The organism is Szabonella alba (assembly GCF_016765775.1).
GTDB classification, from domain to species: Bacteria; Pseudomonadota; Alphaproteobacteria; order Rhodobacterales; family Rhodobacteraceae; genus Szabonella; species Szabonella alba.
Genome location: NZ_JAESVN010000007.1, coordinates 55234 through 112692 on the forward strand (window position 1 = coordinate 55234; position 57459 = coordinate 112692).

Annotated in this window: 54 protein-coding genes and 2 riboswitches (2 of these 56 cut by a window edge); of the genes, 6 read left to right on the forward strand and 48 right to left on the reverse strand. The window is 62.5% G+C overall.

Translation table 11 applies throughout. The features are described 5' to 3' along the window. The 9 genes from JL811_RS15390 to JL811_RS15430 all read right to left on the reverse strand — a co-directional run. Nucleotides 1-149, reverse strand: the 5' portion of a protein-coding gene (locus JL811_RS15390) for a TrbC/VirB2 family type IV secretion system protein (RefSeq protein WP_202689593.1). Its footprint begins 181 nt before the window's first position; only the first 149 of its 330 coding nucleotides appear in the window; its start codon is at nt 147-149; the stop codon falls past the left edge of the window. Continuing rightward, nucleotides 146-1096 (reverse strand): P-type conjugative transfer ATPase TrbB, encoded by a 951-nt coding sequence (gene trbB / locus JL811_RS15395; protein ID WP_475636554.1) that lies wholly within the window; start codon nt 1094-1096, stop codon nt 146-148. Before trbB ends, JL811_RS15390 begins: the two co-directional genes overlap by 4 nt. A 597-nt stretch (nt 1097-1693) precedes the next feature. After that, nucleotides 1694-2722, reverse strand: coding sequence for a methionine synthase (locus tag JL811_RS15400; RefSeq protein WP_202689595.1), 1029 nt, complete (start codon nt 2720-2722; stop codon nt 1694-1696). Nucleotides 2723-2749: 27 nt separating this feature from the next. Next, nucleotides 2750-3736, reverse strand: coding sequence for a DUF1852 domain-containing protein (locus tag JL811_RS15405; RefSeq protein ID WP_202689596.1), 987 nt, complete (start codon nt 3734-3736; stop codon nt 2750-2752). A gap of 268 nt (nt 3737-4004) precedes the next feature. Beyond that, nucleotides 4005-6776, reverse strand: coding sequence for an aconitate hydratase AcnA (gene acnA / locus JL811_RS15410; protein WP_202689597.1), 2772 nt, complete (start codon nt 6774-6776; stop codon nt 4005-4007). Nucleotides 6777-6877: 101 nt separating this feature from the next. Next, the gene (gene prpB / locus JL811_RS15415) at nt 6878-7780 is read right to left on the reverse strand and encodes a methylisocitrate lyase (protein WP_202689598.1); all 903 of its coding nucleotides are present in this window, start codon (nt 7778-7780) and stop codon (nt 6878-6880) included. 2 nt (nt 7781-7782) lie between these two features. After that, complete coding sequence (gene prpC, locus JL811_RS15420) at nt 7783-8952, reverse strand: bifunctional 2-methylcitrate synthase/citrate synthase (RefSeq protein ID WP_202689599.1); 1170 nt, start codon at nt 8950-8952, stop codon at nt 7783-7785. A gap of 10 nt (nt 8953-8962) precedes the next feature. Further along, a complete protein-coding gene (locus JL811_RS15425) occupies nt 8963-10471 on the reverse strand; it encodes an MmgE/PrpD family protein (RefSeq protein WP_202689600.1) in 1509 nt (502 codons plus the stop codon). A 13-nt stretch (nt 10472-10484) separates the two neighbouring features. Next, nucleotides 10485-10865, reverse strand: a complete 381-nt coding sequence (locus JL811_RS15430) for an acyl-CoA thioesterase (protein ID WP_237684996.1) — start codon at nt 10863-10865, stop codon at nt 10485-10487. A gap of 118 nt (nt 10866-10983) precedes the next feature. Between JL811_RS15430 and JL811_RS15435 the strand changes: the two genes are divergently transcribed. Continuing rightward, nucleotides 10984-12366: a short-chain fatty acyl-CoA regulator family protein gene (locus JL811_RS15435; protein WP_202689601.1), complete on the forward strand. Its 1383-nt coding sequence runs from the start codon at nt 10984-10986 to the stop codon at nt 12364-12366. Here the strand turns inward: JL811_RS15435 and JL811_RS15440 are convergent. Continuing rightward, on the reverse strand, nt 12348-13241 hold the full coding sequence (locus JL811_RS15440; protein WP_202689602.1) for a LysR family transcriptional regulator: 894 nt from the start codon (nt 13239-13241) through the stop codon (nt 12348-12350). The two genes, JL811_RS15435 and JL811_RS15440, sit on opposite strands and share 19 nt — an antisense overlap. 155 nt (nt 13242-13396) lie before the next feature. Here JL811_RS15440 and JL811_RS15445 point away from each other — a divergent pair, with 155 nt between their 5' ends. After that, the gene (locus JL811_RS15445; protein ID WP_202689603.1) at nt 13397-14293 is read left to right on the forward strand and encodes a methylenetetrahydrofolate reductase; all 897 of its coding nucleotides are present in this window, start codon (nt 13397-13399) and stop codon (nt 14291-14293) included. 32 nt (nt 14294-14325) lie between these two features. On the opposite strand, the gene JL811_RS15450 is transcribed toward JL811_RS15445, so the two are convergent. From JL811_RS15450 to aceB, 5 genes are all read right to left on the reverse strand, one after another. Next, complete coding sequence (locus JL811_RS15450; RefSeq protein WP_202689604.1) at nt 14326-14985, reverse strand: epoxyqueuosine reductase QueH; 660 nt, start codon at nt 14983-14985, stop codon at nt 14326-14328. Nucleotides 14986-14995: 10 nt separating this feature from the next. Next, nucleotides 14996-15238 carry a TRAP transporter large permease subunit gene (locus JL811_RS15455; RefSeq protein ID WP_337924755.1) on the reverse strand — a complete coding sequence of 81 codons (243 nt, stop codon included), beginning with the start codon at nt 15236-15238 and terminating at the stop codon, nt 14996-14998. Nucleotides 15239-15436: 198 nt separating this feature from the next. Then, nucleotides 15437-15653, reverse strand: a riboswitch (cobalamin riboswitch). Nucleotides 15654-15737: 84 nt separating this feature from the next. Continuing rightward, nucleotides 15738-16322, reverse strand: coding sequence for a hypothetical protein (locus tag JL811_RS15460; protein ID WP_202689605.1), 585 nt, complete (start codon nt 16320-16322; stop codon nt 15738-15740). Nucleotides 16323-16441: 119 nt separating this feature from the next. Then, nucleotides 16442-16639, reverse strand: a riboswitch (cobalamin riboswitch). Between the two features lie 162 nt (nt 16640-16801). After that, a complete protein-coding gene (locus tag JL811_RS15465) occupies nt 16802-18409 on the reverse strand; it encodes an isocitrate lyase (protein ID WP_202689606.1) in 1608 nt (535 codons plus the stop codon). Between the two features lie 80 nt (nt 18410-18489). Next, on the reverse strand, nt 18490-20112 hold the full coding sequence (gene aceB / locus JL811_RS15470) for a malate synthase A (protein WP_202689607.1): 1623 nt from the start codon (nt 20110-20112) through the stop codon (nt 18490-18492). 132 nt (nt 20113-20244) lie between these two features. Between aceB and JL811_RS15475 the strand changes: the two genes are divergently transcribed. After that, nucleotides 20245-21684: a helix-turn-helix domain-containing protein gene (locus JL811_RS15475; protein ID WP_202689608.1), complete on the forward strand. Its 1440-nt coding sequence runs from the start codon at nt 20245-20247 to the stop codon at nt 21682-21684. A 303-nt stretch (nt 21685-21987) separates the two neighbouring features. Here JL811_RS15475 and JL811_RS15480 read toward each other — a convergent pair whose 3' ends face one another. The 29 genes from JL811_RS15480 to JL811_RS15615 all read right to left on the reverse strand — a co-directional run bounded on the left by JL811_RS15480 (nt 21988) and on the right by JL811_RS15615 (nt 48233). Beyond that, nucleotides 21988-22449, reverse strand: a complete 462-nt coding sequence (locus JL811_RS15480; protein ID WP_475636551.1) for a CopG family transcriptional regulator — start codon at nt 22447-22449, stop codon at nt 21988-21990. Beyond that, a complete protein-coding gene (locus JL811_RS15485; RefSeq protein ID WP_202689609.1) occupies nt 22433-24418 on the reverse strand; it encodes a conjugal transfer protein TraG in 1986 nt (661 codons plus the stop codon). The genes JL811_RS15480 and JL811_RS15485 overlap by 17 nt, the downstream gene beginning before the upstream one ends. A gap of 25 nt (nt 24419-24443) precedes the next feature. Continuing rightward, nucleotides 24444-26183 carry a relaxase/mobilization nuclease domain-containing protein gene (locus JL811_RS15490; protein ID WP_202689610.1) on the reverse strand — a complete coding sequence of 580 codons (1740 nt, stop codon included), beginning with the start codon at nt 26181-26183 and terminating at the stop codon, nt 24444-24446. A 243-nt stretch (nt 26184-26426) separates the two neighbouring features. Next, nucleotides 26427-27197, reverse strand: coding sequence for a transglycosylase SLT domain-containing protein (locus JL811_RS15495; protein ID WP_475636552.1), 771 nt, complete (start codon nt 27195-27197; stop codon nt 26427-26429). After that, entirely contained in the window at nt 27194-27529 is a 336-nt protein-coding gene (locus tag JL811_RS15500; RefSeq protein ID WP_202689611.1) for a DUF736 domain-containing protein, read from the reverse strand. The genes JL811_RS15495 and JL811_RS15500 overlap by 4 nt, the downstream gene beginning before the upstream one ends. A gap of 68 nt (nt 27530-27597) precedes the next feature. Beyond that, nucleotides 27598-28143 carry a S26 family signal peptidase gene (locus JL811_RS15505; RefSeq protein WP_202689612.1) on the reverse strand — a complete coding sequence of 182 codons (546 nt, stop codon included), beginning with the start codon at nt 28141-28143 and terminating at the stop codon, nt 27598-27600. Beyond that, a complete protein-coding gene (locus JL811_RS15510) occupies nt 28140-28625 on the reverse strand; it encodes a DUF2840 domain-containing protein (RefSeq protein ID WP_337924756.1) in 486 nt (161 codons plus the stop codon). Before JL811_RS15510 ends, JL811_RS15505 begins: the two co-directional genes overlap by 4 nt. Continuing rightward, entirely contained in the window at nt 28622-28876 is a 255-nt protein-coding gene (locus JL811_RS15515; RefSeq protein WP_202689613.1) for a hypothetical protein, read from the reverse strand. Before JL811_RS15515 ends, JL811_RS15510 begins: the two co-directional genes overlap by 4 nt. Beyond that, on the reverse strand, nt 28873-29526 hold the full coding sequence (parA, locus tag JL811_RS15520; protein WP_202689614.1) for a ParA family partition ATPase: 654 nt from the start codon (nt 29524-29526) through the stop codon (nt 28873-28875). The genes JL811_RS15515 and parA overlap by 4 nt, the downstream gene beginning before the upstream one ends. Further along, entirely contained in the window at nt 29523-30602 is a 1080-nt protein-coding gene (locus tag JL811_RS15525) for a replication initiator protein A (RefSeq protein ID WP_237684997.1), read from the reverse strand. The genes parA and JL811_RS15525 overlap by 4 nt, the downstream gene beginning before the upstream one ends. A gap of 112 nt (nt 30603-30714) precedes the next feature. Further along, on the reverse strand, nt 30715-30996 hold the full coding sequence (locus JL811_RS15530; protein ID WP_202689616.1) for a helix-turn-helix transcriptional regulator: 282 nt from the start codon (nt 30994-30996) through the stop codon (nt 30715-30717). A gap of 141 nt (nt 30997-31137) precedes the next feature. Continuing rightward, entirely contained in the window at nt 31138-31677 is a 540-nt protein-coding gene (locus tag JL811_RS19990) for a DUF2285 domain-containing protein (RefSeq protein ID WP_337924757.1), read from the reverse strand. A gap of 28 nt (nt 31678-31705) precedes the next feature. Continuing rightward, a complete protein-coding gene (locus JL811_RS19995) occupies nt 31706-31909 on the reverse strand; it encodes a transcriptional regulator domain-containing protein (RefSeq protein ID WP_237684998.1) in 204 nt (67 codons plus the stop codon). Nucleotides 31910-32021: 112 nt separating this feature from the next. Next, nucleotides 32022-32384: a DNA -binding domain-containing protein gene (locus JL811_RS15540; RefSeq protein ID WP_475636553.1), complete on the reverse strand. Its 363-nt coding sequence runs from the start codon at nt 32382-32384 to the stop codon at nt 32022-32024. A 10-nt stretch (nt 32385-32394) separates the two neighbouring features. Then, nucleotides 32395-32643, reverse strand: a complete 249-nt coding sequence (locus JL811_RS15545) for a helix-turn-helix domain-containing protein (protein WP_202689617.1) — start codon at nt 32641-32643, stop codon at nt 32395-32397. Between the two features lie 308 nt (nt 32644-32951). Further along, nucleotides 32952-33353, reverse strand: a complete 402-nt coding sequence (locus JL811_RS15550; protein ID WP_172366194.1) for a single-stranded DNA-binding protein — start codon at nt 33351-33353, stop codon at nt 32952-32954. A gap of 696 nt (nt 33354-34049) precedes the next feature. Beyond that, nucleotides 34050-34466, reverse strand: a complete 417-nt coding sequence (locus tag JL811_RS15555) for a hypothetical protein (RefSeq protein WP_202689618.1) — start codon at nt 34464-34466, stop codon at nt 34050-34052. A gap of 164 nt (nt 34467-34630) precedes the next feature. After that, complete coding sequence (locus tag JL811_RS15560; RefSeq protein ID WP_237684999.1) at nt 34631-35566, reverse strand: DUF2493 domain-containing protein; 936 nt, start codon at nt 35564-35566, stop codon at nt 34631-34633. Nucleotides 35567-35904: 338 nt separating this feature from the next. Next, the gene (locus JL811_RS15565; RefSeq protein WP_202689646.1) at nt 35905-36942 is read right to left on the reverse strand and encodes a DUF7146 domain-containing protein; all 1038 of its coding nucleotides are present in this window, start codon (nt 36940-36942) and stop codon (nt 35905-35907) included. Beyond that, nucleotides 36942-41288 carry a bifunctional class I SAM-dependent methyltransferase/DEAD/DEAH box helicase gene (locus JL811_RS15570; RefSeq protein ID WP_202689619.1) on the reverse strand — a complete coding sequence of 1449 codons (4347 nt, stop codon included), beginning with the start codon at nt 41286-41288 and terminating at the stop codon, nt 36942-36944. The genes JL811_RS15565 and JL811_RS15570 overlap by 1 nt, the downstream gene beginning before the upstream one ends. 152 nt (nt 41289-41440) lie before the next feature. Continuing rightward, nucleotides 41441-42085 carry an antitoxin of toxin-antitoxin stability system gene (locus tag JL811_RS15575; protein WP_202689620.1) on the reverse strand — a complete coding sequence of 215 codons (645 nt, stop codon included), beginning with the start codon at nt 42083-42085 and terminating at the stop codon, nt 41441-41443. Continuing rightward, entirely contained in the window at nt 42078-42494 is a 417-nt protein-coding gene (locus JL811_RS15580; RefSeq protein WP_202689621.1) for a hypothetical protein, read from the reverse strand. The genes JL811_RS15575 and JL811_RS15580 overlap by 8 nt, the downstream gene beginning before the upstream one ends. Before the next feature lie 67 nt (nt 42495-42561). Next, on the reverse strand, nt 42562-43104 hold the full coding sequence (locus JL811_RS15585) for a hypothetical protein (protein ID WP_202689622.1): 543 nt from the start codon (nt 43102-43104) through the stop codon (nt 42562-42564). A 196-nt stretch (nt 43105-43300) separates the two neighbouring features. Further along, nucleotides 43301-43465 (reverse strand): hypothetical protein, encoded by a 165-nt coding sequence (locus JL811_RS15590; protein ID WP_202689623.1) that lies wholly within the window; start codon nt 43463-43465, stop codon nt 43301-43303. 428 nt (nt 43466-43893) lie between these two features. Further along, complete coding sequence (locus tag JL811_RS15595; RefSeq protein ID WP_202689624.1) at nt 43894-44190, reverse strand: hypothetical protein; 297 nt, start codon at nt 44188-44190, stop codon at nt 43894-43896. Further along, nucleotides 44184-44522 (reverse strand): hypothetical protein, encoded by a 339-nt coding sequence (locus JL811_RS15600; protein ID WP_202689625.1) that lies wholly within the window; start codon nt 44520-44522, stop codon nt 44184-44186. Before JL811_RS15600 ends, JL811_RS15595 begins: the two co-directional genes overlap by 7 nt. Before the next feature lie 102 nt (nt 44523-44624). Then, nucleotides 44625-46760, reverse strand: a complete 2136-nt coding sequence (locus tag JL811_RS15605; protein ID WP_202689626.1) for a ParB/RepB/Spo0J family partition protein — start codon at nt 46758-46760, stop codon at nt 44625-44627. Between the two features lie 121 nt (nt 46761-46881). Further along, on the reverse strand, nt 46882-47277 hold the full coding sequence (locus JL811_RS15610; protein WP_202689627.1) for a DUF2958 domain-containing protein: 396 nt from the start codon (nt 47275-47277) through the stop codon (nt 46882-46884). Continuing rightward, entirely contained in the window at nt 47274-48233 is a 960-nt protein-coding gene (locus JL811_RS15615; protein ID WP_202689628.1) for an ArdC family protein, read from the reverse strand. The genes JL811_RS15610 and JL811_RS15615 overlap by 4 nt, the downstream gene beginning before the upstream one ends. A 361-nt stretch (nt 48234-48594) precedes the next feature. Here JL811_RS15615 and JL811_RS15620 point away from each other — a divergent pair, with 361 nt between their 5' ends. From JL811_RS15620 to JL811_RS15630, 3 genes are all read left to right on the forward strand, one after another. Further along, nucleotides 48595-48912 carry an H-NS histone family protein gene (locus tag JL811_RS15620; protein WP_202689629.1) on the forward strand — a complete coding sequence of 106 codons (318 nt, stop codon included), beginning with the start codon at nt 48595-48597 and terminating at the stop codon, nt 48910-48912. Nucleotides 48913-48928: 16 nt separating this feature from the next. Beyond that, entirely contained in the window at nt 48929-49546 is a 618-nt protein-coding gene (locus tag JL811_RS15625; RefSeq protein ID WP_202689630.1) for a plasmid pRiA4b ORF-3 family protein, read from the forward strand. Between the two features lie 342 nt (nt 49547-49888). Beyond that, nucleotides 49889-53803 (forward strand): ATP-binding protein, encoded by a 3915-nt coding sequence (locus JL811_RS15630; RefSeq protein WP_337924758.1) that lies wholly within the window; start codon nt 49889-49891, stop codon nt 53801-53803. Between the two features lie 130 nt (nt 53804-53933). Here the strand turns inward: JL811_RS15630 and JL811_RS20310 are convergent, their stop codons facing one another. The 4 genes in view from JL811_RS20310 to JL811_RS15650 are tightly spaced (at most 57 nt apart) and all read right to left on the reverse strand, a layout consistent with a single transcriptional unit that may run on beyond the window. Further along, the gene (locus JL811_RS20310) at nt 53934-54206 is read right to left on the reverse strand and encodes a KTSC domain-containing protein (RefSeq protein WP_420496786.1); all 273 of its coding nucleotides are present in this window, start codon (nt 54204-54206) and stop codon (nt 53934-53936) included. Then, nucleotides 54170-55948, reverse strand: coding sequence for an ATP-binding protein (locus JL811_RS15640; protein WP_202689632.1), 1779 nt, complete (start codon nt 55946-55948; stop codon nt 54170-54172). The genes JL811_RS20310 and JL811_RS15640 overlap by 37 nt, the downstream gene beginning before the upstream one ends. Then, a complete protein-coding gene (locus tag JL811_RS15645; protein ID WP_237685000.1) occupies nt 55948-57171 on the reverse strand; it encodes an SIR2 family NAD-dependent protein deacylase in 1224 nt (407 codons plus the stop codon). The genes JL811_RS15640 and JL811_RS15645 overlap by 1 nt, the downstream gene beginning before the upstream one ends. Before the next feature lie 57 nt (nt 57172-57228). Beyond that, nucleotides 57229-57459: the end of a BrxR family transcriptional regulator gene (locus JL811_RS15650; RefSeq protein ID WP_202689633.1), read on the reverse strand. 561 nt of this gene lie beyond the right edge of the window; 231 of the gene's 792 nt are visible here — the last part of the coding sequence; the start codon falls outside the window, past its right edge; the stop codon is at nt 57229-57231.

Genomic DNA, 57459 nt, shown 5'->3' on the forward strand with positions numbered 1-57459 from the left:
CCCTCGACCGATTGCAGGATCGATTGCAGCGGGGCCTCCCAGGGCATGGAGGACCCCGCGGCAAAGGCCGGGGAGGTCATCAGGCTCGCCGAAACGAAGGCAGCAGCGGTCGCGACATGCTGGTGGATACGGAGGGTGGAACGGATCATTGAGGGTCTCCTGAGTTGGGAGTGGTGGTGGGATCGGAAAAGGCGGGGGAAATCCGGTAGTCGCCGTCAGGGCCGAGCCCCTCGACCGAGGCGAGTTCCGCAAGTCGGCGGGCTGATCCGCGACCGGAGAGAACGACCACGAGGTCGATGGTCTCCGCGATCAGGGCACGCGGCACGGTGACGACGGCTTCTTGGATGAGTTGTTCGAGGCGGCGCAGAGCTCCGATGCCGGACCCGGCATGGATGGTGCCGATCCCGCCGGGGTGACCTGTGCCCCAGGCTTTGAGGAGATCGAGGGCCTCGGCCCCCCTCACCTCGCCGACGGGGATACGATCCGGGCGCAGACGCAGAGAGGCGCGCACCAGTTCTGACAGGGACGCGACGCCGTCCTTGGTGCGCATGGCAACGAGGTTTGGCGCCGCGCATTGCAGTTCGCGGGTGTCTTCGATGATGACCACGCGATCCTGGGTCTTCGCCACCTCAGCGAGCAATGCATTGGTCAGCGTGGTTTTGCCGGTCGACGTGCCTCCCGCCACCAGGATGTTGGCGCGGGCTGCAACCGCGCGGCGCAGGGCTGCCGCATGACCCGCAGACATGATGCCGGCGGCCACGTAGTCATCCAGCGTGAAGACGGCAACGGCGGGTTTACGGATGGCGAAGGCTGGCGCGGCCACCACAGGAGGAAGCAGACCCTCGAAGCGCTCACCCGTTTCCGGCAGTTCGGCAGAGACACGCGGGCTGCGGGTATGGACCTCGACGCCGACATGGTGGGCAACCAACCGCACGATACGTTCGCCATCGGCAGGCGACAGCACCTCCCCCGTATCGGCCAGTCCCTCGGACAGCCGGTCCACCCAGATCCGCCCGTCCGGATTCAGCATGACCTCGACCACAGCAGGGTCTTGCAGAAGGGTTGAGATGGCAGGCCCGAGCGCCGTCCGGAGCATGCGCGCGCCGCGGTCCACCACTGCCTGTTTGTGAATGTTGCCTGCCATCTCGTCCCCGTTCCACCGGGGAGGCTGGAGACGCTCCCCGGATGGGGATGACTAAAAGAGAGCCGAATCGGGGCGTTTCAACTAGTTTCGACGGTCGTAGTAGCGTGGCGTACAAATACAGGAGAACGGCGGTGAGCGCCAAAAAAAGCTTTGCGGATCGTGGCCCAACTTTGGCTCGAGATTCGGGAAATCATGAACGCTATGCGAGACTAAGCCGCCGTTTGCAGGTGCGGCAGAGAAGGTGCTCCATCCTTGCCAAAGTGGCCCGTTGGGCCGAAACCGGCCTGACGGCAATGCGGCATGACAGACGCAGCAGCTTTATCAGAGCAACCGTTGGGACGGACCGAAGCGAGATCGCCGACGGATCAGCCCCGAGGGCGGAGATCCGCTTGGCACTGGCGCTCTCGCTGCGGAAATGCGGCGATGGCTAAGTGTGGGAGTGAAGGAGAACATATGGGCCTCTGACGATGACGACTAGCCAAAGCGAACAGGCAAGCCCGGCGGCAGAAAGCCATCGCACGCCTCGAAGACGATTCAAAGTCCGAAGCCTCAGGCCAAGAGCTCTCCTCTGACGATTGCCGCGCCCGCACCCAGTGCTGCAAGCTTGCCTTTGGCCACGCGCCGCGACAGCGGCGCCATACCGCAGTTAGTGCAAGGATAGAGCTTATCGGCATCGACAAATCGCAGCGCCTTGCGCAACGTGTCTGCCACCTGCTCCGGGGTCTCGATGGTCTCGCTCGCGACATCAATGGCGCCGACCATCACCTTCTTGCCACGCAGAAGTTCGATCAGATCCATTGGTACATGGGAGTTGTGGCACTCCAGCGAGATCATGCCGATACCGGATTTCTGCAGCTTGGGGAAAGATTCCTCATACTGGCGCCATTCCGACCCCAGCGTGTTTTTCCAGTCGGTGTTGGCCTTGATGCCGTAGCCATAGCAGATATGGACGGCCGTTTCGCATTTCAGGCCCTCGATGGCGCGTTCAAGCGTGGCAACACCCCAGTCGTTCACCTCGTCGAAGAAGACGTTGAAGGCGGGCTCGTCGAACTGGATGATATCGACACCGGCGGCCTCCAGCTCCCGCGCCTCCTGGTTGAGGATCGTGGCGAATTCCCAGGCCAGTTTCTCGCGGCTTTTGTAATGGGCGTCGTAGAGCGTATCGATCATGGTCATGGGACCGGGCAGCGCCCATTTGATCGGTTGCTGGGTCTGCTGGCGCAGGAAGCGCGCATCTTCGACAAACACCGGGTTCGGGCGCTCGACGGCGCCGACAACGGTGGGCACGCTCGCATCATAGCGGTCGCGGATCCGGACGGTCTCGCGTTTCTCGAAATCCACGCCGTCGAGATGCTCGATGAAGGTGGTGACGAAGTGCTGCCGGGTCTGCTCGCCATCGCTGACGATATCAATCCCGGCCTGTTGCTGATCCATCAGTGTCAGACGCAGCGCATCCTGCTTGCCTTCGACCAGCGCCTCTACTTGCAGCTTCCAAGGCGACCAGAGCTTTTCCGGTTCTGCAAGCCAGGAGGGTTTGGGCAGACTGCCGGCAGTCGAGGTGGGGAGCAGTTTGTTCATCGTCGGAGACCTTGTGTTCTGGTGTCGTCAGAGCGCGTAGCTGGCGGACCAGCGCTCGAGGATAGCATGATACGGCTTGATGAAATGCTCTTCCGTGAACCTTCCCTGTTCGACAGCCAGCCGACTACGTTCCTCCCGATCATAGTCGATGCGGGTCGGCGAGAAGTCCTGGTGTTTCAGGTTGGGCTGGTAGACATTTCCGGCTGCGGAGTTTGCATTGTATATCTCGGGGCGATAGATCTTCTGAAAGGCCTCCATCGTGCTGATGGTACTGATCAGCTCGAGATTGCTGTAGTCGTTCAGCAAATCGCCGCTGAAGTAGAAGGCCAGGGGGGCAACACTGCCCGGAGGCATGAAGAAGCGCACCTGCAATCCCATTTTTCTGAAATACAGATCGGTCAGGGAAAGCGCATCCTGCTGGTATTCGGCGCCAAGAATCGGATGGCAATTATCGGTACGCCGATAGGTCCTGCTGCTTGAGGCACTGAGACAGATCACCGGGGCCTTGCTGAAATGCTCCCTATAGGCATCCGAGTTCACGAAATGCCGGAAAAGCTTGCCGTGCAGATCGCCAAAACCGTCCGGAGCACCGAAATCATTCCGATTTTTGTTGTGCTCGGGAAGAACAACGCTGAAGTCATAATCCCGCACGTAGGAAGAGAAGTTGTTTCCGACGATCCCCTCGATCCGGTTCCCGGTATTCCGGTCGACGACAACGGTTTTCAGGATTTCGATTAGCGGAAAGGCGTCATTCCTGCCTGCTGCCGCCAGGCTCATTTCGACCGAAATGATCTCAAGCTCGATAGAGTAACGTTCCGCTCCGGCATTGTCCCAATGCGCCAGCGCATTGAAGCGATTGTCGATCATCCTCAACGCATTGCGAAGGTTTTCCTGACGGGTTTCCCCCCTCGCCAGATTGGCGAAATTGGTTGTGAGCCGCGTATTATCCGACGGACAATAGTCCTCGTTGAACGCAGTGCTTCTGATCGAGAATGCGAAGTTTTCAGCGGTCATGATCAGGCTTTCTGAGTATCCGGAATGGCCTGAACCCCGTCTCCGGTATTCAGACCTTCCTGCGTTCTTGCATCATTTCTCAATCAGCAGCCGCCATACCGCCTGTCTTCATGAGCAACTCAGCCTCTATGCCTGAGCAGTCGGATGAGGAAAAATGATCTTATTTCATCAACGCATGACCCTCGGTCATGTGTTTGCCGAGGATGTGGCGTGTCCAGTCGCAAGCGGAGCAGCGCTGATGCGGTTTGATCCGGCGATCATCCTCCGCTCAAGTCTTGGCGAGGTTGCGCAGCACATAATGCAGCACGCCGCCATTCTCGACATATTCGATCTCAATGGCGGTATCGATCCGGCACTTGATCTGGATCGTCTTCTCGGTGCCGTCGCCATATCTGATGGTGCAGGGCACGAAGGAGAGCGGTTTCAGATCGCCCGCGAGACCTTGGATTGTCACCACCTCATCGCCTTTCAGGCCGAGGGTCTTGCGGGTCTCGCCGGGACTGAACTCAAACGGGATCACCCCCATACCGACAAGGTTGGATCGGTGGATCCGCTCGAAGCTTTCTGCGATGACGGCCTTGACGCCCAGCAGCGCTGTGCCCTTCGCGGCCCAGTCCCGAGATGAACCGGCACCGTATTCGACGCCGCCAAAGATCACGAGCGGAGTGCCCTGCTCCTGCCAGGCCACTGAGGCGTCAAAGATAGAGGTATGCGCTCCGTCGGGGCCAAGTGTATAGCCACCTTCAACGCTGCTTCCGTCAGGATTGGCCAGCATCTCGTTCCTGATACGGATATTGGCGAAGGTGCCGCGCATCATCACCTCGTGATTACCGCGCCGCGACCCGTATGAGTTGAAATCCTTCTCTGCCACCTGCCGCTCGGTCAGATATTTACCGGCGGGTGTCGTCGCCTTGAAGGATCCGGCCGGGCTAATGTGGTCGGTGGTGATCATGTCGCCCAGAATGGCGAGAACGCGGGCACCCTCGATATCTTTGATCACACCCGGCTCGCGGCTCATGCCCTGGAAATAGGGCGGGTTCTGGATATAGGTCGAGCTTGCTGGCCAGTCATAGGTCTCGGAATCCGTCACATCGACAGATTGCCACTTCTCGTCGCCCTTGAAGACATCGGCATATTTCTTCTGGAACGCCTCGCGGGTTACTGTCTGGTGAACCAGATCGGCGATTTCCTGATTGGACGGCCAGATGTCCTTCAGGAACACATCGCGCCCCTCGGGCGTCTGGCCGACAGGGTCGCGGGTGAGGTCGATGTTCAGATCCCCCGCGATGGCATAAGCCACAACCAGCGGCGGCGAGGCGAGGAAGTTCGCCCGCACATCCGGCGAGATCCGACCCTCGAAGTTGCGGTTGCCGGAAAGCACCGCCGTCGCCATCAGGTCGTTATCGTTTATCGCGCGCGAGATCGCCGGATCGGCCAGCGGGCCGGTATTGCCGATACAGATCGTGCAGCCATAGCCGGTAATGTGGAAGCCGAGCGCGTCGAGATCCTCCTGCAGGCCCGCAGCTTCCAGATATGCACCGACAACCTGCGATCCGGGGGCAAGCGAGGTCTTGACCCAAGGCTTGCGGTTGAGGCCAAGCGCGCGCGCCTTGCGGGCAACCAGTCCCGCGCCGATCATCACATAGGGGTTCGAGGTATTGGTGCAGGAAGTGATGGCGGCGATCACCACCGAGCCATCGGTGAGGGTGTAGTCCTTGCCGTCCACCGCGACGGTCTTGCGAGCGTCCTTCGGGGGCGCCAGCACCGCGCCGCCCTCATCGACCATTTCCTGGGCATCGGTGCCCACATCAATGCCACGATAGCTGGCCACGACCTTATAGAAGGTCCGCGCGGCATCGGTCAGTGGCAGATAGTCCTGCGGGCGCCTCGGACCTGAGATCGCCGGAACGATGGTGCCCATGTCGAGTTCCAGCGTGCTGGTGTAGATCGGATCGTAATCGGGGCCGCGCCACATTCCATTGGTCTTGGCATAGGCCTCGACCAGGGCGATGCGGTCCTCGTCGCGTCCGGTGTTGCGCAGATAGCGCAGGGTTTCGCCATCGATCGGGAAGAATCCGCAGGTGGCGCCGTATTCGGGGGCCATATTGGCGATGGTGGCGCGGTCGGCCAAGGGCAGATGGTCCAGCCCCTCGCCGTAGAATTCGACGAACTTGTTGACCACGCCATGTTGGCGCAGCATCTGCACCACCCTGAGCACGAGGTCAGTCGCGGTGTTGCCTTCGACCATCCTGCCGGTCAGTTTGAAGCCCACAACCTCGGGGATCAGCATCGAAACCGGCTGGCCCAGCATCGCGGCCTCCGCCTCGATCCCGCCCACGCCCCAGCCCAGGACGGCGAGGCCGTTGACCATGGTGGTGTGGCTGTCGGTGCCGACCAAAGTGTCGGGATAAGCGACCTGTTCGCCACTCTGATCAGTATCGGTCCATACCGTCTGGGACAGATATTCGAGGTTCACCTGATGGCAGATGCCGGTGCCGGGCGGCACCACGCGGAAGTTGTCGAAGGCCTTCTGCCCCCATTTGAGGAAGGTATAGCGCTCCATATTGCGCTCATACTCCAGATCGACATTCATCTGGAAGGCGCGTGGATTACCGAATTCGTCGATCATCACCGAATGGTCGATCACCAGGTCGACCGGGTTCAACGGATTGATCTTTTGCGGATCGCCCCCCAACCGGATGATGCCATCCCGCATCGCCGCCAGATCGACCATGCCGGGCACGCCGGTGAAATCCTGCATCAACACCCTGGCCGGGCGATAGGCGATCTCTGTGGGGTTCTTGCCGCCATCCTTCGCCCAGGCGTCAAAGGCACGAATATCATCAAGCGAAACCGTAAAGCCCCCATCTTCAAACCGCAGCATGTTTTCCAGCACCACTTTCAGCGATGCAGGAAGACGCGAGAACTCCCCCAGACCCGCAGCCTCGGCCGCCGGGATCGAGTAAAAGGCGATGGAGTTTCCGGCGATGCTCAGGTGGCGGCGCGTCTTTGCGCTGTCCAGTCCGGTGATGGTTGGCATGATAGCTTATGGGCTTTCAGGGAATAAGTCTGGAAAGGCGGCAAACCCGCCAAAGCGATACCGCCGCCCCGGCGGTTCAGGACGGGGCGACGATGATTGGATCAGGGCGCGACCGACAGGGCGATGCTGGCGTCCAGCGCCTCGAAGGCGTTGAGGCCGATGGTGTCGTAGAGCTCAGTCCTCGTCTGCATCTCGGGGATCATCGCCGTCGTCGCGCCGTCGCGAGCCAGCGCGGCATAGAGCTTCGCCTGCGCCTTGTTGGCGACGCGCAGCGAGGAGACCGGCCAGATCACCATATCATAGCCGAGATCCTCGAACTGCTGTGCGGTCAGCGCGGGCGTTCGGCCGAATTCTGTCATGTTCGCCAGCAGTTTCACACCCGGCAGCGCCGCGCGGACCTCCTTGAACATTTCCACGCTCGTCAGCGCCTCGGGGAAGATCGCGTCTGCCCCGGCCTCGACATAGAGTTTTGCGCGGGCGACGGCCCCTTCGATCCCCTCTGAGGCCGCAGCATCGGTGCGGGCGATGATCACCAGATCGCGGCGCGCGCGGGCGGCAGCGGCGACCTTGGCGGCCATATCCTGTGCAGCGGCCAGTTTCTTGTCGTTCAGATGGCCGCATTTTTTCGGAAGCAGCTGGTCTTCCAGATGCACCGCCCCTGCCCCGGCTTCCTCGAAGGTGCGCACCATGTGCATCACATTCAGCGCCTCGCCATAGCCGGTATCACCATCAACCAGGAGCGGCAGGCCGGACGCTCGTGCGATCTGGCGGATGAAGAACGCCACTTCATCGACCGTGATGATGCCAAGGTCCGGCAGGCCCATCGAGGCGGTCATCGCGGCGCCGGAAAGGTAAAGCGCATCAAAGCCCGCAGCCTTGGCCTGAAGCCCGGCCTGGCCGTTATGGGCACCCGGAAGGCGCAGGATGCCGGGGCGCGAGAGAGCGGCGCGGAAACGTTGCCCGGCGGGCGCCAGGGGCAGGTCGTCGGCGATCAAATAGGGCATGGTCATGCCTCCGAGGGCGGGGCGAGCAGCCCGCGTTTTTCGATGGGGGTGAAGGCGCGATTGTCCGGCCCGATGTAGTTGGCCGAGGGGCGGATGATCTTGTTGTCCTGCCGCTGCTCGACCACATGCGCGCCCCAGCCCGAGGTGCGGGAGATCACGAAGATCGGCGTGAACATCGACGTCGGCACCCCCAGCAGATGGTAGGACACCGCCGAATACCAGTCCAGGTTCGGGAACATCCGCTTCTCGTCCATCATCACCGTCTCGATCCGCTCGGCAATATCGAACATTTTCAGACTGCCGGCGGCATCGGAAAGCTGTTTCGCCACCCGCTTGATCACCACATTGCGCGGATCGGCGATGGTATAGACCGGGTGGCCGAAGCCGATGATGACCTCTTTGCGGTCCATCCGGGCGCGGATGTCGGCCTCGGCCTCATCCGCGTTTTCGTAGCGTTTCTGGATCTCGAACGCGACTTCGTTGGCACCGCCATGTTTGGGGCCGCGCAGGGCGCCGATGGCACCGGCAATGGCGGAGTAGACGTCCGACCCCGTGCCCGCGATGGTCCGCGCCGTAAAGGTCGAGGCATTGAACTCATGCTCGGCATAGAGGTTGAGCGTGGTCTGCATCGCCCGCACTTCGGCCTCGCTGGGGGCGATGCCATGCAGCAGATGCAGGAAATGCCCGGCGATGGTGTCGTCTTCTGTCTCGACCTCGATGCGGCGGCCGTTCTGGGCGAAGTGGTGCCAGTAGAGCAGCATGGACCCCTGCGCCGCCATCAGCCGGTCAACGATATCGCGCGCGCCGGGGATGTTGTGGTCATGCGCCTCGGGCAGCACGCATCCGAGCGCCGAGACGCCCGAGCGCAGCACATCCATCGGATGCGCGGCGGCCGGGATCGCCTCCAGCGTCTCGCGCACGGCTTTCGGAAGGCCCCGCAGGGCCTTCAGTTTCGCTTTATAGGCCCGCAGTTCGGGCGCGGTCGGCAATGTGCCATGCACCAGCAGATGAGCGACCTCCTCAAAGGTGCAGGCCTCGGCGAGATCGAGGATGTCATAGCCCCGATAATGCAGATCGTTGCCCGACTGGCCCACCGAACAGAGTGCGGTATTCCCGGCCACCACGCCTGAAAGCGCGACGGACTTCTTGGGTTTCAGAACAGTGCCGCTCATCTTTCCCTCCTCATTTCCAGTCGAAAATGCCGCTCGGGCGGGGGGCGCCAAGGCGATCCGCCCCGACAGTAAAGTTCAGGGCCGCCAGATCGCCGGCCTTCAGGGTCGCCAGCGCCTCGGCCGCTTGCAGGAAGCGGGTCTGCTCACTGCTGGCGATGATGCCGTCCGAGAGGGTCAGGAACTTGTTGACGTAGTTCTCGCGGACAAACGGGCGGGCGCCGTCGGGATGCGCGTCGGCCAGCGCCAATTCGTCAGTAATGGTCCTGCCGCCCTTCAGCTTGACCTCGACCCGACCGCCGAAGGCTTTCACCTTCGGGTCCTGCGCATGGTAACGCCGGGTCCATTCCGGGTCCTCGGTGGTCGAGATTTTTTGCCACAGGGCGACCGTTTCCGGGCGATTGGCGCGCTCGGGTGCATAGGATCTTTCGTGGTGCCAGCCGCCATCCTCCAGCGCGACCGCGAAGATATACATGATCGAATGGTCGAGCGTTTCACGGCTGGCCTTGGGATCCATCTTCTGCGGGTCATTTGCACCGGTGCCGATCACATAATGGGTGTGGTGGCTGGTGTGGATCACGATGCTCTGAATCTGGGACAGATCGCCGATCTGCGGCCCCATCCGGCGGGCAAGGTCAATGAGGGCCTGCGACTGATATTCCGCCGAATGTTCCTTGGTATAGGTGTCGAGGATCGCACGCTTGGCCTCGCCCTTGCCCGGCAGCGGCACCTGATAGCGGGCATTCGGACCGGACAGAAGATACGCGATAAACCCGTCCTCGCCCTCCCATGCCGGGCTCGGCGCACCTTCGCCCCGCATCACGCGGTCAACGGCCTCGATGGCCATTTTACCCGCGAAACTGGGGGCGAAGGCCTTCCACGACGAGATTTCGCCCTTGCGGCTCTGCCGGGTGGTGGTGGTGACATGCAGGGCTTGTTGCACGGCCTGATAGATCGATTCCGTGGGTAGGTTCAGCAAAGTGCCGATGCCGGCGGCCGCCGACGGCCCGAGATGGGCGATATGGTCGATCTTGTGTTCATGCAGGCAGATGCCGCGCACCAGGTTCACCTGAATCTCATAGCCCGTTGCCAACCCCCGGATCAGATCGGCACCGGATTTGCCGACATGCTGCGCCACGGCGAGGATCGGCGGGATATTGTCGCCGGGGTGCGAGTAGTCGGCAGCGAGGAAGGTGTCGTGGAAGTCGAGTTCGCGCACCGCCGTGCCATTGGCCCAGGCCGCCCATTCGGGGCTGACGCGGTCACTGGAGAGGCCAAAGACGGTCGCCCCCGGCTTCATCGGATGGGCCAGCGCCTGCGCGCGGGCCGAGGCCACGGGGTGCCGTGCGACCGAGGCGGCGGCCACCGCCGCATTGTCGATGATCCGGTTGATGATCATCTCGGTCACCACCGGTTCCACCGCCACCGGATCGGCGGCGACCTCGGCAATCTTCCATGCTAGCTGGTCTTCGCGCGGCAGATGTTCGGCGGATTTGTAGGTCCGCACTTCATGCGTGATCATTTCTTTATCCTTTTCATGAAACGTCCGGGCCGACAGGCCGGGGACGTCCCTCGGCATCGACGGCCACCATCTCGAACGCGCCCGACAAAGCGATACGCTCACGCGCGCCGCCGATGCTGCGGGCGGTGCCCTGCACCTCGACCGTCATCGACGACCGCCCGGTGCGGCTGACGTGGGCCACCAGTTCCAGCATCTCGCCGACCTTGATCGGGGTCGCAAAATCCACCCGCTCGGACCGCGCCATGACGACCGAGCTTCCCGCGTGGCGCGTGGCGGCGACAAAGGCCGCCTTGGCCATCAAGGCCAGCGCATGGCCACTGAACAGCGTGCCGTAATGGTTCGCCTGTTCGGGAAAGATCATCTCGATCATGCGGGTCTCGGACTCGATGGGCATCGGGACAGCCTTTGCAAGATTGGCAATCCTGTCTTCACACAGGTCGGATACGCAGATAAACTACTGAAAATGCGACGACCTGTGAACGAATGGCTTGCGAATTGCGAAGGTTGCAACGATGAGCAAAACCTATCTTGGCGTCCGGTTGCGCCGCCTGCGTGAGGAACGCGGGTTGACACAGGCCGCGCTGGCTCGCGCGCTGGAGATCAGCCCCAGCTATCTGAACCAGATCGAACAGAACGCCCGGCCGCTGACCGTGCCGGTTCTGCTGAAGCTGAACGCGGCCTTCGGCCTCGATGTGCAGCTGTTCTCCGAGGCGGATGAGGCGCGGCTGATCACCGAATTGCGCGGCGCCTTTGCCGAACAGGGCGCCGGCATCGCCATGGCAGAGGTGCGCGAGCTTGCCTCGGCCATGCCCGATGTCGCCCGTTCGATCATCGCCATGCAGCGCCGCCTGCGTGAAACAGCAGACCGCGCCGATCTCTTTGCCGGCCATATCACCGAAGGACCCGGCCAGTCCCCAGCAGCCTTCGAGGCCGTGCGCGACTGGTTCTACGAGCGTCGCAATCATGTGGTCGATCTCGACATGACGGCCGAGGCCATCGGCGACAAGCTGCCCCCCGGACGTATGGCACCCGGGCTGATCGACCGCCTCGCCGGGCGGCACGGGATCCGCATCGCGCAGAGCGCGGGAGAGGCGTTGCGTCGCTACGATCCGTCGACGCGCATCCTGCACCTGGCCGAACATCTCGATCCCGGACAGATGGCGTTCCAGATTGCCACGCAACTGGCCTTTCTGGAGCAGGGCGAAACCATCGCCCGACTCTCGGAGGATCCGGCGCTGTCGACGGATGCCCGCACGCTGCTGCGCATCGGCCTTGCCAATTACTTTGCCGGTGCGCTGATCCTGCCCTATCGCACCTTCCTGGCGGCGGCCGAGGCCGCGCGCTACGATATCACCCTGATCGCTCGACGCTTCGGCGTGGGGTTCGAGACCACCTGCCACCGCCTCTCGACATTGCAGCGACCTGATGCGCGCGGCGTGCCGTTTTTCTTCATCCGGGTGGACCGGGCGGGAAACATCTCGAAGCGCCAGTCTGCGACCGATTTCCACTTCTCGCGCATCGGCGGCTCCTGCCCCCTGTGGAACATCTATGAGGCCTTCGCTCGCCCCGGAGAGATCATTCGTCAGGTGGCGCAGATGCCCGATGGACGCAGCTATCTGTGGATCGCGCGACAGGTGCAAAGCGGTCAAGGCGGCTTCGGCGCGCCGGTGAAGACTTTCGCTGTCGCCCTCGGCTGCGATCTGACCCATGCCGAGCGGCTGGTCTATGCCCGTGGCCTCGACCTTCGAAATCCTGAAACGGCAACGAGGATCGGCCCTGGCTGCAAGGTCTGCGAACGGGCTGCCTGCCCGCAACGTGCCTTTCCGATGGTCGGACGGCCTCTGACCGCGCGTCACGAGGAGGCCCGCTTCGCACCCTATTCAGGCACCGGCTGAGCGCCGTGCTGACGCGCAAGTGAAAGAAATCCGGCAATGTAATCCGTTTCCTCCTCGCCCTTGCGCACGCCGATATGCAGTGCTTTCGAGATCCCCTGCCCCAGCCTGACCGTACGGATCGGCAGTCCACCCCCTTCCTCGCGCAGGATCCAGTCCGGTACGGCACTGACGCCGCGTTCGGCGGCGACAAGTTGCAGCATCATCTCGGTCGTCTCAACCGTGCGATGGCGTTTGGGAAGGCAGTGCCCGGGCACCAGGAATTGCGTAAATACGTCAAGCCGCTCGGGAGAGACCGGATAAGTGATCAGGGTTTCACCCGTCAGGTCCTGCGGCCGCGCCACGGCACCGATGAGATGTGCTGCTGGCACCGCAAGCACCAACTCGTAGTTGAATACCCGCGTGTAGTGGATCCCCGGCAGATCAAGCGGGTCGGGAGTAATCAGCAGATCGATCTCGTGCCCGAGCAGCGCGCCTATCCCACCGAAACGGAAGGCCGTGTGCAGATCCAGATCCACATCCGGCCAAGCCTTCAGATAGGGCGCAATCACCCGCATCAGCCAGTGCTGGCAGGGATGGCATTCCATACCGGCTCTGAGGGCACCGCGATGACCTTGCGCAAACTCCGCCAGAACCTGCTCTGCATGGTCGATCTGTGGCAATACACGCTGTGCCAGCGCCAGCAAAAACGCGCCCGCCTGTGTGAAACGCAGCCCCCTGCCTTGTTTTTCCCAGACTTTCACGCCGAAGCGGTCCTCGAACTTGCGCATCGTATGCGAAGCGGCTGACTGGGTCAGGTTGAGTCGGTCGGCTGCAAGGGTGAGCGAGCCGAGGCGGTCGATCTCACGCAAGATGGCCAGGTGTTGACGGTCAATCATGCGTTGCCCTCATATCTGCGGTGACGTGGGTTTCTCACTGCGATCGCACCATCCGAAGACTGCTGCGGCGTAGAAAATGCGGGCATCACAGCTGTTTCGTCTGGACCCAATCGGCAGGCCGTCATAGCACCGGATTGATCCGCCGAAGGCCGACCATGTTCACAACAGACCAAACCCCGATTGACGTGCAGCCGCGCGGACTGCTTTCCTCGGCTTCTTTCGAGGTGACCCCGAAAAGCTGGTACAAATTCAGGACGTCCCGGCCGGAGGATGTCTCGCGGATCGCCGCAGGAACGAAAGTCTTCATCGCATCTATCCCAAGGACGCCCATGGTGCAGATGGTCGAAACCGCGCGCGGATTGCGGGCGCTCGGCCTGGAGCCGGTTCCGCATATCCCTGCGCGACTGATCGACAGCAAGAGCCAGCTCAAGGATATGCTTTCCGCCTTGCGCTCGGAGGCTGATGTGTCCGCGGCGCTGGTCATTGCGGGTGGCGTGAAGGAGCAGGCGGGCCCGTTCAGCTCTTCCATCGACCTCGTGGCCACGGGGCTCTTTGACCAACTCGGCTTCACAGAGATCGTTTTCGCCGGCCACCCGGAAGGCAATCGAGATATCGATCCCGACGGTGGCGTAACCCAAGCCGATGCAGCCCTGCGCTGGAAGCAGGATTGGAGGCATCGCAGCGGAATGGCGGCCTCGCTGCTGACCCAGTTCCTCTTTTCCAGCGCTCCGGCCCTCGACTGGGCAAAGCATCAACGCAAGGCAGGGATCGAGCTGCCAATCACCATAGGCCTTGCCGGCCCAACGCGGCTGACAGAGCTGATCCGTTATGGGATCAGTTGCGGCGTAGGCCCGTCTCTTGCCATCCTGCAACGCAAAGCGCTGGATGTCAGAAGGCTTCTGCATCTGATCGCACCCGACGATCTCATCGCGGAGTTGGCAGCAGGTGTCGATCACACCGGAACCCCTTTGATTGCTGGCGTGCATGTCTTCCCGTTTGGCGGCATTGCCGATTTTCTCGACTGGCAGAGGATCGCTTTGTCTTCTGGCTGAGCGTCCCGGAAGCGGTCGAACGCGCGCGCAGATCACGAAGCATCATCCGGCCGGTAGTAAAGCTTGCCGATCTCGATTTGAGGGCGCCCTACCTCACGGCGATGACGGTTGGTGTCGCGCAGGGAATAGACACAACCGCAATATTCCTGCTGGTAGAATTCCTCGCGCTTCGAGATCTCGATCATGCGATTGGCACCACCGCCCTTGCGCCAGTTGAAATCCCAGTAGTCGAGGCCCGCATAGGGTGCGACGGCCCGGGCCCCGCAACCGTTGATCTGGTTCATATCCTTCCACCGCGAAATACCCAGCGACGAGGTCATCACCGGAAAGCCATGTTCATGGGCATAGAGCGCGGTGCGCTCGAAACGCATATCGAAACACATGGTGCAGCGGATGCCGCGCTCGGGTGCCCATTCCATGCCTTTCGCGCGGGCGAACCAGTTGTCCTTGTCGTAATCGGCATCGACGAAGGGCACGCCTTCCTTCTCGGCGAAGCGGATGTTCTCATCCTTGCGCAGAAGGTATTCCTTCTCGGGGTGGATGTTTGGATTGTAGAAAAAGATCGTGTAGTCGATGCCTGACGCGGTCATCGCCTCCATCACCTCGCCCGAACAGGGGGCGCAACAGGAATGCAGCAGAACCTTTTTCTCGCCATTTGGCGGGGTCAGGACGGGGCGTTTCAGATCAGACATTTTCTGCCTTTCAGCGTGTGGCGGTGCCCATCACCCAATCCGGGAGCACTGTTGCGATGGAAGGGAAGGCGGCGAGGAGGACCACGTCTGCCAGCATCGCCTCCCAGAAGGGCGTAACGCCGCGATAGATCGTCGATTGCGGAACGTGACGCGCGACCGAATGGACGATGAAGACATTCATGCCCACCGGCGGCGGGAATAGCCCCATTTCCAGCACCACCATGGCAATGACGCAGGGCCGACTGATTGACACCCAATGGCGCGCGGCGGCGGGATCGGGCTTCGGTGGTCATCGTGGCATGCCTTATGGGCGACCTGCGCAAACAGGCCGGAAAAACGGAAACAGCCCCGCGACGGATGTCGCGAAGCCGACCCGCACGACCGGAGGTCGCACAGGCTTGTGCCGTCACCTTTGCGGAACTGCCGCTCCCGACGCGCCCACCGCGGCCGGAACAGGTGATGGATCCAGGCAGGTTTCCTGACTTGCGGGTCACAGCCTTGTCCGGCCTTCCCGGCGCATGGGGCGCCAGTGGCATGTCGGACAGGCTCTCCGCCTACAGTTGCGGGGGCAGCTCCGGATTGAGGATCACCTGCATGTCGCAGATCCACCCTGACCGGATTCCCTTTTACCCGGGGCTTCCCCCGGCACCTGAATCAAATGTCAAAATTCTCCGCCGCCTCGAAAGTGTCAATGGCTCTCACGTTGAAAATCCCTCATGTAAAACATGAGCCAAAAGGGGGAGCCGACAACTCTATTGAAACGCCAATCCCTTACCCGGGTTGAGCAAAGCCGCAATCATGGACTGCATCCTGATCACATCGGAAACGGCAAAGACGGCATAGCTGTAGCTTCTGCCGTGCCTGCTTGCCGGGATTCGTTCGCTGGGCTCGATCCCGATTTCCTTACGCAAGTGTCGAAACGCTTTCTTGTCCAACCCGAGGAACCCTGCCGCCTCCCGCCCGGACAGCGGCCGATACAGGCGCATGCAGAGTTTTCGGTCGAGAGCCTGAAGAAGAGTTGACCGGACCGTTACCGGCAATCGGATCGCGGATGCATCAGCCCGAGATTCTCGACAAACCTCATGCTCCATGTCCTTGAAATAGCGCAGGAAACTGTTTCGGGCTTCCCTGGCCCGTTCGGGAAAGAACCGCAGCAGCTCCGGTTCCATATGCAGCCGAACAATTGTCCCTTCAAAATGGACAGAAACCTCGATCACACTCCTGCGCTGAAGAGGGCGGCGGCATTCGCCAGTGTGACGGACAAGTGACAATACAGGCCCTTGTGCAACCTGCTTCCGATATTCCGGATCAGCGGGGAACCCGCTTACCTGATCCATGACGACCCTTTCGCCGGTATCGCTCCAGCATGTCGAAAAGCACCGGACGGATGCCCCGCCGGTTTCCTGTTGTCGTCACCCTACGGTCTTGCCGCTCCCGATACGCCCACCGCGGTCAGAACAGGTGAGCGTCTCTGGCAGGTCTCCTGACTTCAGAGTGTGGCGAACCGGCCTTCCCGGGCATTCAGCCCAGTGGCGCCATATGGTCCGCACTCCCTTCACAGTTGCGGAGGCAGTCGTGGCTTCGGATCAGGTGACCCGCCCACAGTTCCCTATTCTCCGACATCCCTGCCGGCACCAAAGACAACCTATCAGTCCAATATCCCACATCTGAAAGTCAAGACTCGGCAAGCAGAACGCCGCCCCCCTTGCGGGGAGCGGCGCTGCTGGCCGGATGATTGGCGAATCCACCAGTCAAGCACGACCGATGTTTCCGGCCAGACGCCGCCGAAGGGACGGGGCGATTGGAGGCGCCCCGGTTACTCGGCCGCGAACTGGTTCATCGTATTGGCATGACCGCCGGCCTTCAGCGCGCGTTCGCCCGAGACCATTTCCTTGAAGGTGTCGCCCAGATCCGAGCCGACCTCATGCTGGTGCTTCACCGCCGAGACCCCGCGACGGATTTCCTCGCGCTGCACGGTTTTGACATAGGCCAGCATCTTGTCCTCGCCGAAATAGCCGCGCGACAGTTCATCCACCGACTTGGCGGTCAGGTGGAAGGTCGGCAGCGTGATCAGGTTGTGGAACACACCCGCGCGGGCCGCGATATCGGTCTGGAAGCGGGCAAGCCGGGCGTCGGCCTCACGACCCAGGTCGGTATCGTCGAATTCCACCCGCATCAACTCGTTGCCCTCGGGGAAATCGGTCTCGGGCACCGCCTTCGACTTCACCCATTCCGCACGCACCTGTTTGCGCAGGTTCAGCGTCCAGTTGAAGCTGGGCGAGTTGTTGTAGGTCAGCTTGGCGTTCGGAACCACCTTGCGCACCTCGGCCACCATCGCGGCGATCTCATCGACATTCGGGGTATCTGTCTCGATCCACAGCAGATCGGCGCCACCATCACGGAGGCAGGCGATGCAATCCTCGATGACCCGCGCCCGACCGGTGCCTTCCTTGAACGGGAAGAGGCCATTGGGCAGCCGAACCGGCTTCACGAACTCACCACCCTGGTAGAGCGCGAGTTCGCCCTCCTGGATCGGATTGGCTTCGGTGATCGGCTCAACCTTCAGCCATTTGATATACTGGCTGGCATGGTCCCCGGGTCGGGCCGAAACCGGCACCTTCTGCGTCAGACCCGCGCCAAGGCTATCGGTGCGCGCCACGATGACACCCTGATCAACGCCGAGTTCCTCAAGGGCCAGACGGCAAGCGCGCAGTTTTTCGATGAAATCCTCGCGCGGGACGGTGACCTTGCCGTCCTGGTGACCGCATTGCTTGGCGTCCGAGACCTGGTTTTCGATCTGAAGGCAGCAGGCACCGGCCTTGATCAGTTCTTTCGCAAGAAGGTAGGTCGCGTGTTCATTGCCGAAACCGGCGTCGATATCGGCGATGATCGGCACGACGTGGGTTTCAAACCCGTCGATGGCAGCGATGGCGGCCTTGCGCTCTGCCTCGGTCTTCGCGGCCTTCAGGTCCTTGAACAGATCGTTCATCGCCACCTCATCCGCCTGGCGCAGCGAAGTGTAGATCTCGGCGATCAGATCGGCGACGGCGGTCTTTTCGTGCATCGACTGGTCGGGCAGATGGCCCCAGCGGTTACGCAGGCCGGCGACCATCCAGCCCGACAGATAGACATAGGTGCCCTTCGCCGTGCCGCGCATCCGCTTCACGGATTTGATCATCTGCTGGGCATGGAAGCCCGACCAGCAGCCAAGACTTTGCGTGAACTTCGACGCATCGGCATCATAGGCCGCCATATCGGCGCGCATGACCTTTGCCATATCGCGGGCGATATCGAGATGCGTGTCCCAGGTGTTCTGCAGCCGCAGTTGGACGATATCATCGACCGAGACGCCGCCGGCAGTCTGACCAGACGGATAGCGCGCCGAGATCTCGGCATGAAGTTCATTATAGGTCTTGCGGGCCATTGGGTTTCCTTTTGAGGGAGGATTGAGAGGGCTGGCGGGCAGTGGCCCGCCAAAGGGTGAAAGCATGCGGATGGGGTCCATCAGTCGAGTACGTTCAACACGTCATAGGCGGGTGCGGTGATGAAATCGGGCAGGGTTTCGGCCGTCACCGCCTCCTGCACGATGCGGGCGGCACTGGCGTAATGTCCCCGGTGGAAGCCGGTCGGCCCAAGACGGCCAAGGATCGCGACAATCTCTTCCTGGATCAGCGCGCCCAGCCATTCCGTGGTCAGCCTGGTGCTGTCGCCATCTGCCAGTTCAACCGCCGCACCATGGCGCAGCCATTGCCAAAGCTGGGCCCGGCTGATCTCAGCGGTCGCGGCATCCTCCATCAGATTGTGGATCGGCACCGCGCCGCGACCGGACAGCCAGTTTGCCAGATATTCGATGGCGACCGAGATATTGGTGCGCACGCCGGCCTCGGTGATGCGGCCGTCATGCGGTTTCAGCAACATCGCCGGCACGATCCGCGCTTCCTGCCGCTGCTTGCGGATCTGGTTGGCCAGCGGCATCTCGGCGTCAAACACCTCCAACGCCACCGGAACCAGATCGGGATGTGCGACCCATGTGCCGTCATGGCCCATACGGACCTCGCGCTCTTTGTCGGCCCGGACGCGGGCGAAGGCGGCAACATTGGCGGCGGAGTCGCCCTTGACCGGGATCGCCGCAGACATGCCGCCCATCGCATGGATGCCGCGCCGGTGGCAGACCTTGACCAGCCGCGCCGCATAGACGGCAAGGAAGGCACGATCCATCGTCACCTCGGCGCGGTCGGGCAGAAGATAAGCGCCATGATTGCGCAGGGTCTTGATATAGCTGAAGATATAGTCCCAGCGACCGCAGTTCAGCCCGGCAATATGGTCACGCAGCTGCCAGATGATCTCGTCCATCTCGAACGCCGCCGGCAATGTCTCAATCAGCACCGTGGCCTTGATCGTGCCCTTCGCCAGTCCGACCTTCTCCTGCGCGAACAGGAAGATGTCGTTCCACAGCCGCGCCTCGTCATGGCTCTCGATCTTGGGCAGGTAGTAGAACGGGCCGCGTTCGGTCGCCGCCAGTGCCCGGCCGCAATGCCAGATCGTCAGCCCGAAATCGAACAGCGCCGCCGAGACCGGTTGCCCGCCGATCAGCACATTGGCCTCGGCCATATGCAGCCCGCGCGGGCGGACGATCAGCAGCGCCGGATCGGGGCCAACGCGGTAGTTTTTCCCGGTTTTCGGATCGTCGAACGCCAGCAGGCCGTCGCGGTAGTCGATCATATTGCCATGACCGGCGATTATATTCGCAAAGCTCGGCGCGGTCGCATCCTCGAAATCCGCCATGAAGACCTTCGCACCCGAGTTCAGCGCGTTGATCATCATCTTGCGCTCGACCGGGCCGGTGATCTCCACCCGGCGGTCGCGCAGCACCTGCGGCACCGGCGCCGCCTCCCATATACCCTGGCGGATGTCCTTGGTTTCGGGCAGGTAGTCGGGCAGTTCGCCGCGGTCGATGCGTTCTTGCCGCCGCGACCGGGCGATCATCAGGGCATTCAGCCGCAGACCAAAACGCCCCTGCAATTCGGCGACAAAGGCGAGAGCATCGGCGGTCAGCACCCGATCCACGTCCGGCGCGGCGCGCAGGATGACGGGCGGCAGGCTGGCGGCAGGGCGGTCGAGCGGCATGACGATTCTCCGGTGACTGAACTCATGTCACACTAGTAATGTCATGCTGTATGTGCATTATAATCCTGAAAACAAAGGGTATTACTGTAACTTATGTCAGTGTTCCCCTGCCACCTTGTCAGGATTTGTCACATGGCGCCGCGCGCGGAAAAGCTCATCATCGGCCCGCGCCTGCGGGTGCTACGCAACTCGCTGGGGCTGACCCAGGGCCAGATGGCGGCCGAGCTCGGGGTCTCTCCGAGCTACATCACCCTGATCGAGGCCGATCAGCGCCCCGCTTCGGCTCGCTTCCTGATGAAACTGGCCGAGGTCTATGATCTGAACATCTCGGAACTGGCCCCGGCCAGCGATGCCCAACTGGCTGCGGATTTCGGGGCGGCGCTGAAGGATCCCGCGCTGGAATTGGCGGGCGTCAGCCGCAGCGAGATTGCGGCGGTACTTCAGGCCTCGCCCAAGCTAGCTGCCGCCTTTGTCAGGCTGCATGACCGCTACCGTGAAACGGTGCTACGCCCGCAAGCCGATGACAACCCGCTGACCGACCGCGACAAGGTTGAGGTTCTGGCCGAGACCTCGCGGCCAGTCGATGGGGTGCGGCAGTGGTTCTACGAGCACCGCAACCACGTTGCCGGGCTCGACCGCGCCGCCGAAGCTCTGGCCGACGAATTGCAGCTGCATCGCAGCGAGCCGCATATCGCCCTGTCCGGGCGCCTGTCGGCGCATGGCATCCGCACCCGCATCCTGCCCGCCGAGGTGATGGGCGACCAGTTGCGCCGTTTCGACCTGCACCGCAAGGAACTGATGCTTTCCGAGCTTCTCAGCCAGTCCAGCCGCCGCTTTCAGATCGGCGTGCTGCTGGCGCGCCTGGAGCAGGAGGCCGCCATCGCGGATCTGGTGCGCGATGCCGGGCTAAGCGATCCGGCGGCGGTATCGCTGATGCGGGTCAGCCTGGCCAACTACTTCGCGGCGGCGCTGTTGATGCCCTATGGCCGCTTCCTCGCCGCCTGCGAGTCCACCCGCTACGATGTCGAACTGCTGAGCCACCGTTTCGGCTCTAGTTACGAGCAGACCGCGCATCGCATGTCGACCTTGCAGCGCGAGGGCGCGCGCGGCATTCCCTTCTTCTTCGTGCGCGTAGACCGCGCCGGGAACATGACCAAGCGCTTCAGTGCCGGTCGCTTTCCATTCTCGCGCTTCGGCGGCACCTGCCCGCTGTGGAATATCCACGCCGCCTTCGATACGCCCGATCAGGTGCAGACCCAGGTCATCCGCATGCCGGAAGGGGCGAGCTATTTCTCGATCGCGCGCACCGTGACCCGCGCCGGCGGCACCCATGGCGATCCGGCCCAACGACTGGCGATCGGGCTGGGCTGTGATGTCGCCTATGCGCCCCGGCTGGTCTATGCCGACGGGATCGACCTTGGCCGGACGCGACCTGTCGATGTCGGGCTGAACTGCTATCTGTGCGAACGCCCCAACTGCGCCGCGCGGGCCAACCCGCCCATCAACCGCCGCCTGCAAGTCAACGAGCGCGAGCGCAGCCTGGCGATCTTCAGTTTTGAAAAAATAGCTTAATTGCTGCGGGCCGAGCGCGGAAAAATTTCATGCTTGCGGACACCAGTTTGTCCGCGCTCCCGTTGGTCGCTGCAGGAACATGACGGCGCGTAAGGACCCACTAAAACTGCTCAGGTCAAGTTGCCGGTCTGAATGCCGATACGGAACATTCACTGCCCGCGAAACCAAAAAATCGGTGTTAGATAAGCCACAATTTCAACGAGCGGCTGCTCTGGGCCGGGTTTTCCGCTACGCAAGCGAACGGCTTTCTGTGCCGCACTCCGCATGAATATCGCTAAAAGGTTCAAATTTACGGATCCGAAATTATGTCTCGCCTGCTCGATCAGCTTCTTGAACATCCTCCGGCACCTCCTGACGAAGCTTCGGCCCCTGGACTAGACGCCGCCCGAGGGCCGTGATGAAGGCCTCATATCGCTCACCCGCCTTGGCGCGGGCGGCTTTCGCAGCGGGCTCGGGCAGTGCCGGGGTCGTCGCAAGCCAGAAGCGGATGAATACCGCCATGGTTTCGACCGAGATCCCGACATCTCGTTCAACACGTGCGAGACGTCGATCAATCTGATCGAGGCGCTTGGCGACAATGGCCTCTCGCCGCTCGGCATCATCGGGCGAGAGGAAAGATGCGATAGCGGCCTCGGCGATCATTGACTGTGATCGGTCCCGGCGCACGGCAAAGTCCGCGAGGGCCATCTCGACCTCAGGATCAAGATAGACGGTGAACTTCCGCTTCTTCGGACGGATGGCCATGGCGCTAGAGATCCATGCCATCGTTGGGGTCCATCGAGACCTGGCGGGCGATGCTCTGGACATGACGGACCATACGCCGGTTCTGGACCGCCTCCTCGTCGATGTCATCGCCGAGACCAGCCTCGAACTCGTTCTCGATGGGCCTTTTCTTCTCGACCGGCTTCACGCGATTGAGCTCCGGTTGCAGCCTCCGCTCAGATTCGGTCGGGTCTTCATCCTCGGCCTCCCCTGGCATGGAATCCTCCGTCGCTACCGGTCGTGCCGGCACCGGCAGGCTAGTCCAGTCGTCGGGGCGCGGATCCGCTAACCGTTTAAGGGCCGGAGGTGGCAATAGCCGCTCGCGGAACCGCGCATCCTCGAAGTACCGCGCCTTCTTCGCCTTGATCGGCGGGATACCCGCGACCATGACGATCTCTTCGTTCGGCGGAAGCTGCATGATCTCGCCGGGCGTCAGCAACTGGCGGGCAGTTTCCGACCGAGACACCATCAGATGGCCGAGCCAAGGCGACAGCCGGTGCCCCGCATAGTTCTTCATCGCCTTCATCTCGGTCGCGGTCCCGAGCGCGTCGGACACCCGTTTGGCGGTCCGTTCGTCATTCGTCGCAAAACTGACCCGCACATGGCAGTTGTCGAGGATTGAGTTGTTCGGCCCATAGGCTTTTTCGATCTGGTTTAGGGATTGCGCGATCAGGAAGCTTTTCAGGCCGTAACCGGCCATGAATGCCAGGGCCGTCTCGAAGAAGTCCAACCGCCCGAGCGCCGGAAACTCGTCGAGCATCATCAGAAGTCGATGCCGCCCGGCATTGGCCTGAAGATCCTCCGTCAGACGCCGACCCACCTGATTGAGCAGCAATCGCATCAGCGGCTTGGTGCGGTTGATGTCGGAGGGCGGCACGACGAGGTAGAGGGTGGTCGGCTCTTTGCCGCTGACAATATCACTGATGCGCCAGTCGCAGCGGCGCGTGACCTCGGCCACGACCGGATCGCGGTAAAGGCCAAGGAACGACATGGCGGTCGACAACACGCCTGATCTTTCGTTCTCGGACTTGTTCCTCAACTCGCGCGCGGCGCTGGCGACGACCGGATGCGGCCCGGCCTCGCCCAGATGCGGGGTCCTCATCATCGCCCGGAGCGTGGAATCCACCGGACGTTTCGGATCGGACAGGAATTTCGCGACGCCTGCCAGTGTCTTGTCGCGTTCGGCATAGAGAACATGCAGGATCGCGCCGACCAGAAGCGAATGCGAGGTCTTTTCCCAATGGTTGCGCTTGTCGAGGCTACCTTCCGGGTCAACGAGGATGTCGGCGATGTTCTGGACGTCCCGCACCTCCCATTCGCCGCGGCGCACCTCAAGGAGCGGATTATAGGCCGAGGATTTCGGATTGGTCGGATCGAAAAGCAGCACGCGGCCATGGCGCGCCCTGAATCCAGAAGTCAGCTGCCAGTTCTCGCCTTTGATGTCATGGACAATAGCAGAGCCGGGCCAGGTCAAAAGTGACGGCACCACCAGACCAACGCCCTTGCCGGATCTGGTCGGAGCGAAGCACAGCACATGCTCCGGCCCGTCATGTCGCAGATAGTCCTGATCGTAACGGCCCAGCACGACACCATCGGGATCGAGCAGCCCCGCCGCCTTGATCTCGGGCCGCTCCGCCCATCGCGCCGAGCCATAGGTTGCGACGTTCTTTGCTTCCCGTGCCCGCCAAACCGACATGCCGATCGCGACGGCGATGGCGATGAAGCCACCCGATGCCGCGATGAGGCCGCCCTTGGCGAATATCGTCGGTGCATAGGCTTCATAGAAATACCACCACCAGAAGATTGCCGGCGGATAGTAGATCGGCGTGCCGAAGAGCTCGAACCAGGGCGGGCCGAGCTGGGGCTGATAACCGAGGCTCCAGGCGACATATTGCGTCGCGCCCCAGGTGGTCGCGAGGATGATCAGGAAGACGATGGAAATCTGTCCCCAGAGGATCTTTGTGGCGGACATGGGCGGTGTTCCTTTCCGGGTACTGTCAGAGGCCGAGGCCGCGCTTACGACCGAACTCCCAATCGACCCCGCCATCGTCGCGGGCGACGCCGGAGACGTGGCGGCCAATCTGTTTGTCGAGAGAGAGCGACCAGGGCACGAGTTGGAAACCGAGGCCGTCATCGATCATGGCAAAACGGCCCGAGGCGAGCGCGAAGCGCTGGCGATAGCTGCCAGAGACATATTCCCCGCTGCCAGCGCGGTTGAACGGCAGACCGGTCTCGGCTGCAAGTTTCTCGCCGAGGGCATCGACCTCGCGCTGGCGCAGGGCGGTGAGAAGACGGCGGGCAAAGACGACCCGCCCGCCCTGCCGCTTGGCATAGCCCTCCCCGATCAGGGTCTCGGCGCGCTCATCCATGGCCTGACGGACCTCGGCGCCGAAGCCGCTGTCGGAAAGCGCAATCGGATCGCGGGCGATGGCCTGCCGGTCGAGCCAGGTCGCGCCCGAAGCCGACACTTGCGCGCCGAGATCGAGATCGGAACGAACCGCGAGCGCCACCCGGCGCGTGCCCTGCCCGTCTTCCCAGGCGCGCAGCTCGACGATGGAGCCCGGCGGGCTGTCTCCGGCGGCATCCAGATGCGAAAGCCTGATGTGGTGACTGCGCCCGTCCACGCCATCGACGACCGCATAGGCCGTGCCCTTCAACTCGTCATCAAGGCCGCGCTCAACCAGACGGCCGATGACGGGAACGTCGAGGCTTTCACCCGCAAGGACATAGCTGCCAGAGCCGCGCTCAATGCCGCGTTCGGTCAGGGCGCGGTGCATGCGCTTGATGATATCGCCGCGCTCACCCAACTCGCGCAGGACTGTCTCGGCCTCGGGTCTGATCACCCATTGCGCCGGGGCGAACTGATCGGCGAGTCCGAGGACTTCGAGGGTGCGAAGCCGGCCGACCTTCAGCGTCTGGAACTCGTCCTGTGGTCGGTCGGCATGGGGCGCGAGATCGACAACACCAGACTTGCCGGCATCGCGGACAAGCTGCCGGTCGATTTGTGTCCAGCGCTCGGCCTCGACCTGCCGTTCCAGATTGCGGTGAATCTCAATGTCGGTGCGCGGACCGAGTTCCTGTGTGACGAGATCCTGAGCGCGGGCGCGCATCCCTTCCTTGATGTAGTCCCGCGAGATCACCAGGTCCTGGCCATCATCCGTGCGGCCGCGCAGGATGATATGGGTATGGGGGTTGTCGGTGTTCCAGTGATCGACCGCGACCCAGTCGAGCCTGGTGCCCAGATCCTTTTCCATCTGCGCCATCAATTCGCGGGCATGCTCGCGCAGTTCGATCATCTCGACGGCATCCTCGGGCGAGACAATGAAGCGGAAATGGTGCCGGTCATCCTTGCAGCGTTCGGCGAACGCGCGGGCGTCCATGTCATCCCCCTCGGGGCCGAAGAGATGCGCCTTTTCCCCGTCACGGGTCACACCGTCACGGCCGAGATAGTTCAGATGCGCCGCGAGAGGTGCAGAGCGCGCCGTGTGACGCACCACGCGGGTTTTGATTACGACATTGCGCGACCGCCCGGTGAGCATGCGATTGGCCTGAATGCTGGCGCGTTGTCCCCGGCCAAAGTGCGAGCGGTTGCCGCCGGTCACCTTACCCGAACGCGAAACCCGCCCACCGGCCTTCTGCACCGCCGCCAATGCCTGGGCGATGAAGGGACGCGCCTGCTGTGCGCGGGTTGAGCGAATGCGCCCCGGGCGGATACGGAACTCGCTGTCATCGGCCATGGATCAAGCCTGCACCGTGTAAAACAGAAAATAAAAACAACAAGATAACGGCGAATCGCACAGTGCGCATCAGCGCTGCACGGTGCGAAACGCGCCAGAAATCCCTGCAAAAACAACCGCCTGACCGTCGCGCACCGTGCGCCTTTTTATCTCGCCATCCTTCGGTCGTGGTGCCCGCCGCGACCCTCTGCGCCCTCCATGACACGCCAGCACCCGAGATCATGCGATATGTGCCCAACTGGCTCATGGCTGAGGTCCATCGGTTGCGCGCGGCACGAAGAGCCCCTCCGGCTGCAAGGCGGTGAGGGCTTCCGATGCCGCCGGGACGAGCGAAGGGGAATCCTCCGGCGTGCGGTCGAGGGCGGTGGGATCGGAAGTGGAAGCGCCGATCTGCTGCGCCACGAAGATCGCGGCCTCGCGCCAGTCGCGCGGCGGTGCGACAGCCAATCCGCCATCGGGAAGCTCTTCACCGAGCAGGATCGGCGTCAGTACCGCGACATAGCTGCGGGTCTCGGCCGGAAGCGGGCGTGCGGTCGAGAGGTAGTCATCATAGCGCCCGGGGCCGGCATTATAGGCGGCAAGCATCGCCGCGACATTGCCGTAGCGATCCCACATCTCGCGCAGATAGGCCGTGCCCGCGAGGATATTGTCGCGCGCATCATAGGGATCGGTGCCGAGTCCATGACGGATGCGCAACTCCGCCCAGGTCTCGGGCATGACCTGCATCAGGCCCATCGCCCCGGCGGAGGAAAGCGCCTGTAGATCGCCCGCGCTTTCGACGCGCATCACCGCGATGATCCAGGCGGCCGGGATGCCGAACCTCTGCGCTGCCTCGGCGATAAGGGCACCGTGAGGATGCGAGACGGTGGCGGAATGCTGTGGATCGGTCTGCGCCAAACCCTGCTGTATCGCGGTGGTTGCCGTCAGCAGGCCGGAAAGAAGGAAGAGGAGGATGCGGCGGCTTGAGCCACATCTCCCGATCATCTGGCGGGAACAGGGCATGACAATAGTCACTCCTGCTCGTCGTGCTTCTTCGCGCGGGTCCAGCGCAGGTTCCAGTCGCGGCCTTCCTCATTCGACTGGAACAGCCGGGCGCGGATCGGCTGCGGGAACACCGGATCATCGAGCACGACAGAGATATACGGACCCGCGCTTTCGCCGGTGTGTTTCCAGCCCGCGCCGACCTCCGGCCCGTCCTCATCGCCGAGATGGATACGATAGGCGGGCGCCTTCTCGGAGTCGGGGTTGTCGGTCGGAACGAAGGTCAGCTCGACGTCGAGCAAGAGGGTGCGAACCTGCCCGGAGTAGCCGGAGGCGGTGCGGGTAAACTGGCCGATCTGTGCCATTGGAGGCTCCTTTCAAATGCGGTGGAGAAGATGCGGGACGGCGCAATCGCCCCGCTCTAGACGCGCCGTCACCGCATCGGCGCGCGCCAGACAAAGCGGCCATCGCCGTCTTCATCGGTGTAAAGCGGGGTGGCCCGACCGATCACCGCCGAGACGGGAAACGGGCCGAAGTAGCGACCGTCGAGGCTGTCGCCGACATCCGGGTTCATCAGGAAGACCTCGCCCCCGGCGATGATGCGGCAGCCCTGCCAGACCGGCAGGTCGCGGCCGGTTCTGTCGCGATCACGCGCCTCGCCGAGCGGAACACCGTCGACGGTGATGGCGCGGCCGTCGCGGCATAGCCGCTGTCCGGGCAGGCCGAGGACGCGCTTCAGAAGCGGCACGTCGCGGGCGACGTAGCCGCGCTCGACCATGAAGGAAGCAAGGGGTTCTGGCGGAAGGACCGCGACGAGATCGGAGAGGTCGATCCGCTCGGCGAGCGCGACAGTGTAGAAGCCGATCGGCACGCTGGCCGAAGCGTTCCAGATCAGCCGTGGCGCGGTCGGAGCGATTCCAGCGATGGCGATCCCGAGCACGGAGACCGCGGAGACCATGACATAGCGGATGCGGGTCATGGAGCGATCTCCCGCCGCCGCAGCCATGCGCGATGGCGCGCGACCGTATAGGGTCGCGGCGCTTCGCTTGCGCTCATCCAGTGGCCAACGTGCCGCCAGTGATCGGAATCGACCTCGGCCAGATCGATGCCGCCGGCCTCGATCCCATCGATGTGGCGAAGGACGGCTTCGACCTTTGGCCAGCCGTCGATCTTCAGGAGAATCTCGCCGCCGGGATGGACGCAGGGCAGCGTCTGGCAGGGTGCGCCCGGTGCCACCGCGCGCAGGATGTGGAGGCGCGACGTGATCGTCCCAAAGTCATTCGCCGCCCAGCGAACGAAGGCGAAGATCGTGCCAGGAAGGAAGAAGACATGGCGGCGATTGTTGTCGAGGATCTGCGAGCCGGCCTTCTGGCCGAACCTGATCCAGTATTCGGTCCGGCCTTCGATCCAGGTCAGCTCCACCCGGGTCAAATCGGCCATATGCGCGTCGATGGCGATCACGGGCGTTCCCCCGCTCCATCGGGAAACTCGCGCGCCAACAGGTCACGCAGCATCGCGGCGACAGTGATGCCGCGCCCGAACGCAGCGATCTTGATCCGCCCGCGCAGTTCAGGCGTGATGTCCACGGTGAGCCGGGCGGAGTAAAACGTCGCGACACCATCGCACTCGGGCCGCGCGTCGCCGGCCTTGATCCAGCCATCGGGATCGGCTGGGCGAGTCGCGAAACCACGCTTGTCAGACCCTCCGGTCATGACGATGCCCTCCCGATGTACAGGCGCAGGATCTCGGCGGCCAGTGCCGCGATCTCGCACGCCGCAGGCGACTGGTCATCGATTTCGCGGGCCAGCCTCCCGGTCTGCGCGGAATCGGTGAAGACGACGCGCTGGCCGATGGTGCTGGCGAGCAGCCGTGGATCCTGGTCCGCCAGCATCTCGGCCGTTTCACGGGCGATGACGGTGCGCGCCCCGCAGCGGTTGAGTACGAACCGGGCAGCGAGTTGGGGCCGGTAGATACGGGCCTCCGCCAGGAGGGCAAGCATTTCGGCCGAGGCCCAGCCGTCGAGGGGTGACGGCTGCACCGGGATCAGCACGAGATCTGCGGCGAGCAGCGCGGAGCGCATCAGGCCAGCAACACGCGGCGGGCCGTCGATGACGATATGATCTGCGTCACGGGCCAGATCAGGGGCTTCACGGTGCAGCGTGTCGCGCGCCAGGCCGACCGTAGCGAAGGCACGGGGATGGCCTTCCCTTACGCGTTGCTGCGACCAGTCGAGGGCAGAGCCTTGCGGATCGGCATCAATCAGGGTGACGCGCTGGCCATCCCGCGCGAGTTCACCAGCAAGGTGCAGCGCCAGGGTCGTCTTGCCAACGCCACCCTTCTGGTTGAGGAGCGCGATGATCATCGGTCCCCTCCCGGCAGATCGACGGGCAGAGGGGAAGTGTTGGGATCGTCAAACCGCAATTCATTGCCCGGATCGGCTGCCGGTTTGCGGGCCGATTCCGGCTGCAATGCGCCCTTCTTTGCAGAAATCCGGAGGCTTCTGGCGGTGTCGCGGATGAACTTTTCCACATCGCCCGCGCGCCCTTCAATGTTAGACTCTTTGTTAGACTCTAAGTTAAGGGCACGATTTTGCGTGTGGCCACGGTGGGTTAATCCCGGTTTCGGTTCCGCATAGCACGTGACCCCGGTTCCTGATGGCACGTCCCTCCGGGTTCCTGATGGCACGACGGCATTCACAGGTTTCCCACAAGACGGAGCGGGCTCGAAAGCCAGGAGAACGCGACCGCCGATCTCGACTTCCAGAAAGAGGGTGTATCCGGGCAGCGGCTGGCGACGGATGATGTCGCGCAGCTCGAAGGAAAAACGCTTGAACGGCGATAGGCTACCCGATTTCTGATGCAGATGCCGGAAGTCGAACCGCCATCCAGCTTTCTGGCGACCACCATGCTTGCGCACGATGCGGTAGAGCCAGCGTTCCAGGCCCCCGGTCAGGTCGAAATAGGCCGGGTCGATGGTCAACACGAGGGCGTCGTCCAGAACGGCCTGATAGAACCAGTCCGGCACGATCAACTCGATCCCGTCGGGGCGACCATCACGCCCGCTGCGCTCCTTCCATTCGTTGATCCAGGAAAAGCGATGACGCCTGCCTTCCACCAGCTGGCGGATCGTAGTGCTGACCGTGGTGGATTGCAGGCGGTCGAGTGCTGCTCTCAAGCGCTGGTAATCGCGCTTCGAGGTGCCGCGACCGATGAAGCGCAGGATTTCATAGGGGGTCGCGGCCATCAGCCGCGATGTCCGCAAGCCGGCATCGCGCGCCTCGACAATCTGACTCGCCGCCCAGATCAGGATATCGGCGTCCCAGATCGTGGCCATGCCATGATCGGGAACCGCTTCGACCCGGATGGTCACATTGCCAGCGGCAAAATCGATCGGCGCGATGCGTCGGGATTTGGCGAGGGAGAAGAACGGATAGGCCATGAGATCCTGTGCATCTCTGGGGGCGAAATCACCGGGCAGCGCCCTGAAGAGGTCGAGCTGCCCGCGCTCGGAAGGGGACCCGCGTCGCGCTGCCATGGAAATATGCGAAGGCTCAGCGGGCGAAGCTTCGGGCCTGGTGGCCGGGCAACTGCGGATGACGCTTGGCGGGCAGAGCCGAGCCGCGCGGATCCGAGGTGGAGGTCACCGCGCCGCGTTCGGTCCAGGCTTCCAGATCGTCGATGGCGTAGACGACGCGCCCGCCAAGTTTGCGATAGGCCGGGCCGGTCCCATAGGTGCGGTGCTTTTCAAGGGTCCGCGCAGAAAGGCTCAGGAACTTGGCGGCATCCTTGGTGCGCAGAAAGCGCGGCGGCAAAAGGATGGGATCTTGCGGCATGGGGCATACCTCCGTGGTGTTGGGGACGGTCGCTGCGGATCAGCGACGGGCAACGACCACGGTGGCGAACAAGACGCGGCGATATGCAGGGCGAAGTTGGAGGGTATCGAAATCGCCCACCGCCCGAGGCTGTAAACTGCGCTAGCGTGGGCGGCGATGACGCAGCAGCTTTCGATATCCGCCCGCAATCATAGAGCGGGCATCACGCAGCAACGCCTTGACGGTGTGGCGGGCCGAGGAGGCCTGCCATTCATCCCTGTCAAACGGACCGGAATGCAGGATGACCTGCGCGATTTCCTTTTGGGTGGCACCTGCGCGGTGACCGTCGAAGGCCCGCAGCATGCGCCGCAACCTTGCGCGCTGCTGCCGGGTCATTCGAGTGTCAGGAGGGATCGAGCGCCCGTGCAGGGCAGCGAGAAGCCGCTCCACTGCCTCGATCCGGTCAAAACCGTCGAGGCTGAGGGGAATGATCGCAACGGCAACCCTGTCGCCACCACTGGTGCCGTCCAGGATCTGGAGGGCCTGCCCGTTGCCGAGTGCGAAGCGGAACGCAACATCGATACTGTCTGGTGCGACGTCCCCACGCCTGATCGGCGGCGTGGTGCCAGGCGTGTCACCGAGCTCCACAAGGGTGTCGGCAAGCACGACGACACTGCTGTCTGCCTGCGGAAGCCAGAGCACCGGCGCTTCTGGAGGCGACAGCAGAGGATCAACCGGGAAATCGCAACCCCCACCGCTGCCGAATACGTTCGGTCAGCGGGTCGGGGTCTCCTCGCGCAGAGGCTACGGATTCAAAATCGGCATCGTACTCATCATTCCGACGCAACCATTCCCATGCCATATCGGATGCCGTCAGTGCATCCAGATGGTCGTAGTCAGCCGAAGAGCGCCATGTCGAGGCATCCGGAATCATCGCAACCTCCCGAGTGTTTTACTGGGAATTTCGGATGTTCAGCATTCCCGGGGAAGTTGAGCCAGGGAAGTCAGCTTCAGGTTGACAGGTGATGCGTGGCACGCATCACGGGTCAGGTCTTGCGCTGGCTCTCAGCGACCAGCTGGCGATAGCCCTCTTCCGTCATCCACCTTGCGCGCGCCAGGTGGGCATCATGAACCGAGCGACAGTGCACAGGGTCCTGTTCAGGATCCAGTCCGAACAGGACCTGCACAGCTTCACGCCAGTCAGCGCCATCGCGCTCTGCATCAAGCAGGCGCATATAAAGCTTCATGTGGTCCCGGTCATAGGCCGTGAGCCTGTCGCTGGCCGGTGGTTCGTCAAGAAACTCCTGAAGGACTTTCCCCATCACGTTCTCATCACCGCTGGTAACGCATTTGTTAACCACCTCCGTAGAGAGATAGCCATTCTTTTTGACGAGATCCGTCGTCGCCACGATGGTGACGCTACGGTCTTGTGCTGCGGCTTTCGTGAAGCAACAACACGCCCTCGCCCTTGTCGGTTGCCAGAAAAACGATCCCCGCTGCCTCGAGAGCCCGGCGCACCTCATCGCGCGTAGACTCGAACACCTCGAGTCCATTTTCGGATTCGAGGCGCTTGAGCGCGGTAAGTGATACTCTGGCCTTGTCAGCGAGCGTCTCCTGCGTCCAGCCCAAGAGCGCACGCGCGGCCCGTGATTGGCGAGCGGTGATCATACATGATCACCTCCCATCCGGACCTGCACACGCTCCAGAACTACGACTATAATAGTCGCTTTATGCTGTGGCGCAAATCAGAAACCATCTCGGAGGCATGGTATTTATGGATTCTCGGCTGGGCACACGGCAACTGATTCGGTTGCCGCGAACTGAGGCGCAGGCCCTGTATCCAGGAGCAGGATCGGCACAGCAGGCCAGAGTCGGGGGCGCATCGGCCTGCACCTCTCGCGCTGAGATATCCGCTGCGTCCGGCGCGAGCATGGGAAAACCCGGCGGCCTGCGCCGCCGGGTTCCGGGCTTCCCGCTCAGAACGGGATGTCATCGTCGTCGATGAACTTGCCGTCGTCGGTCTCGGTCTGTTTCGCCCGGCTCAGGAAATCGACCGTCTCGGCGATGATCTCGCAGCCGTAGCGGTCAACGCCTGCCGCATCGGTCCATTTCGTGTAGTGGATACGGCCGCGCACCAGAAGCTTCATGCCCTTTTCGCAATGCTCCTGGACCGTCTTGCCGAGGCCGTTGAAGCAGGTGATGCGGTGCCATTCGGTGTCCTGCACCCGATAGCCGTTCTCGTCGCGGACCACACGGCCTTCTGCGTAGCGGGGGCGCGAGGTGGCCAGGGTGAAGCGGGTGATGCCGGTGCCGCCCTGGGTGGTGATGGTTTCGGGGGCTTGGCCGATGTTGCCGGCGAGGATGACGATGTTCTGCATTATAAGTCTCCGTTGCTTCTCGGAGGGACCATCCCTCCGACGAGACCCGGCCAAGGCCGTCGGGAGCGACCCGCAACTGCCGCCCTCGCGGCTGCTTGCCCCCAAGGCCCGGAGTGGTGCGGGCAGGCGCGCCTCGCGCGCCAACACGGTCCGGAGCCGCGGGGGTTGCTGGTGGAAACCGAACGGACTTAGGGGATCAGTCAGGCGGAGGGAGTGGTGCGTTCGAGTGCTCTTCGGAGACACAGAGCAGAACTGGCATCCCATGCGGGTATCAGCATCGCTCCCCTGAAACTGGCACCAGAGAGGACAGGTCAATCAGCTCACTTCGCGGCCCCCCTGCCCTTCCCGCCGGAAGGCCTTTTGGTTCGGGACGAGGACACCCAGGCTATCGGATGCAGATACAGATCCGCTCAGCCATGCCTGCGCAGGCCGAGGCGCGGGCCAACATCATTGCAGAAAGGTGCCATGAAGATGGCGCGGCCTACTTGACGAAACAGCATGGACCGATTGGCCGATTTCGACCGCCGGCTGTACAGGGATCATGCCGACGCAGATTTCCCATAACGGGCGATGACGGCCAGGAACGGAGAACGACTGGCCCACGATGGGCATCGTGTCCCGTTACACTGAGGGTGCCCGGATCCCGGCGGCACAAGCCGGCGGGTTCTCCTGAGAGCGCCGTCCCCAGCCAAAGCCTCAGCGCGAAAACACCGACTCGCCGAGAGCATTCAGATGCACGATGGCCGAGATGCCGATGATGAGCCCGCCGATGCCACCGAGCAAATTGAGGACAAGGCCAGAATCTAAGGCGTTTTTCGTGATGCCATAGACCAGCGCATAGCCTGCGATGGTGGCGGGCACGGCGAAGAGAGCAAGGGCGATCAGCCGCAGCGCGGGATTCCGCGCAAAGCCGAGAACCATGATCACCGCTGCAACCGACAGCAACGCGGCACCGAGGGCAGCGAGGCCGGACATCAGGATACCCGCCCCTGCGCCCCAGGCAAATTGTACGGCAGAGATGGCGGCCATTACAGGCAGCGCATAGATCGCAAGATTCCAGGCGATCACACAGGCAGCAATGGTCAGCGCAATGGCGAGAATGATCAGTGTCATGGAGACCTCCAGCGAACGAATGTGGGAATCACGTCAGGCTGCCGGGAGCGAGGCTCGGCTGCGACTATGTTCATTCACCGGTTCTGCAAGGATGTCTTATCTGACCGTGAAACCGGCCTTCCGTCAAGTAAAGGCAGCTGGACCAGCCGCCTGTCGGCGGCGCTTTACGCGCCGCCGTCGAACTTCATGACCGGGATGCCGAGCTTACGAGCCTTGTCCGCCAGGTTTTCCTGAATCCCGGAGCCGGGGAAGACCATGACGCCGATCGGCAGGGTGTCGAGCATGGCGTCGTTGCGTTTGAAGGGCGCGGCCTTGGCGTGCTTCGTCCAGTCGGGCTTGAAGGCGACCTGCGGAACCTTCCGGTTGTCTGCCCAGCGGGAGGCGATCAGTTCGGCGCCCTTGGGTGAACCGCCGTGCAGCAACACCATGTCCGGGTGCTTGGCTTGGACCTGATCGAGCCGCGCCCAGATCAGACGATGGTCGTTGAAGTCCGCACCGCCAGTGACGGCGACCTTGGGGCCGGCGGGCAGCAGCACCTCGGCCTCGGCACGGCGTTTCGCGGCCAGGAAGTCGCGGCTGTCGATCATTGCCGAAGTGAGGTTGCGATGGTTGACCATCGAGCCGGACCGCGGCCGCCAGGCGCTGCCGGTGTGGTGCTCGAAGGCGTCAGCGGAGAGGTCACGAAGCAACTCCATTGTGTTCCGCCGTTCGATTAGAGTCTGCCCCTCCGCCGTGAGGCGTTCGAGTTCGACGCTTTTGACCTCACTGCCATCCTGTTCCCGCTGAAGGCGGCGCTGCGCCTGCTCGTTGTCGTCCAGATTGCGCTCCACCCTGTCGTTGGCGCGGTGGAAGAGGTTGACAGCCCCCCAGAGCAGATCTTCGAGATCGGGTTCAAGGCGGGTATCGGACAGCGTCGAGACGAGGGCATCGAAGATATCTGCGACGGCGGAGGCGACGATGTTGCCCTCGGGCAGCGGCCGGGGATCGGGTTCATCCTGGAAAGGGCGCCAGCCGTAGAGCTGGAGTTCGGTGAGGGCGTGATCGGTCTGGGAAGAGGTGTGGATCGGCTCGTCGCCTGCAGTGTGGGTTGCCTTCATCATCGGGAGCGTCCTTCGTCTGGAGACCGCGCCCATCGCGGCCTTCGCAGGCGTCGAAGCGCACGGGCAGGACGGGTTGGCAGCCCTCGCCCGCTCCGCGAGGGCCTTGATGGCCAAGGCCGACTATTTTGTCTTTCGCGATGCAAAGGCGGGGCTCGCCCCCGCCGGCGGAAAATAGTCGGCCGCCGCCATTGCCTGCCCGGCCCCGCTTGTGCGCCGATCGCCCTCTCAAGTAGGCCGTGGGTGCGGGACTCTCCGACGCAGGATGCAGCTGCCGATGGCGCGCGAAGGCAACCGGCGGGCGACAGAGCCACACCGCGCCTCCAAGATCGGACCCGCCCTCAGCCCATGAGGAAACGGCGCATGTCATCGGGATGAAGCTGATCTTTCAGGACCGCCCGTAGAGCATCGGCACCGTGCAGCCGCAGATCGTCGTTGAAATCACCCTCGACCGGCGTAAGCGATATCGCCTCGATTCCGAGGCTCGCTGCTCTGGCAATCAAGCTGTCTCTCGCACTGTCCCCGGCCGGGTCGCGATCCCGGATGACATAGAGCCGGCGCAGCGTTGCCGGGAACAGGGTGGCGGCGAGATGAGCGGCCGAAAGCGCTGCCAGCATCGGCATGTGGGGCAGAACCTGACGGGGCGACAGAACTGTTTCGATGCCCTCTCCGGCGGCGAGCACGTCACCGGCGGCACCGAAGCGGACGCCGTGGCCGAGAAGGTCGCCCATTGCTCGCCTCGGTGTTTCGACAGGTGCCTTGGCTGAACCGTCGAGGGCAAGCCAGGTGCGGTGCGCGCCGGTCTGTCGTCCGCTGAGATCGGTGACGGCAGCGACCATCGCCGGCCAGATCTCTGTGGGGGAATGCTCGTCAGGCCGGTAATAGCACCGGGAATGGTAGCGCAGTGCGGTGATGCCCTCGAGCGACGTGATCGCCCGCCCGCTAAGGTAGATCGCCGCAAGGGTGCTCGGGAGCGGCTTCGACATGGCGAAGAGCCGCCGAGACGCTTCAGGCGAACCGACCGCCATGCCCGGCACCCGGCCGGTGGGCATTCTGGTTTTTTCCGGCTCGGGATGCGGGAGCGAGAGGAAACGGTGCGCTTCCTCGGCCACATCCTTGAACTCGACGAGGCCAAGCGCCTCGCGGATTACATCCAGCAGATCGCCATGTTCAGCCGTGGCGCTGTCGGTCCATTTGCCTGCCGGGCCTTTGGCGCTGTCCTTCAGCCGGACATAGAGGGATCGGCCGGAGGTGTTCCGCACATCCCCGACCAGCCAGTAATTGCCTGCCCGCCGCCCGGCGGAGAGGTATTCGCGGCAGACCGCCTCGGCCTCGCGGCCGAGACGATGCGCCAGTTCCGATGCCTGGCGCGGTGCCATCATGCAGCCTCCCGCTCGCCGATGCGCTCGACCGGCCAGCGGTCGAATATCCGGGCGAGGACAGCCACGCCGGAGGCATCGGTGGGCACGAACATCTTGAGCTTCCACGAGATGATCTCGTGGAAGAGGCCATACGCCGTCAGCCGTTCGCGCATCGTGTCGGTGAAACCCGACAATTCGATGCGCAGCGCACCCATCACCCGGACCCGGCGAAGCTGGAGGCCCTCTTCAAGATCGAGGATTGTCCGCCCGTCCATCAGCGCCGTGTAGGCATCCTCCGGCGTCAGCAAGGTGGTGCCGGCCACGGTCACATGGGCGACCCAAGCTGGCGACACGCGGCGGCCGATGATCCTTTCACCCGTATCGGTCTGGAGACGATAGACACGGGTGGACTCGTTCGGCAGCCGTTTCCAGATCGGCAGCAAGAGGCCTGTGACCATGTGCAGGGCGGCATCCGTGAACTCCGGTACATCCGCCACCTCAGCATTCCAGGCCGAAGCGAAGTCCTCCCGGTCGGCCTCAACCCAATAAGTCTCGGGCATGGCCTTTACGGGTACATTCTGTGCCTCCATCGGCCGGATCAGCCGGACGCGGCGCTCGATCTCGCCGTCATCCAGCATAACGCTGGTGGTCGGCACCTGCACGGCGGCACGGCCCGACCGATCATTGACCATCAGGACTGCACGCGGATCGTCCAGATACGCCAGCGCATCGGCCAGTGTGTCCGGATGGTTGCGCCTGCGTTCGGTGATGGTCAGCAGGCGGGTTTCGGCGCCAGTGCGCGGGTGGGTGTAGATCGTCCGGCGGTCGGTGACGATGAAGCTCTCGGCCGTCAGTGTCTCCAGCCCGGCGTCATAGTTGCCGGACGCGATGGCGCCTTCGATCTTCGCCGTCAGGAGCTGCTCGAAGGCGGTAAACAGGATGCCCTGAAGCTCGATGGTCAGCGCCAGCATCCGGTTGAGGAAGGTCGTGATGCCGGGAAGTTCATCCTTGATCCCGTTCGAGTCCATCAGCTTCAATCCGGTCGCCGCCTCGAAGCGCTCGAGCGAGCATCCCTCGACCTTGCCGCGCACCAGCAACAGGTAAAGCTGGCGCAGCGCGTCGCGCGCATAGTGAGATTCCAGATTATCCTCGGGACGGAACAGGCCCTGGCCGCCGGTCTGGCGCTGGCCGCGGGTGATTGCCCCCAGCGTGTCGAGGCGGCGGGCAATGGTCGAAAGAAACCGCTTCTCAGCCTTCACATTGGTCGAGATCGGTCGGAACAGCGGCGGCTGCGCCTGATTGGTGCGGTGAGTGCGGCCAAGGCCCTGAATGGCCGTATCCGCTTTCCACCCGGCTTCGAGCAGGTAATGGACGCGCAGCCGGGTGTTCCGCGCCGACAGTTCGGCGTGATAGCTGCGCCCGGTGCCGCCGGCGTCGGAAAACACCAGGACACGCTTGCTATCATCCATGAACGCCTGCGTCTCGGCGAGGTTGGCGGAACCGGCACGGTTCTCGACGACAAGCCGGTCCATGGTGACGCCATTGCCCGGCTTGCGGATGATGCGGCGCGAGCGGCCCGTTACCTCAGCCACCGTATCCGTCCCGAAATGCTGGATCACCTGGTCCAGCGCACCGGGCACCGGCGGCAGGCTGGCGAGATGGGCGAGCAGTTCGTCACGCCGGGCGACGGCCTCGCGGCACTCAATCGGCTGACCGTCGCGCATGACCGGCCGCGACGACATATTGGCCTCGCTGTCCGTAAAGGGCTCGTAGAGCTGAACTGGAAAGGAATGGGCGAGGTAGTCCAGGACATACTCGCGCGGCGTGATGTCCACGCGCACGTCGTTCCATTCCTCAGTGGGCAGTTCCGCCAGCCGCCGTTCCATCAGCGCCTCGCCGGTCGAGACGATCTGGATGACGGAGGAACGGCCTGCTTCCAGATCGGCCGTGATCGAGCGGATCAGCGTCGGGGTTTTCATCGACGTCAGCAGGTGACCGAAGAACCGCTGCTTGGCCGATTCAAAGGCGCTGCGGGCTGCGGATTTGGCCTGACGGTTCAGAGTGCCGGTACTTCCGGTGATGTTTGCGGCCTCCATCGCCGCGTCCAGGTTGTTGTGGATGATGGCGAAGGCCCCGGCATAGGCATCGTAGATCCGGGTCTGCTCTGGGGTCAGCTCATGGTCGACCAACTCGTATTCGACGCCCTGGAACGACAGCGACCGGGCGGTGTAGAGGCCGAGCGCGCGAAGGTCACGGGCTAGGACTTCCATCGCTGCAACGCCGCCGCCCTCGATGGCCTCAACGAACTCGACCCGCGTGGCGAAGGGGAAATCCTCACCGCCCCAGAGGCCGAGCCGCTGGGCATAGGCTAGATTGTGAACCGTGGTGGCCCCCGTCGCCGAGACATAGACGATGCGAGCATCCGGCAGGGCATGCTGCAGACGAAGCCCTGCACGACCCTGCTGCGAAGCGGCGACATCCCCACGATCTCCCTTGCTGCCAGCAGCGTTCTGCATTGAATGCGCCTCGTCGAAAACCACCACCCCATCGAAGTCGGTGCCCAACCATTCGACGATCTGCTTGACCCTGGAAACCCTTTCTCCACGGTCGTCGGAGCGTAGCGTGGCATAGGTCGTAAATAGGATGCCCTCCGTCAGCGTGACCGGCTTGCCCTGTGGGAAACGCGACAGCGGCGTGACCAGCAGCCGTTCCATGCCGAGGGCCGACCAGTCCCGCTGGGCGTCTTCCAGCAGCTTGTCGGACTTGCTGATCCAGACGGCCTTGCGACGGCCCTGCATCCAGTTATCGAGGATGATGGCGGCGGATTCCCGGCCCTTGCCCACGCCGGTGCCGTCGCCAATGAAGAAACCTTGTCGGAACCGGACGGCATTCTTCGCGTCCTCCGGGGCGGCGCTGACAACATCGAACGTATCGTCCACCGTCCAGGCCCCAGCGAGATGATCAGCGTGGGCCTGTCCGGCATAGATTACCGTCTCAAGCTGCGCATCGGACAAGAGGCCGTGGATGGTCTTCGGCAGATGCGGCCGGTAGCTGGGCTTCGGTGGCGCCACGCTCGCCATCGCGGCCGACTGGACGAGCTGCGTCGGATGCGCCTGCGCGCCGGGAATACGGATGACCTGAAGCCCGTATTCCTCATAGATGGCGTCGGAGATATTGCCGTCCTCAGCGGGCAGCCAATCCACGGCTTCGTAGTCAAGCGGCGCGGCCTCCGGCTCGGCCAGCGGCGCGAGCCGGGTGGATTTCGACGCGCGGTTGACATGGCCGCGCACAGTGCGTGGCGCGGGACCGGCCGGAACCACGGCAGCATCGGCGGGCATCTCGACCGGCAGCCGGGCCGGAAGATCGGCAAGCCAGCACATCAGCGTAGCGGTGTCAGGCGCGACGCCCAGCGCTGCGGGAAAGACAGCGGGATCTTCTGCGGGCAGCTTATCGATGACGGTCAGCCGCGTCGGGATGGTCGCGCCATGTTTGGCATAGACCGAACCGTCGATGGCGGCGGAGAAGACGACGCGGCCGCGCTGCTGCAACCGAGTGAAGGCATCCCGCCAGGTGGCATTGTCGGAGGCGAAATTCGCGCCGGTAATCGTCACTAGCCGCCCGCCGGGCGCGAGACGCGCCAGCGCCGAAGCGACATGGCGATAGGCGGCATCGGCGACGCGGCCCTCGACATTGGCCAGCACCGAGAACGGCGGGTTCATCAGAACGACGCTGGGGATCTGGCCGGGATCGAGATGGTCGTCGATCTGCGCCGCGTCGAAGCGGGTGACGGGAAGCGCCGGAAAGAGGGAGGAGAGCAGCGCTGCGCGCGTCTCAGCCAATTCGTTCAGAACCAGCGTCCCACCGGCGATTTCGGCCAGAATGGCGAGCAACCCGGATCCCGCCGAGGGTTCCAGCACCCGGTCAGCGGGCGTGATGGCGGCGGCCGTGGTGGCGATCAGGCCGAGGGGGATTGGCGTCGAGAACTGCTGAAAGGTCTGGGCTTCCTCCGACCGGCGCGTATGCGTCGGCAGAAGCCCGGCGATCATCGTCAGCATCAGCAGGCTCTCGGCCGCAGAGCCGGATTTACGGAGAAGCGCCTTTCCGTATTTGCGCAGGAACAGGACGGTCGCGGCTTCGCAGGCATCATAGGCGGTTTTCCAGTCCCAGGCGCCGGTGGCGTCGGAGGCGCCGAAGGCCGCTTCCATCGCGCCGCGCAGCGTGGCGGCGTCGATGCGCTGGCCACGTTCGAGACGGGGCAGCAGCAACCCCGCCGCAGCGAAGATGGACGCAGCGGTATCGCGGTCGGAGGCAAGCGGAAGCGGCGCGGTGGCCCGAGCCGTCGCGGATGCGGAAATCATGTTCATGGGGAAGACCTCGGGAGAGCGTGACAGGATCGTGCCGCGCGGCGCTCTCTCTCGACCGCACCAGCTCAAACCCTTCCCGGCCTCCCTCTGCCTCTCAGGAGGAAGGCATGGACGACATGACAAAAGCGCCCCCGCAGGGGCGCTTGTCGGGATCAGCCGAAGCGGCGACCGGCCTCGGTGAAGGTGTATTCGTTGGCAGCGATGGTTTCGTCCACCGCCTCATCCGAGGACAGATAGTCGTATTCCCGCTCAAGCTGCCGGTAGAGCCAGCGGGCGAGATCGCGCAGCGCCTCGGTCACAACTTCCTCGGCATCCTCGGTCATGTCCTGCCAGGTCGGACTGTCGCGCTCGACCGAGATCGACATGCAGTATTCGTGATAATAATGGCCGCGATGGCTGGCATCGGCGCGAAGCTGGTAAAAGTTGCGGCGCTGGACGGACTGAAGCGCATCGGCGATGCCGTGCAGGGTCGTGTCCTGCGGTGCATATTCCCTGATCCGGCGCGGGGCTTCCTTGCGGTAGGAGTAGAAAGTCTCGAAGCAGGCGCCGTCTCCCTGGCTCCAGAACCCGCGAAACCAGATGCGGGGTTCATGGCGGGTGCCGCCGCCCATGAGGCGCACGGCACGAGTCTTGAGGCGCAACCCGAGGATTTCCGCGATCCGCTGGAAATCCTCATAGACCGCATCGTACCAGTCATAATCGAAGCCGCCTTCGCGATACCAAGCACGGGCCTTGTCCTTTGCGGCGTCCGAAAGTTCATCCAGTCGATAAACGGTGGTTTCGATGACTTTACTCATCGGGATCACCTCCTTCGAGAACCTGGGCGAACCAGCCGTCGGTATAGGTCCACGCAACCGTCTTGCCGGTGGCGAGATCGAGCACATGCGCCCCGCCTCCGAAACCGTCCAGCCGCGGTCGTGAACAGGTATTGGCGTATTGGAAACCCCACAATCCGGTCAGGCCGAACGCGGTGGCGCAGCGTTTGACGAACTGGATCACATGCTCAGGATCGCCAGTGGTATCGTCGCGTATCCAGAGTTGGGTGCCGCCATGTTCGGGCTGGATAGACAGCTGGAAGCCTTCCGAAGGCGGGTCTTCGGCAGCGTTTTCCGCAGACAGCGCGTTGTAGAGATCGAGCGCGCGGGCGGCATTTTCGGAGGTGCCCACATCGAGCAGGCATGAGAAATGGGTGAAATAGTTGACCATGTCAGGCTCCTGAAAAGAGAAAGCCCGGCGCGAGGCCGGCCCGGATGGACGGGGATGTGGTGGAAGATCAGGCAGCCTGCGGCAGCGCGAGCAACTCGGCCGCAACCTCGCGCCAGAAGGTATCGACCAGTCGGACCTCACACAGGCTGGCGCGATGGCGCAGTTCGCGTGCCGGTCCTTGATCGGGCATATTGAAAGCCATGCCGCGCAGGCGGCTGGCCTCCAGCACGACCCTGCGCGCCTCGGCATCGGAGGCGACCGGCTGTTGCCAGAGGATGACCCCGCCGCGGATTTCTCCGGCAAGGACCAGGCCGAGTTCCCGGTCCTGAATGACGACGAGACGCGGACGAAAGCGCAGCGTATCGCCCGAACCGGCGCGGATGTCGCAGCGCGACACGCGCAGGGTGGCAAGGCTCATGGCCTCTTCGGGGGACTGGCCTTCGCCAAGCGGGGTGGAATGGTCGAAACCACGGGCATCGACATCAAAGCTGGCGGTGCCAATGCAGGATATGCGCAGCGGGAGCTTTTGCGCGAGGTGGAGCCGAGGAAGCACCTCGGCTGCGAGGATCTGGCCAACCGGCCGGAAGCTGTCATGACGAGCAAGGGTCATCGGAATCACTCCATGACGGGCGCCGGGAGCCTCTCTCTCCGGCAACCAACCCGTCACGGCCGAAAGGCCCGCACTTTCACTCTCCCTTGCCGGGACATGACCCGGCGCAATCTCCGGCGATGGGCAACCATCGCAGATCGGAAGGCCCGGCCGCGTCTTGCGCGATCCGGGCCTTCGGCGGAGGCGCGTTTGCGCCTCAGGCGTATGGATCTACTTCCAGCTTCACCATATCCTCGTCGCCGTCGAACTCGGCGGCGGGACAAGCGGCATGGGTGCCATCCCCGGCTTGGAACACGACGATCTCGACCATCAGCGTGGCGGCGAGGCTGGCGGCGAAGGCGGTGGCATCTGCATAGGACATGGGTTCCGGCTCCTGTCTTGAGAAGCGGAGGACCACCCCCCGCGCGACAGGCGCCCGAAGTGTCTGACCGGATCTGCAATCACCCGAGGGCGTTCGGGCTTGTCTCGAATCCCCGAGGGCGGCACGCTCGCGTAAGCCGACCCCTCTGGGGTTGATTGAGTAGGAGACGGTCAGACCAAGGTTTGCGAATGGAAGCGGGGTGGTACTTTGCATCTGACAGGTGCCGGAGCCCCGTCGCAGATGCTTCCGTCCCGCCAGCCTCGTTGTCATACGGTGATCTGGATAGTGTTCCTTCAGGCCCCTCGGGGGGTGGAACCCATGCCGCTTGTCCCGCGATGAGAGGGGAAGGTGCCGGGGTGAAGCTGGAACTTGATCCGTCGCGGCCATTGCCGTGACCATGACGGCCTGCGCAAGATGCTCCCGGCTCTTCAGTCCCAGAGCCCATCGGCGATCTCGCGCGCGATCATGGCCCTGGCTGTCATCATCACATCGTCGCCGGATGTGTCGATGTGGCCATAGAACCGTGTCCGGCCGCCATCGGCGGTCCAGTCCGCATAACGGCAATATTCGCGGGCATCGACACGGAAGACCCGCATATCCTCGGCCCAATGGGGCTTCGGCTCCACAACGACGGTTATGCCATCGCGGCTTTCCTGCCAGGGCAGAGAACGCTCCGACGGCGGATTTTCGAGGTCATCGGCAAAGATTTCGTCGACGCTCAGCATAATGCACCTCCGCTGTCGCTGCGCAGAGTTGGCAGGGGCGGATCGGCGGAAGCGTGGTCGCCGGCGTCCAAGTCACAGAGCTGTATCGAGAAAAACTCGTCGCCACGGTCCAGCATTCGGTTGAAATACTCCTCTCCGATCTCCTCGTCCGGCGGGGGATCATCGTCCCAGGCGTTACTCCACCATTCCCTGGCGATGCCTGTGCGCCAGTTCAGAGCCCCATCCCTGTCGAGAAACACACGGACATCCGTGCCATGGGGATGATCATAGATGGCGACATGAACGATCTGCGCGATGTGCTGATCGCCCGGAGTCATGGTCTCGGACAGCATGGTCTTCTCTCCTGAAACAAAAATGGCCCGGCGAACTGCCGGGCCTTGAGGTAGAGCGTGAAAGAGAACGGGGCGGCTTTCACCGCCCCGTCGGGGTTCGTGTCATTCCGCCGCAATCATCCCGTTGGCCTCAGCTCCGGGGTCTTCGGCGGCTTCCTCCTCATCGTCACCGGCGAGGAAGGCCGGAAGCGCAGGGACGGCTTCGCTGTCCTGGGTGTCGGACGCGGCGGGCTCATCGCCATCCACCATGCGCAGCGGCTCGGGCAGCCAGCCGGTATCGGCCAGCAGGCGTTCGGCCTCCTTGGCCATGTCACCCTTCTTGAGATGCCCGATGAGATCGGCGGCCCGGTCTCCGGCCCCTTCGCGCACTGCTTCCAGGATACGCGGCTTGGTCACGCGTCCGAGATAATTGCCGAACGTCGGCCGCCAGCCCACCGCCACCATGTCGAGACCGGTCGAGCGCGCCAGCCGGTCGGCCTGCGACAGGCGGACGTCGAGGCCATGCGGGCTGACGCCCATGCCGCTATAGGGGTTGGGCTTTTCATAGAGCGCGTTCACGCCGAAGCTTACGCAATGGGCGAGCAGGTCCATGCGAGAGCCATCGTCCAGATCGACGAGCCAGTCCCAGAGCGCGGCATCATCGGCAGGGACATGATCGCCCCAGCGTTCATGCCGGTCCTGGATCGCCTTGGCCGAGGCGCTGTCGCGCAGGTCCTCGGCCTGAGCGGGAAGATGAACCTCGCGCACCTGCGCCTCGAGGCAGCCCTTGCTGGAATGCGGCATGAAGCAATCCGTGACCAGCCGATGCAGCAGCGCCGTCATGGCGACATGCGGATTGACCGCGACGGCATCGCGAAGCGCCAGAGTACGATGCGCCGTCAACTCGCTGACCAGCCGGTCGGGCAGCGGTTTGATGGTATCCGCCTCGTCTTCCTCCTCCGGCTCAGGGGACTGGCCGCCGAGCGTGATGATCGCACGATAGGCCGGAGCATCGGGATCGCGCGCGGTCGCGTCGGCCTCGACGCCATCCGCACCGTCCGGTTCAGCGACTGCCTCATCCTCGGGACGGACATAGCCGCGCTCGACCAGCAGGGAACCATCGGAGTCGATGCTGACGAAGACACCTGCCTTGCCGATCTGGTCCGGCTCGAAGGACATCGGTCGGCGATCGAACGCTTCCAGCGCCTGTTCGATCTCGCCCAAGCGGGCGTCGATCTCGTCAGGCAGTTCGTTCGTCTCGCCATATTCAGCTTCAAGACGGTCATGTTCGTCGCGCAATGCCTCGCGGGTCGCGCGTTCATCTTCGGTCAGATCGACCGTCGTGCCGACAGTCTGGCGCAGGCCATGGTCGTGACCATAGGGAAAGGTGATGGCGACCTCGATCCACTTCCAGCCTTCGGCGGCGATGGCTTCGGCCTCGGCCTTCAGCTTTTCTCCGACCAGCCGGTCGAGCAGCACCGGATCTTGCAGCCAGCCGCCATCGTCCTGCTGGAAGAGATCGCGCAGCACGCAACCGCCAGCCTCCTCATAGGCCGCAATACCGACAAAAACCGCCCGCTTGTCGGCGGCGCGGACCGTGGTTTCGGTCAGCAGGCGGCGGATGTAATAGGGTTCCTTCTGCCAGCCATCTTTGATCGCGTCCCAGACCTGTTCCTGCCGGGCGTGGTCATCCGAGACGGTGAAGGCCATCAGCTGTTCGAGCGTCATGCCGTCCTCAGCATAGACGTCGAGCAACACGGGCGAGACGGTGACCAGACGGAGACGCTGTTTGACCACCCTGGCATCCACGAAGAACGCGGCGGCGATGGCTTCCTCGGTCATGCCTTTTTCGCGCATGGCCTGGAAAGCGCGATACTGATCCAGCGGATGCAGCGGGGCACGCTCGATGTTTTCGGCGAGCGACACCTCGTCGATCAGCACTCCGGCGCTGGCCTCCGAGACGACGCAGGGGACTGGCGCAACCTTGGCGAGACGCTTCTGCTTGACCAGCAGTTCCAGCGCCCGGAAACGGCGGCCGCCGGCGGGCACCTCGAACATGCCGGTTTCCTTGCCCTCGGCATCCATCACCGGCCGGACATGCAGGGACTGGATCAGCCCACGCCGAGCGATGGACTCGGCCAGTTCTTCGACCGAGATCCCGGCCTTGACGCGCCGGACGTTGGACTGGCTGAGTACCAGCTTGTTGAAGGGAATGTCGCGCGAGGACGACAGGGTAATCTTCTGGGCGGCAGTAGCCATATTCTTCACTCCGCGACGGGCGCCGAGAGCCTCTCTCTCAACCTCAAACCCGTCACGAAGCGAAGCGCCGCCCTCCTCCTCTAAGAGAGCGACGCCAGCCGTGGAACCGGAACGCCGGAAATCAGTTCTTCCGGTTTTCTGTATCGGCGGATGTGCGGGTGAAGTTTGCACCTACGCGGTAAAGCAGACGCTCGGCCGCGCGGATGTTGCCGGTCTCGCGCGCGGCATCTGCCCAGACCGAGATGGGGAAATCCCCGGTGAACAGCAGGTCGCGCTCGATGCTCATGCCGAAGGGCAGACGTACCGAGGACAGTTCCTCAAGGCTCCAGGAACCCAACTCGGGATAGCCGAGATCGGCCAGGCCGAACATGACTTCGCCACCCTCATCCAACTCGGTGGCGAGCCACACCCCCGCGCCGAAGGGGTTGAAGAACTTCACGACCGGGATGTGATCCTGATCGCGCTGACGCCCATTGGCCAGCAGCCGGTCGCGTTGTGTGCCGGTAAGGAGGATCATGCCACGGCCCTCCGGTCGGTAGCCGCAGCATCCGGCGCGGTGCCCTCTGCGTCAGGCAGATATGACAGCAACCAGTCTGCCGCCTTGCTGGCCTGTGAGGCTGCGTGGACAATGGCACGATTGTCTTCGCGCAGCACTTCCAGCCAGGATCCGATGTAATCGGCATGACGCACCGTCGGTACGATCCCGAGCGAGGCGCAGCAGAAGGCCGCATTCATCTCGGCCACCAGTTCCTCGAAGGCGTATTTCTTCGTGCCAAAGCCGCCCGAGAAATCCCGCGCGAGCCGCGAGGCATGGCCTGTGGCGTGCCCCATCTCGTGCAGTGCCGTCCGGTGCCAATTGATCGGCTCGAAATAGGCCTGCGGAGGTGGCACCTGCACATAATCCAGCGACGGCATATAGAATGCGCGATCGCCGCCGGTGCGGAAATCGATGCCGGTGGCACGGATCAGCGCCTCGACCCTTGGCTCGATCAGCCCGGGTGGCGGCGGCGGGGCCTCAACGGCAATGTCCTCGGGCAACCCCTCGCATTGCGCGGCATTGAACACGGTGAACCTCTTCAGGAACGGGATGCGCCCCGGTTCATCGCCCATCTCCCGCGCCCGACGCTTCTCGTCCTCGGGCGTAAAACGGTCGGCATAGACAACGGTGGTGCCACGCTCGCCCTTCCTGACATTGCCGCCGAGCGACAGGGCCTGGCGGAAAGTGAGCCAGTGCTGGGTCGGATAGCCATGCTGGATGACTGCGCCCCAGAGGATCAGCACGTTGATCCCGGAATATTGGCGGGCCGTCGCCGCGTTCCGTGGCATGGCAAGGGGAGCCTTGGCCGCCGCCGTCCCCCAGGGCTGGACCCAAGGCAGTCGCCCTTGCTCCAGTTCGGCGATGATCTTACTGGTGATGTCGTCGTAAAGGCTGCTGCGCGCGCCGCCGTCAGCAGCACGATCCTGTCTGGCCATCGGGATGATCTCCACAACGGGCGCCAGAAACCTCTTCTCCAGCCATCAACCCGTCACGGAAAACCCGTCCGCACTCTCCCTCTCAGGGGGCGTTGCGGGGTCTCCCCGCTGAAGGGGGTGCGTCGGCAACGCAGTGCCGGCTAGGGGGAAGGCTTTCCCCCATTTCATCCACTGGCACCCCTGGCGAGCAAAACAATCAGACAAGGACAACACCTGCGGCATCACCAACGCCTGTGTGGTTGTAATCCACCAATGATATGCGTTTATCTGTCGGGCAGTTGCAGCTCCCACGATCCAGAGCATTGCGCACACCGTCAAGAACGCCCCGGATATGACCCGCCGAGTAATCAAAGAGGACAATATGGCCGATATCGATCTCAACGCCCTGTCACTCGCCGAGCTGAAGCAACTGGAAAAGAATGTTGCAAAGGCCATCACCAGCTTCGAAGACCGTCGCAAGGCGGAGGCGCGTGCCAAAGTCGAGGAACTGGCCCGCGAACTGGGCTTCAGCTTTGACGAATTGGCCGAAGCTGCTCCGACCCGCAAGCGTGCAGCGTCAGCGCCGAAGTATCGCCACCCCGAGAATGCCGAAATTACCTGGTCGGGCCGGGGCCGCAAACCGGCGTGGATTGCAGACGCGCTTGCTTCCGGGAAATCCCTCGAGGATTTCGCAATCTGATCGGGAGGCACCCGCCATGTACCAGCCGGTGAACACCGTCCGTCTGCATGTCTCCCTGGCCGACATTGATCCGCCGATCTGGCGGCGCCTTGTCGTGCCAACGGACTGGACGCTCGACAGGCTCCATCTGGTGCTTCAGGCAGCGTTCAGCTGGACCGACAGCCATCTGCATGAGTTCCGGATCGGCGGCTTGCGCTATGGCGACCTCGATCAGTTCGAGGATGGTTTCGGCGGGACGCGTGTCTTTGACTACACAGAGGTCAGGCTGGCGGATTTCACCGGACAGGATCTGACCTTCAGCTATCTCTACGATTTTGGCGATGACTGGACCCATGTGATCCGGATCGAGGAATGGCTGTCCTTCGATCCCCTGCCCCGTCATGCCGAGTGCATCGAAGGTGCCCGCGCCCGACCGCCCGAGGATGTCGGAGGCCCGTGGTCATACGCAGATTTCCTCGAGACGATCCTGGACCCGGAGCATGAAGACCACAAAGCCCATCTTCGCTGGGCAGGCGGACATTTCGATCCCGAGTGGTTTGACCGCGATCTGATCAACAAAGATCTGCGCAATACCTTCCGCACCAACGCCAGCAGACGTCTGCACCAGCCAAAGCCTAAAACTCTCAGCCGGTGAAACAACCGACACTTAGGGCGGAAAGCTGCCTGACGGTAGCGCGGCATTGCGGCCGCAGCAACTTGCAGGAGCAGGCGTTCAGGCAGGCCGCAGCAAGATCACGGCTGGTTCAGCCGAAGGACGGAAAGCCGCCTGACGACACTGCGGCTTGGCCGCCGCAGCAAGTCGTAGGAGCGGTCGTTCGGGCGAACTGCAACGAGATCACAGTCAATTCCGAAACATTGATGCTATTGTGCTTGATGCCACGCGCTAGTCCAAAATTCACTTGATATTTATGGACGAGATCAAACGCGTGATGAGATAAAGAGGATCAGCTGGAACTATATTAGAGCAGGATACATTGTGGACGGTTCATCAGCACCGCGAGATATTCATCTACTAACAATTGACGCCTTGCTTGCAGATCTGATTGGCGGGCGGGCTGTGGCTCTCGGCGGTGGTGAAGAACTCGCGATGGCTTCGGATGACGTGCGGGCGGTCCTCGACTGGTATCGGCAAAATCGTGGCAGATGGCAGGCAAATCTGTCGGCCGGAGATACCGAGGCGATCATAGACATGATCGGCACGCCCCCGCCGACGATCGAAGCATCGGTCGAGGGCGGTGGCAGCCGCGCCATCAAGACTTTGCGTCTGGTGAAGGTCGAGGCGCACCGCTTCGCGGGATTACACGCCTATGGCCGACCAAGCGCCCCGCCGGCATCTTTCGTATTTGAACCGGAAAAGCCCGTGACGCTGCTGGAGGGCGTGAACGGATCGGGCAAGACATCGATCGCCAATGCGATTGCCTGGTGCCTGACCGGCCACCTGATCCGGTCGCAGCGGCCGCCAGAAGAGGGGCCGCTAGATTTTGCATGTGAGGTTTTGCGTGACGATGGCGCGACCACGACGCACCCTATGTCGGCGATCACCCCGTTGCCGCCCAAATCGGCCGAGCTTCCCGCGGATGGCCAACCTATCCCCGCAGATAGCTGGGTCGAACTGACATTTTTGGATTCGACTGGCACCCCATTGCCACCGCTACGTCGTTCACAAATCCGCACGACTCGCGGCAAGATCAACGAAACGCCTCCTGATCTGGGTGCTACGGGAATCGATCCTATCGCATGGCGGATCGCCACAATCATGCCCGCATTGCTGCCGTTCCTTTCGGTCGGTTCGACATCGCAACTGGGCGAAGCGGTGGCACGACTGACTGGTCTGGCTGACCTCGTGGACCTCGCGCGGCACGCCGAAAAGATGGCCGGCCGTGTCGCTAAAACCGCGACTCCCGAGCTTGAAAAGCAGAGAGTGGAGATCGCGGGCCGCTATCAGCAAGCGGCCGAAGACCTCGCCGCGATCCTCACCGAAACACCGAGTATCGCATTTGAAGGAGATCGGCCGACGATAGATGCCGAAGGCGCACAAGAACGCATCGCTGAAATCGCGAAGCATTTCGTCGAACTCAAAGCCAAGGCATTGAGCGAAGCGCAAGAGGTGCTCGGTAAAGGGTTCGACGCGGAGAACAGGCAGGCCCGCGACGATCTTGAAGCCAGCATTCGCCCGGCAATCGAAGGGCTGAAGGTCATCGGCGATTTGCCGTCGATTACCCGCCTTACCGCGCTGAAGGTGGACGCTGCTGAGACCGCCAAGGTCGTTGAATTGCTGGCTCAGGTGGAGACTGAAGCCGCGACGCTATCGACGTTGGCTGCCGATCCCGGTCGGGCGCGTCGTGCGCAGCTCTATGCCAAGGTATCGGCTTGGATGCACGATCATGCCCATGTCGACGACGGTACTTGCCCCGTTTGCGTCGGTCAGCTTCACGGCGCGTGCGATCCGGTGACAGGGGTGCCCGTAACCGATCATCTCGTCGAGGCGGCACGCGACCGGGAGGTGATTGCGAGGACGATCGCCGAATGGTCGGCGCATTGGAGCGGTCGCCTCCTTCAGGAACTGCCGCCGGCGATAAGTGGCGAACTGCGCCGTGACCTGCCCACTTCTCCTGCCGCGCTGCTTAGGGCTGGTCTGGCTGACGATCTTTTTGCAACGGAACCGTTCCGCGGCACCTTGGCGACGTTACGCACTGATGCCGTTGCGTTGATCGACGCACGCCTTGCCGCGCTTCCAGAATTTCAGGAACCGGCGGGTCGATCGCTGCCCGCTGCTTTGCAAGCAGGCTCTGCCCGGCTGCAAGAGATGATCGTTCGCATCGTGCGTGTATTGGCTTTCGCTGAATGGCGGGATCAGAACAGGATCGCGCTGACAGCCTTTGTGCACGTGGTGCGACGCGGCGACGATGGGGATGCAGACGCAGATCGGGCGATTGGCAGGCGCTTGGCCTCGCTTCTTCGGATCGTGGAAGGGGTAGCCCCGCTCAGTTCAGCAAGTGAACAGGCGCGCCGAATGGAAGCCGCGCGCAAAGACTATAACGCCAAAAAAGACCGTATCGCGGCTTGCGCGCGAGCGGTCACGGCGCTCAACCTTCTCGTCCCGCTCGGTGGTTTGGCGCAGACGCAGGTCGACACGCTGCGCCGCAAACTCCACAATCGGTCTGAACACTGGCGCCGCGCGATCTATCGCAATGCCACGACCTTTGCGCCCGACCTAATCGGTACGGACATGAACGCGCGAGGTTTACTTGACCTCAAGGTCGGCCGCGAGGGTGTCACCGCGCCAGCGCAGCACATTTCCAACGCCTCCGCTCTGCGTGGTGCACTGTTCGGCTTCTTTCTCGCTTTCCGGGAGCATGTGCTTGCAACGCGTGGCGGGCTTTCGCTGCTCATTCTCGACGATCCGCAGGAGTTGCTCGATCACGACAACCGTCAGAGGCTGGCGCATGGGCTTGCCGCAGTTGCCGAGGCGGGCGCCCAACTGCTCATCACCACCCATGATCGTCGTTTCGCCCGCTCGGTCGTTGCGGAGAATCGTGCGGCCGATCGGGTCCAGCATCTATCTGTTCACGCGGTCAACAGCGTGCATCCGACTCTGAGCCTGTCGCCAACCATAGAGGAGGTCGACCGGCGTCGGCAGTCATTCCTCAACAATCCCGATTCAGCGGTCACGGCGCAGGAATATGCTTCAGATCTGCGCGTTTTCATTGAAGCACGTCTGGGCGATCTGTTCGATGATATGGCGGAGCCGGCCCATGCGACATCGACGCAGGCGCTCACCCTCTTCCCTCTGCTTGACCGACTGCGCGCGCTGATAGCCAATGGCAGCGGCGAGTTATTCTCCAATCCGGTGCTAAGGCGTTTCGTCGATGACCCTGGAATGATCGATGGAGCTGCGCCTCGGCGCATCCTGAACAAGGCTCATCACAGCGAACGGGCCTCCATCACGTATGTCGATGTTAAAGACGTTGAAGCGGCATTCGTTCGCCTGCGAACCGGGATCGAGAAGGTACACGAGCAGTTCCGGCTGCATCGCTGGCGTGAACCGCTCGCGTCTGCCGCTGCCTCGGAAACCACTGTCGTCTCGTTGCCGATGATGTTTCGGCCAACATTTTCTGTGCCGATCTGCCCAGACATTGCAGCTTTCTCTCGCTCGATCCCGTCGGGTGGCACTCAAGACATTGCTACCGAACAACTCAAAGGTGAATGGTTCGAGGGAAAGTCACTATTCTACGTTCGGGGCGAAACACTGGGCTTCGCTGTTCCCTCTGGAGCGGTCGCCATCGTGGAAGCGGAAGCCTATCCTGGCCGCGATCGAAATCTTGTGATCGCCCGGCATCAGGGTAACGTGCTGGCGCGGCGGCTACTCAAGGCGCCCGGCTCACTTGGTATTTCGCTGGCCGCACAAACACCCGATCCCAGAACTCCGCGTCCGACAGTGACCTATGAGGAGAGCAAAGTTCGGCTTTTCCGCATTGTCGGTGCCCTTTTCACCGAAATGGCCCCACCACCTGGCGGCGGCGAGGCGACAACAATCGACACTGCACCGGAACTCGGTCAGATCGAGGTCGCCTATCGTGTCCGCGAAGAAAGTGCCGTGCCCCTCGCGCTGCCCGGTCAAATCCTGCTGGGCGGTGCGGAACTGACCCCAAGTGAACTCGACGCTTGGGAAGGCAAACTCGTCGCAGTTACGCTCGACGATGGGACGAGCATCTTCAAGCGCGTCGGCGCGAGGCTTCCAGGCAGCCTTGCTGGCCTTCGTCAGTTCGAGACGATCGGCGGCCTTGGGTCATCCATCGTGGTCGCTATAGAGGCGCTTGATGCTCCTGCCAGACTGCCAGCGATAGTTTCTGCTCGCCGGATTTTGGGAGTGCTGTATGATACCCATTAGGTGGCTGAAGCATCCGTTTACGCTGAAAAGAGCGAATTTTCGGTTGCGGGTCGGCTGTAGATCGGTTGTGTTGGGCGTGGATATCCGCAGACCAGCATAACGCTTGAGAAATCGATTTAAGTGCGATGCACTAGAGCTTCGCCTCCGGGTAGTGGCCTTTAATTTCTTTATTGAAATAGCGACCAAGTGAGTCCGCCGACATGAGACGCTCGTACATTACGGCAGTCACGTTGAAGTACTGATAAACGCCGCCACTCTTGAATTGGACTTCGAGAGTTTCCAGCTCCGGGTCATATCCAACCTCGGCCAAATTGCTCGATGTTACGGGGTATCTATCCATAGTATTTCTCCACTTCTCTTTTGTGTCTATTCTGGCTTCCACTTTGGCTCCTGCGCGCGCCATGCTGCGACAAGATGATCATAGTCTTCAGGCCCTCGAGTGCGCTTCCAGCTGTCTGCGACAAGTGGATCTGCGCTGCTCGGCCGACGGTTTTCAGGTGGTAGGGTGACGCGGCAGCGCACTGGCAACTGCGCAGCTTCACCAGTTATTATGGCTTCCCCTGTTCTAAGAACTGAGAGGCTGTCGGCTATACCGCTCAAATTATCGGGCAAAGCGGCTTGTACTTTGCTCCGGTCGGTCGAATTGGTGAGGCGTAACGCAATAAAAGTGCCGCACTGCGAGAGAATGGTATCGTCAATTTCAGAAGGGCGTTGGCTGACAATCATTGCGCCGATACCGAACTTGCGCCCCTCTTTCGCGATTCTCTGAACCATCTCGCGCGCGGGATTATCGGCTTCTCGACCAAGATACCGGTGCGCCTCTTCCATGACCACAAGTTGTGGTCGACTTCTACCACCCTCGTTGCGCTCGCGACCCCAGAATAGTGCCTCATAGATAATCGACAGGATAGCACCGATTAAATCTAGAAGGACGGTGCTGGGGATGCCCGAAAGGTCTAGAACGGTTATTGCCTTCTCGTGGCCGATCCAGCTTTCGAGAAGGGCGGGAAGATCACTGGCTACATGGCCGGTCAGGTCCGGCTCCCATTCGCCGGGCTTTAGCAAGAACTCGAACTGACGATCGAGCATGCGTGATCTCATGCGATCAAGCTGTTTGCGGATGCCGAGCACACCGATGTTATTTTGGTATGGTGCCGAATTCGTCGTCGTGTGCGGCTGATAGGTTGGGGGGCGCAAAGTAGCCGCGTCTCCGGGGAGCACGATCGCTGGCTGCGTCTTTGCCTGATCGAGCCAAGTCTTGACCTCTGGATCGATCAATTCCAGCCAAAGGCTACTCAAGCTATAAGGAATCGGGGTGTCGACGGTCATCGAATTCGCGTCTACGCCAGGCAACTTGTCTGTCTGCGCTATTGTGCTTTTTGCGGCGAAGATCTTGTCGAGAATTGCGGTTGTCGCACGATCGTCCATCTTCCCGCATAGAAAGTTGAGGATTTCGGTTGGTCGAAGTGCCCAATACGGAATGGCCAGCTTCTTCTCTCCGTCTCCGGGCGTGATCCGGAAGACCTCAGCATTGTCCCTTAGCGCACTGGCATATTCGCCATGGATATCGAGAAGCAGAATGCGCGCGCTCGGAAATCCCATTTCGCCCGGCGCCGAGATCGACCGTAACAGGCTTGCGACAGTTGTGGATTTGCCCGATCCGGTTGAGCCAAGCACAGCGCTATGACGCGTGACTAGTTTGTCGAGATCTAGCCGAACCGGGATGCTCTCGGCGTTGGCAAGCCGCCCTACGACCACCTGACCCGCAAACTCCGCGCCATAGATCTTCGCCAGATCCTCCTCGGTGACGAGATGCACCTCATCGTTCACGTTGGGATATTGGCTGATGCCGCGCTCGAATGAAGCTTCGACAATCTCCCCGACAAGTTGAATGGTTAGCCATCTTTCTCCACGGTCGATCGCATCGGTCAGAGCCGCGGGTGTCGCACTTGCACCGACCTCAGATATGATTGCGTAGAGGTCATGATAACCCTGAGGAATCCGCACGAAGCTACCGACCTGACCGACCCGGTAGCTCCTTCCCCCAATGATCGCAATGCCCGAGGCCACGCCCTCGAACTGCCGAACACTTACGGTTGAGCCTGCGACAGAGCCTACGTGGCCGAGGAGGGTCGGAGCACTCATCATACTACCGGCGCACCAGTTGCTGTAGGCAGCGGTGCTACCGCTGGTGGTGTCGGCACAGTTTGTGTGGGAAACGCTTGAACCGACCGCGATGCCGCGAAGAATCTGGCAAAGGGCTCTATTGCTCCGAGCATGAAGCTGCCGTCTTTGTCGAGATAGGTCGACCTTATCGGCCCCCAGTCCTTGTTAGGTAGTTCAACTGGCGCCTTCCATGCACCGCGAATGCCATTAACCTTGGCCTGGTCTCGCGCATACACGCTGAAGTTTGGCAGGCGGCGAGCGAGATCGCACGCCGGCCCTTCTTCTTCTAGAGTTTTGAACTGGAAAGCAAAGACGCTGGAGGATGGATTCGCTGCGAGTGCCTCGTCCAGTCGGGCAGCAATATGTGCGTCCGCAAAGGAAAAGCCGATAGAGATCAGTAGTGTGTCGGGTGTGAGCAAGAACGCACGAAGACGATCAAGCAGCGCAGCATAAGGGGCCTTCTGAGTTTGATCGTATTTCAGATGTTCGGGGAAGACGAGGTGACTTGCCGAACTTTGGCCCGTTCGGATCACTTCCCCTTTCTCGCTCGCACGCCAGCCGAGCGAGCCATGAAGCTTCCAGAGCCGCGTCCATCGCGCGGGAAGATCGCTGCGCGACACCGATACGGGGTCAAAGAAAGGTTCGCGACCGCCCGTGAAGCCATCAAAGTACGGTGCTCGAACGGACTCAAACGCCTCTTCGAACAGCAGGTCGTAATTCGTCGTGAAAATTTCTACCGGATAGTCACGCATAGTGCCGGTGATCCAGTTCACGAGATCTGCATAGGCTGAACCGGTACCCGGCAATCGGACGTCCACTATCTTGCCGATCTCTGAACAGATTGCTTCGCCGAAAGTGGCGAAGCCGAGGCCATCGAGATTGTGAACTTTCGCCACGCCGATCACTTGGCTCAGAGAGCGAACCCGCGAAAGCATAGTCTCGATGTCGTGCTTGTCGAGTTCTGATTTCAGGCCATCAATCTGTTGCTGATAGGTTGGTCCAAGCGTTGTGAGAACCTTATCAGTAAGGCCCGCCACCGCTGGGATAAGCGGATAGGTACCATCAGGCTTGGCCATGCCAGCAGAAGCTCCGGCGCCAACCAACAGCCCGATCCGCTTGCGGCCCTGGGCAATAATCGTCCTCAGCGCCGCCATATACTGATCAGGATTGTGAACACTGACTGTCAATTTACGCTTCTCCAACGTTCGCTTCGACGTCCTTGCTTCGACCTATCAGTGCTACGTCCCACTCAAGGCCCTTCACGTTACCACTTCCTCGATCTTTTCCAACTCTAGCCTAGATTGCTCATCAGTGAGGCGCCATCGCTTGATGACGTAAAATACGAGTGCTTTTCTAGTTTCTAAGGTAATGCGTGTTCGGTCTTGAAAGCCGTACTCTAGCCGGACGACCCGCGCCTGTGCGTCCGAGAGATCTGAACGCGGACATATCCACATGCGCACGAAACTATGCCAGTCAGTGTCGAAAGGAAG

Coding starts and splice junctions, on each gene's coding strand:
- JL811_RS15595 (WP_202689624.1), bottom strand. CDS start 44,190: ATGCTGAGCGTCGACGAAATCTTTGCCGATGACCTCGAAAATCCGCCG.
- JL811_RS15525 (WP_237684997.1), bottom strand. CDS start 30,602: ATGGCCTATCCGTTCTTCTCCCTCGCCAAATCCCGACGCATCGCGCCG.
- JL811_RS15560 (WP_237684999.1), bottom strand. CDS start 35,566: ATGATGAAGGCAACCCACACTGCAGGCGACGAGCCGATCCACACCTCT.
- JL811_RS15500 (WP_202689611.1), bottom strand. CDS start 27,529: ATGGCACAGATCGGCCAGTTTACCCGCACCGCCTCCGGCTACTCCGGG.
- acnA (WP_202689597.1), bottom strand. CDS start 6,776: ATGCCAACCATCACCGGACTGGACAGCGCAAAGACGCGCCGCCACCTG.
- JL811_RS15445 (WP_202689603.1), top strand. CDS start 13,397: ATGTTCACAACAGACCAAACCCCGATTGACGTGCAGCCGCGCGGACTG.
- JL811_RS15435 (WP_202689601.1), top strand. CDS start 10,984: ATGAGCAAAACCTATCTTGGCGTCCGGTTGCGCCGCCTGCGTGAGGAA.
- JL811_RS15480 (WP_475636551.1), bottom strand. CDS start 22,449: ATGGCATGGATCTCTAGCGCCATGGCCATCCGTCCGAAGAAGCGGAAG.
- JL811_RS15625 (WP_202689630.1), top strand. CDS start 48,929: ATGTACCAGCCGGTGAACACCGTCCGTCTGCATGTCTCCCTGGCCGAC.
- JL811_RS15400 (WP_202689595.1), bottom strand. CDS start 2,722: ATGAACAAACTGCTCCCCACCTCGACTGCCGGCAGTCTGCCCAAACCC.
- JL811_RS15570 (WP_202689619.1), bottom strand. CDS start 41,288: ATGAACATGATTTCCGCATCCGCGACGGCTCGGGCCACCGCGCCGCTT.
- trbB (WP_475636554.1), bottom strand. CDS start 1,096: ATGCTCCGGACGGCGCTCGGGCCTGCCATCTCAACCCTTCTGCAAGAC.
- JL811_RS15465 (WP_202689606.1), bottom strand. CDS start 18,409: ATGGCCCGCAAGACCTATAATGAACTTCATGCCGAGATCTCGGCGCGC.
- JL811_RS15475 (WP_202689608.1), top strand. CDS start 20,245: ATGGCGCCGCGCGCGGAAAAGCTCATCATCGGCCCGCGCCTGCGGGTG.
- parA (WP_202689614.1), bottom strand. CDS start 29,526: ATGATCATCGCGCTCCTCAACCAGAAGGGTGGCGTTGGCAAGACGACC.
- JL811_RS15545 (WP_202689617.1), bottom strand. CDS start 32,643: ATGATCACCGCTCGCCAATCACGGGCCGCGCGTGCGCTCTTGGGCTGG.
- JL811_RS15430 (WP_237684996.1), bottom strand. CDS start 10,865: ATGCCCATCGAGTCCGAGACCCGCATGATCGAGATGATCTTTCCCGAA.
- JL811_RS15425 (WP_202689600.1), bottom strand. CDS start 10,471: ATGATCACGCATGAAGTGCGGACCTACAAATCCGCCGAACATCTGCCG.
- JL811_RS15575 (WP_202689620.1), bottom strand. CDS start 42,085: ATGAGTAAAGTCATCGAAACCACCGTTTATCGACTGGATGAACTTTCG.
- prpC (WP_202689599.1), bottom strand. CDS start 8,952: ATGAGCGGCACTGTTCTGAAACCCAAGAAGTCCGTCGCGCTTTCAGGC.
- JL811_RS15610 (WP_202689627.1), bottom strand. CDS start 47,277: ATGATCCTCCTTACCGGCACACAACGCGACCGGCTGCTGGCCAATGGG.
- JL811_RS15640 (WP_202689632.1), bottom strand. CDS start 55,948: ATGAGTGCTCCGACCCTCCTCGGCCACGTAGGCTCTGTCGCAGGCTCA.
- JL811_RS20310 (WP_420496786.1), bottom strand. CDS start 54,206: ATGGCGCGCGCAGGAGCCAAAGTGGAAGCCAGAATAGACACAAAAGAG.
- JL811_RS15555 (WP_202689618.1), bottom strand. CDS start 34,466: ATGACACTGATCATTCTCGCCATTGCGCTGACCATTGCTGCCTGTGTG.
- JL811_RS15440 (WP_202689602.1), bottom strand. CDS start 13,241: ATGATTGACCGTCAACACCTGGCCATCTTGCGTGAGATCGACCGCCTC.
- aceB (WP_202689607.1), bottom strand. CDS start 20,112: ATGCCGCTCGACCGCCCTGCCGCCAGCCTGCCGCCCGTCATCCTGCGC.
- JL811_RS15485 (WP_202689609.1), bottom strand. CDS start 24,418: ATGTCCGCCACAAAGATCCTCTGGGGACAGATTTCCATCGTCTTCCTG.
- JL811_RS15580 (WP_202689621.1), bottom strand. CDS start 42,494: ATGGTCAACTATTTCACCCATTTCTCATGCCTGCTCGATGTGGGCACC.
- prpB (WP_202689598.1), bottom strand. CDS start 7,780: ATGCCCTATTTGATCGCCGACGACCTGCCCCTGGCGCCCGCCGGGCAA.
- JL811_RS15550 (WP_172366194.1), bottom strand. CDS start 33,353: ATGCAGAACATCGTCATCCTCGCCGGCAACATCGGCCAAGCCCCCGAA.
- JL811_RS15530 (WP_202689616.1), bottom strand. CDS start 30,996: ATGCCGCAAGATCCCATCCTTTTGCCGCCGCGCTTTCTGCGCACCAAG.
- JL811_RS15605 (WP_202689626.1), bottom strand. CDS start 46,760: ATGGCTACTGCCGCCCAGAAGATTACCCTGTCGTCCTCGCGCGACATT.
- JL811_RS15515 (WP_202689613.1), bottom strand. CDS start 28,876: ATGACCGGAGGGTCTGACAAGCGTGGTTTCGCGACTCGCCCAGCCGAT.
- JL811_RS15505 (WP_202689612.1), bottom strand. CDS start 28,143: ATGACCCGCATCCGCTATGTCATGGTCTCCGCGGTCTCCGTGCTCGGG.
- JL811_RS15600 (WP_202689625.1), bottom strand. CDS start 44,522: ATGCTGTCCGAGACCATGACTCCGGGCGATCAGCACATCGCGCAGATC.
- JL811_RS15590 (WP_202689623.1), bottom strand. CDS start 43,465: ATGTCCTATGCAGATGCCACCGCCTTCGCCGCCAGCCTCGCCGCCACG.
- JL811_RS15405 (WP_202689596.1), bottom strand. CDS start 3,736: ATGACCGCTGAAAACTTCGCATTCTCGATCAGAAGCACTGCGTTCAAC.
- JL811_RS15615 (WP_202689628.1), bottom strand. CDS start 48,233: ATGGCCAGACAGGATCGTGCTGCTGACGGCGGCGCGCGCAGCAGCCTT.
- JL811_RS15450 (WP_202689604.1), bottom strand. CDS start 14,985: ATGTCTGATCTGAAACGCCCCGTCCTGACCCCGCCAAATGGCGAGAAA.
- JL811_RS15490 (WP_202689610.1), bottom strand. CDS start 26,183: ATGGCCGATGACAGCGAGTTCCGTATCCGCCCGGGGCGCATTCGCTCA.
- JL811_RS15460 (WP_202689605.1), bottom strand. CDS start 16,322: ATGGATCAGGTAAGCGGGTTCCCCGCTGATCCGGAATATCGGAAGCAG.
- JL811_RS15585 (WP_202689622.1), bottom strand. CDS start 43,104: ATGACCCTTGCTCGTCATGACAGCTTCCGGCCGGTTGGCCAGATCCTC.
- JL811_RS15620 (WP_202689629.1), top strand. CDS start 48,595: ATGGCCGATATCGATCTCAACGCCCTGTCACTCGCCGAGCTGAAGCAA.
- JL811_RS19995 (WP_237684998.1), bottom strand. CDS start 31,909: ATGATTCCGGATGCCTCGACATGGCGCTCTTCGGCTGACTACGACCAT.
- JL811_RS15565 (WP_202689646.1), bottom strand. CDS start 36,942: ATGGCACCGCGCCAGGCATCGGAACTGGCGCATCGTCTCGGCCGCGAG.